Annotated in this window: 51 protein-coding genes and 2 pseudogenes; 34 read left to right on the forward strand and 19 right to left on the reverse strand. The window is 59.2% G+C overall.

Annotated elements, in window-relative coordinates:
• The 23 genes and pseudogenes from ACIQY3_RS23015 to ACIQY3_RS23125 all read left to right on the forward strand — a co-directional run.
• Nucleotides 1-279, forward strand: a pseudogene (locus ACIQY3_RS23015) (type VI secretion system contractile sheath large subunit); the annotation flags it as partial.
• Nucleotides 280-292: 13 nt separating this feature from the next.
• Nucleotides 293-700 carry a type VI secretion system baseplate subunit TssE gene (gene tssE / locus ACIQY3_RS23020; protein ID WP_403024011.1) on the forward strand — a complete coding sequence of 136 codons (408 nt, stop codon included), beginning with the start codon at nt 293-295 and terminating at the stop codon, nt 698-700.
• A gap of 10 nt (nt 701-710) precedes the next feature.
• A complete protein-coding gene (locus ACIQY3_RS23025) occupies nt 711-1217 on the forward strand; it encodes a PAAR domain-containing protein (RefSeq protein ID WP_403024016.1) in 507 nt (168 codons plus the stop codon).
• A gap of 4 nt (nt 1218-1221) precedes the next feature.
• The gene (locus ACIQY3_RS23030) at nt 1222-2073 is read left to right on the forward strand and encodes a hypothetical protein (protein ID WP_403024019.1); all 852 of its coding nucleotides are present in this window, start codon (nt 1222-1224) and stop codon (nt 2071-2073) included.
• Entirely contained in the window at nt 2070-2447 is a 378-nt protein-coding gene (locus ACIQY3_RS23035) for a hypothetical protein (protein WP_403024341.1), read from the forward strand. Before ACIQY3_RS23030 ends, ACIQY3_RS23035 begins: the two co-directional genes overlap by 4 nt.
• A complete protein-coding gene (locus ACIQY3_RS23040; protein WP_403024022.1) occupies nt 2444-2902 on the forward strand; it encodes a hypothetical protein in 459 nt (152 codons plus the stop codon). The genes ACIQY3_RS23035 and ACIQY3_RS23040 overlap by 4 nt, the downstream gene beginning before the upstream one ends.
• 24 nt (nt 2903-2926) lie before the next feature.
• On the forward strand, nt 2927-4714 hold the full coding sequence (gene tssF, locus ACIQY3_RS23045) for a type VI secretion system baseplate subunit TssF (RefSeq protein ID WP_054617061.1): 1788 nt from the start codon (nt 2927-2929) through the stop codon (nt 4712-4714).
• Nucleotides 4678-5685 carry a type VI secretion system baseplate subunit TssG gene (gene tssG / locus ACIQY3_RS23050; RefSeq protein ID WP_403024026.1) on the forward strand — a complete coding sequence of 336 codons (1008 nt, stop codon included), beginning with the start codon at nt 4678-4680 and terminating at the stop codon, nt 5683-5685. The genes tssF and tssG overlap by 37 nt, the downstream gene beginning before the upstream one ends.
• A gap of 14 nt (nt 5686-5699) precedes the next feature.
• Nucleotides 5700-8354: a type VI secretion system ATPase TssH gene (gene tssH, locus ACIQY3_RS23055; RefSeq protein ID WP_403024030.1), complete on the forward strand. Its 2655-nt coding sequence runs from the start codon at nt 5700-5702 to the stop codon at nt 8352-8354.
• 10 nt (nt 8355-8364) lie between these two features.
• Nucleotides 8365-9885 carry a sigma-54 interaction domain-containing protein gene (locus tag ACIQY3_RS23060; RefSeq protein WP_403024033.1) on the forward strand — a complete coding sequence of 507 codons (1521 nt, stop codon included), beginning with the start codon at nt 8365-8367 and terminating at the stop codon, nt 9883-9885.
• Nucleotides 9886-9978: 93 nt separating this feature from the next.
• Entirely contained in the window at nt 9979-10119 is a 141-nt protein-coding gene (locus ACIQY3_RS23065) for a type VI secretion protein (protein ID WP_092276060.1), read from the forward strand.
• Nucleotides 10120-10136: 17 nt separating this feature from the next.
• Nucleotides 10137-11333 (forward strand): type VI secretion system-associated FHA domain protein TagH, encoded by a 1197-nt coding sequence (gene tagH / locus ACIQY3_RS23070; protein ID WP_403024037.1) that lies wholly within the window; start codon nt 10137-10139, stop codon nt 11331-11333.
• Between the two features lie 5 nt (nt 11334-11338).
• Nucleotides 11339-11839 carry a type VI secretion system lipoprotein TssJ gene (gene tssJ / locus ACIQY3_RS23075; RefSeq protein ID WP_403024040.1) on the forward strand — a complete coding sequence of 167 codons (501 nt, stop codon included), beginning with the start codon at nt 11339-11341 and terminating at the stop codon, nt 11837-11839.
• Between the two features lie 2 nt (nt 11840-11841).
• Nucleotides 11842-13173: a type VI secretion system baseplate subunit TssK gene (gene tssK / locus ACIQY3_RS23080; protein ID WP_403024043.1), complete on the forward strand. Its 1332-nt coding sequence runs from the start codon at nt 11842-11844 to the stop codon at nt 13171-13173.
• 5 nt (nt 13174-13178) lie between these two features.
• Nucleotides 13179-14054, forward strand: coding sequence for a type IVB secretion system protein IcmH/DotU (icmH, locus tag ACIQY3_RS23085; protein ID WP_054048383.1), 876 nt, complete (start codon nt 13179-13181; stop codon nt 14052-14054).
• Between the two features lie 13 nt (nt 14055-14067).
• Complete coding sequence (tssM, locus tag ACIQY3_RS23090; protein ID WP_403024047.1) at nt 14068-17607, forward strand: type VI secretion system membrane subunit TssM; 3540 nt, start codon at nt 14068-14070, stop codon at nt 17605-17607.
• Nucleotides 17607-18335 (forward strand): PP2C family serine/threonine-protein phosphatase, encoded by a 729-nt coding sequence (locus ACIQY3_RS23095; RefSeq protein WP_123408669.1) that lies wholly within the window; start codon nt 17607-17609, stop codon nt 18333-18335. The genes tssM and ACIQY3_RS23095 overlap by 1 nt, the downstream gene beginning before the upstream one ends.
• Nucleotides 18332-19333, forward strand: a complete 1002-nt coding sequence (locus tag ACIQY3_RS23100; protein WP_403024051.1) for a serine/threonine-protein kinase — start codon at nt 18332-18334, stop codon at nt 19331-19333. Before ACIQY3_RS23095 ends, ACIQY3_RS23100 begins: the two co-directional genes overlap by 4 nt.
• 28 nt (nt 19334-19361) lie before the next feature.
• Entirely contained in the window at nt 19362-21398 is a 2037-nt protein-coding gene (gene tssI, locus ACIQY3_RS23105; RefSeq protein WP_403024053.1) for a type VI secretion system tip protein TssI/VgrG, read from the forward strand.
• Nucleotides 21399-21420: 22 nt separating this feature from the next.
• Nucleotides 21421-21858: a hypothetical protein gene (locus ACIQY3_RS23110; protein ID WP_403024055.1), complete on the forward strand. Its 438-nt coding sequence runs from the start codon at nt 21421-21423 to the stop codon at nt 21856-21858.
• A gap of 23 nt (nt 21859-21881) precedes the next feature.
• Entirely contained in the window at nt 21882-24581 is a 2700-nt protein-coding gene (locus ACIQY3_RS23115) for a peptidoglycan DD-metalloendopeptidase family protein (protein ID WP_403024057.1), read from the forward strand.
• Nucleotides 24582-24586: 5 nt separating this feature from the next.
• Nucleotides 24587-24982: a lysozyme inhibitor LprI family protein gene (locus tag ACIQY3_RS23120; RefSeq protein ID WP_403024059.1), complete on the forward strand. Its 396-nt coding sequence runs from the start codon at nt 24587-24589 to the stop codon at nt 24980-24982.
• A 163-nt stretch (nt 24983-25145) separates the two neighbouring features.
• Nucleotides 25146-26462 (forward strand): lysozyme inhibitor LprI family protein, encoded by a 1317-nt coding sequence (locus tag ACIQY3_RS23125; RefSeq protein WP_403024344.1) that lies wholly within the window; start codon nt 25146-25148, stop codon nt 26460-26462.
• A 55-nt stretch (nt 26463-26517) separates the two neighbouring features.
• Here the strand turns inward: ACIQY3_RS23125 and ACIQY3_RS23130 are convergent, their stop codons facing one another.
• Nucleotides 26518-26907, reverse strand: coding sequence for a DUF6124 family protein (locus ACIQY3_RS23130; RefSeq protein WP_403024061.1), 390 nt, complete (start codon nt 26905-26907; stop codon nt 26518-26520).
• Between the two features lie 467 nt (nt 26908-27374).
• Between ACIQY3_RS23130 and ACIQY3_RS23135 the strand changes: the two genes are divergently transcribed.
• The 5 genes from ACIQY3_RS23135 to ACIQY3_RS23155 all read left to right on the forward strand — a co-directional run bounded on the left by ACIQY3_RS23135 (nt 27375) and on the right by ACIQY3_RS23155 (nt 32063).
• Entirely contained in the window at nt 27375-27833 is a 459-nt protein-coding gene (locus ACIQY3_RS23135; RefSeq protein ID WP_403024064.1) for a cell division protein, read from the forward strand.
• Complete coding sequence (locus tag ACIQY3_RS23140) at nt 27833-30268, forward strand: alpha/beta hydrolase (RefSeq protein ID WP_403024067.1); 2436 nt, start codon at nt 27833-27835, stop codon at nt 30266-30268. Before ACIQY3_RS23135 ends, ACIQY3_RS23140 begins: the two co-directional genes overlap by 1 nt.
• A gap of 34 nt (nt 30269-30302) precedes the next feature.
• Nucleotides 30303-30728 (forward strand): hypothetical protein, encoded by a 426-nt coding sequence (locus tag ACIQY3_RS23145; RefSeq protein WP_403024070.1) that lies wholly within the window; start codon nt 30303-30305, stop codon nt 30726-30728.
• Nucleotides 30719-31477, forward strand: coding sequence for a lysozyme inhibitor LprI family protein (locus ACIQY3_RS23150; protein WP_403024073.1), 759 nt, complete (start codon nt 30719-30721; stop codon nt 31475-31477). The genes ACIQY3_RS23145 and ACIQY3_RS23150 overlap by 10 nt, the downstream gene beginning before the upstream one ends.
• A 202-nt stretch (nt 31478-31679) precedes the next feature.
• Nucleotides 31680-32063, forward strand: a complete 384-nt coding sequence (locus tag ACIQY3_RS23155) for a helicase (protein ID WP_403024076.1) — start codon at nt 31680-31682, stop codon at nt 32061-32063.
• A 182-nt stretch (nt 32064-32245) separates the two neighbouring features.
• On the opposite strand, the gene ACIQY3_RS23160 is transcribed toward ACIQY3_RS23155, so the two are convergent.
• From ACIQY3_RS23160 to exbB, 6 genes are all read right to left on the reverse strand, one after another.
• Nucleotides 32246-33646, reverse strand: a complete 1401-nt coding sequence (locus tag ACIQY3_RS23160; RefSeq protein ID WP_403024078.1) for an aminoacyl-tRNA deacylase and HDOD domain-containing protein — start codon at nt 33644-33646, stop codon at nt 32246-32248.
• A 78-nt stretch (nt 33647-33724) separates the two neighbouring features.
• Nucleotides 33725-35800 (reverse strand): ATP-dependent DNA helicase RecG, encoded by a 2076-nt coding sequence (gene recG / locus ACIQY3_RS23165; RefSeq protein WP_403024081.1) that lies wholly within the window; start codon nt 35798-35800, stop codon nt 33725-33727.
• Between the two features lie 9 nt (nt 35801-35809).
• Nucleotides 35810-36739 carry a hydrogen peroxide-inducible genes activator gene (locus ACIQY3_RS23170; RefSeq protein ID WP_213937832.1) on the reverse strand — a complete coding sequence of 310 codons (930 nt, stop codon included), beginning with the start codon at nt 36737-36739 and terminating at the stop codon, nt 35810-35812.
• 255 nt (nt 36740-36994) lie between these two features.
• The gene (locus ACIQY3_RS23175) at nt 36995-37741 is read right to left on the reverse strand and encodes an energy transducer TonB (RefSeq protein ID WP_054048428.1); all 747 of its coding nucleotides are present in this window, start codon (nt 37739-37741) and stop codon (nt 36995-36997) included.
• A complete protein-coding gene (exbD, locus tag ACIQY3_RS23180) occupies nt 37738-38166 on the reverse strand; it encodes a TonB system transport protein ExbD (RefSeq protein WP_008150131.1) in 429 nt (142 codons plus the stop codon). The genes ACIQY3_RS23175 and exbD overlap by 4 nt, the downstream gene beginning before the upstream one ends.
• A gap of 6 nt (nt 38167-38172) precedes the next feature.
• Nucleotides 38173-39141 (reverse strand): tonB-system energizer ExbB, encoded by a 969-nt coding sequence (gene exbB, locus ACIQY3_RS23185; protein ID WP_403024087.1) that lies wholly within the window; start codon nt 39139-39141, stop codon nt 38173-38175.
• Nucleotides 39142-39330: 189 nt separating this feature from the next.
• Between exbB and ACIQY3_RS23190 the strand changes: the two genes are divergently transcribed.
• Nucleotides 39331-40188, forward strand: a complete 858-nt coding sequence (locus tag ACIQY3_RS23190) for an SDR family oxidoreductase (protein WP_403024090.1) — start codon at nt 39331-39333, stop codon at nt 40186-40188.
• A gap of 138 nt (nt 40189-40326) precedes the next feature.
• Here the strand turns inward: ACIQY3_RS23190 and ACIQY3_RS23195 are convergent, their stop codons facing one another.
• From ACIQY3_RS23195 to ACIQY3_RS23220, 6 genes are all read right to left on the reverse strand, one after another.
• Entirely contained in the window at nt 40327-41067 is a 741-nt protein-coding gene (locus ACIQY3_RS23195) for a hypothetical protein (RefSeq protein WP_403024093.1), read from the reverse strand.
• A gap of 56 nt (nt 41068-41123) precedes the next feature.
• Nucleotides 41124-41504 (reverse strand): RidA family protein, encoded by a 381-nt coding sequence (locus ACIQY3_RS23200; protein ID WP_003229509.1) that lies wholly within the window; start codon nt 41502-41504, stop codon nt 41124-41126.
• 24 nt (nt 41505-41528) lie between these two features.
• A complete protein-coding gene (spoT, locus tag ACIQY3_RS23205) occupies nt 41529-43634 on the reverse strand; it encodes a bifunctional GTP diphosphokinase/guanosine-3',5'-bis pyrophosphate 3'-pyrophosphohydrolase (RefSeq protein WP_054048436.1) in 2106 nt (701 codons plus the stop codon).
• Nucleotides 43635-43691: 57 nt separating this feature from the next.
• Nucleotides 43692-43955, reverse strand: coding sequence for a DNA-directed RNA polymerase subunit omega (gene rpoZ, locus ACIQY3_RS23210; protein ID WP_007894670.1), 264 nt, complete (start codon nt 43953-43955; stop codon nt 43692-43694).
• A 167-nt stretch (nt 43956-44122) separates the two neighbouring features.
• Nucleotides 44123-44743 carry a guanylate kinase gene (gmk, locus tag ACIQY3_RS23215; RefSeq protein WP_403024098.1) on the reverse strand — a complete coding sequence of 207 codons (621 nt, stop codon included), beginning with the start codon at nt 44741-44743 and terminating at the stop codon, nt 44123-44125.
• 12 nt (nt 44744-44755) lie between these two features.
• Nucleotides 44756-45619, reverse strand: a complete 864-nt coding sequence (locus ACIQY3_RS23220; RefSeq protein WP_403024101.1) for a YicC/YloC family endoribonuclease — start codon at nt 45617-45619, stop codon at nt 44756-44758.
• Nucleotides 45620-45889: 270 nt separating this feature from the next.
• Between ACIQY3_RS23220 and rph the strand changes: the two genes are divergently transcribed.
• The gene (gene rph, locus ACIQY3_RS23225; RefSeq protein ID WP_403024104.1) at nt 45890-46612 is read left to right on the forward strand and encodes a ribonuclease PH; all 723 of its coding nucleotides are present in this window, start codon (nt 45890-45892) and stop codon (nt 46610-46612) included.
• A 30-nt stretch (nt 46613-46642) separates the two neighbouring features.
• Nucleotides 46643-47011, forward strand: coding sequence for a DUF4870 domain-containing protein (locus ACIQY3_RS23230; RefSeq protein WP_403024107.1), 369 nt, complete (start codon nt 46643-46645; stop codon nt 47009-47011).
• Nucleotides 47012-47185: 174 nt separating this feature from the next.
• On the opposite strand, the gene ACIQY3_RS23235 is transcribed toward ACIQY3_RS23230, so the two are convergent.
• The gene (locus tag ACIQY3_RS23235) at nt 47186-47965 is read right to left on the reverse strand and encodes an exodeoxyribonuclease III (protein WP_003176915.1); all 780 of its coding nucleotides are present in this window, start codon (nt 47963-47965) and stop codon (nt 47186-47188) included.
• An 82-nt stretch (nt 47966-48047) separates the two neighbouring features.
• Between ACIQY3_RS23235 and pyrE the strand changes: the two genes are divergently transcribed.
• Nucleotides 48048-48692 carry an orotate phosphoribosyltransferase gene (gene pyrE / locus ACIQY3_RS23240; protein WP_008038033.1) on the forward strand — a complete coding sequence of 215 codons (645 nt, stop codon included), beginning with the start codon at nt 48048-48050 and terminating at the stop codon, nt 48690-48692.
• Between the two features lie 168 nt (nt 48693-48860).
• On the opposite strand, the gene argB is transcribed toward pyrE, so the two are convergent.
• From argB to coaBC, 4 genes and pseudogenes are all read right to left on the reverse strand, one after another.
• Entirely contained in the window at nt 48861-49766 is a 906-nt protein-coding gene (gene argB / locus ACIQY3_RS23245) for an acetylglutamate kinase (RefSeq protein WP_054048454.1), read from the reverse strand.
• Between the two features lie 25 nt (nt 49767-49791).
• Nucleotides 49792-51168, reverse strand: a pseudogene (locus ACIQY3_RS23250) (phosphomannomutase/phosphoglucomutase); the annotation flags it as partial.
• Nucleotides 51169-51517: 349 nt separating this feature from the next.
• Nucleotides 51518-51973, reverse strand: a complete 456-nt coding sequence (gene dut / locus ACIQY3_RS23255; RefSeq protein WP_054048458.1) for a dUTP diphosphatase — start codon at nt 51971-51973, stop codon at nt 51518-51520.
• Nucleotides 51974-51978: 5 nt separating this feature from the next.
• Entirely contained in the window at nt 51979-53187 is a 1209-nt protein-coding gene (gene coaBC / locus ACIQY3_RS23260; RefSeq protein WP_123403791.1) for a bifunctional phosphopantothenoylcysteine decarboxylase/phosphopantothenate--cysteine ligase CoaBC, read from the reverse strand.
• A 136-nt stretch (nt 53188-53323) separates the two neighbouring features.
• On the opposite strand from coaBC, the gene radC reads away from it, so the two are divergent.
• Nucleotides 53324-53998 (forward strand): DNA repair protein RadC, encoded by a 675-nt coding sequence (gene radC, locus ACIQY3_RS23265; protein ID WP_403024116.1) that lies wholly within the window; start codon nt 53324-53326, stop codon nt 53996-53998.
• A 132-nt stretch (nt 53999-54130) separates the two neighbouring features.
• On the opposite strand, the gene ACIQY3_RS23270 is transcribed toward radC, so the two are convergent.
• Nucleotides 54131-55717, reverse strand: a complete 1587-nt coding sequence (locus ACIQY3_RS23270) for an ABC transporter substrate-binding protein (protein WP_403024119.1) — start codon at nt 55715-55717, stop codon at nt 54131-54133.
• A 444-nt stretch (nt 55718-56161) separates the two neighbouring features.
• On the opposite strand from ACIQY3_RS23270, the gene rpmB reads away from it, so the two are divergent.
• Entirely contained in the window at nt 56162-56395 is a 234-nt protein-coding gene (gene rpmB, locus ACIQY3_RS23275; protein WP_007894701.1) for a 50S ribosomal protein L28, read from the forward strand.
• The last annotated feature ends 5 nt before the right edge of the window (nt 56396-56400 follow it).

Here is a 56400-nt window from a genome sequence, read left to right on the forward strand (position 1 = left end):
TACTTGAAAGTGCTGCAGCGCGAGCAACTCGGTTCGTGGAAAGAACGTACCGACCTCGAGCTGGAACTGAACAAGTGGATCCGCCAGTACGTGGCCGACCAGGAAAACCCAAGCGCCGAAGTCCGTGGCCGTCGTCCGCTGCGTGCCGCCCAGATCGTCGTCAGCGATGTCGAAGGCGAGCCTGGCTGGTACCGCGTCAGCCTGAACGTGCGTCCGCACTTCAAGTACATGGGTGCCGATTTCACCCTGTCGCTGGTTGGCAAGCTGGACAAAGAGTAAGCGGAGCTAACTCATGACTGGATACGGCAGCCTTTTCGAACGCCTGGGTGGCGACGCGGAAAAACGCGTCGGCTGGAGCCGCGAGGTCTCCGCCATGGCGTCCGTGGCTGCCCATCTGGCCAAGATGCTCAGCACCCGTGCGGGCAGCGTGCAAACGCTGTCCGATTACGGGCTACCCGATCTCAATGACATGCGTCTGAGCCTGCACGACTCCCTGAGTCAGGCCCGTCTGGCCATCGAAAATTTCATCGAAGCCTACGAGCCGCGCCTGAGCAATGTGCGTGTCATTTCCCTGCCGCGTGACCACGATCAACTTCGCCTGTCCTTCAGCATCGAAGGCCTGCTGGAAGTTGATGGTTTCAAGCGTCAGGTCAGTTTCGCCGCGCGCCTGGATGGCAGCGGTCAAGTGAAGGTCACTTAAGGAGATTCGTATGTCCGGCAAACCCGCAGCACGCGTCACCGACCCCACCGCTTGCCCGCTCCCCGGCCACGCCACCAACCCGATCGCCGCCGGTTCCGGCGACGTGTTCTTCGACGGCCTCCCGGCCGCCCGCCAAGGCGACGCCTCGGCGTGTGGTGGTGCGATGGTCGGTGGGTTGGCCACGACGGTTTTGATTAATGGTAAAGCGGCGGCGACTGTGGATTCCGTTGGGACCCACGGCAATAAGGTTGTTGCCGGGTCCGGGACGGTGATTATTGGGAATTCGCATTCGGCGGTGCCGTTTGTGGCGCCGTTGCCGGTGGTAATTCCCGGAGTATTTAATCGTGTTTTTTCTTTTCAGACAGTCGATGGACAGTCTGTAGCTAATTTGAATTACAGGATGGTATCCGAAAGCGGATTACAGAAAGCCGGATGCTCATCGGCGGCCGGGGACACTGGCTGTTTTTCCACCGGTAAGCAAAGCGAAATAGTCACTATCTACGTTTCTTCGGAGTAACAACGTGGAAACTACTATTGTCGTCGACGGTATCGCTCATGTTTTCGAGACTTCCGAAGGGAAGACTGAACTGAAAATACAAGCGGAAACTACCCCTAGTGAGGATAAGAAGCCCAAAGAGCTTCCGATTCCTAAGGTCTGGTTGGTAACGCGAGGTAATGGAGTGCCACTTTTTGCTCTAAAGCCTGCGCCGACCGATATTCAATTTAAAATTCTGACTGCTGAAAAGCTATATGAAGCAAAGCGCCAATGGTTTGAGCCGTTGGCCGATAATTACCGGGAAAAGATTTGGATCAATCCCGAATCTCTAATAGTTGGCTCCGAGTCTTACAGTGCTTATAAACATGTTGCTTGGGCGCAGCTTATAAAATTCGCGATCGTGGATCGTATGTCCATTAGCTTTGCGCCGACTATGCCTGGTGATTGGAAGCATAGTGCCGAAGGCGGAGCAGGCTTTGTATTGGTAATGATGGAGGGCGAACCCTACTGGGCAGATGCCATTGGACAGATCCCGTTCGCTACTGACACATACCGCCTGTATCTGGAAGAAACCAAGCAACCTGAAGCATCTATTCTGAAGACGGTTGATACTGGTATTAAGTACGGAGATGGTCTTCCTATTTTTCCTAAGGAGGATCTAACTAATGAATATGATAACTATATGGTGCTCCGTGGCGCACTTTGGGCATCTGAAAACTTTGAAGTTCATGTTGAAACGATAAGGGTTTTTGCGGGGCGCATGGGATATCGAGAAAGAATAGTAACGAGCACCTTGTATCGCGGTGCATCAGATCAGAAGTTGCGAAGTGCCATAACACAGGGTTCGGTAGATAAGTATGGGGTGTGGAAAAGATGATGATGAGGATAGCGGCAGGTTTACTCGTCCATTTTTTTGCGTGCGTGATTTATGTGGTTCTTAACTACTATGGTGTTTCTCTATACAAGTATATGTTTGGTGGGCTGACCTCCCGTGGGGTATCCATTGGAATAGCCATGTATTTGATTTTCTATTTGTTCATTGTTGTAAATTTAATTGTAGCGCTGGTTACGAAAATTTCGATTAAATTGATTGTGCTTTGTTTTATGATGACGGCGATATTGATCTATTTGTTACCTCTTTATCCGGTTCGTGCATTTGCGTACAGCATACTGACTGGCGGTTTAACCGCGTTGGCAATATTTGTTTCAAGAAAGGTGGACGAATTAATATTACAGCGAAGTGGAAAATGAGAACTGAAGTATTTGAAGAGGGCAAAGTCCTCACCATTTTCCAAGCCAATTTTTTCAGGGCAGCACTCTGGTCACCGCTCTTGGTGATGGTGGCTTTGACACTGCTTGAGCAGGGCAACGAATACGCAGCGGTTCTGGACTGGCAACAAATGCTGTTGATCTACGTCCTCACATTCGGCATCCCGGCCTACATTGCCTTTGCCCTGTGGGCAACGCGAGCACTGAACGGAAAAACCGAACAGCAGATTTTGAAAAGTGTGTGGCGCGCACCGCTGACGTTCATCCCTTTTTACGCCTCTCCGTGGGTGATTTACGGGTTGGTCTTTGTGCTTCTGGGGAATCTCGCCGGGTTCCCGATGATGTTTGGCTGGCTGGCTTTTTTACCGTACCTGCTCATTGTCGGTTACGTGGTTTCCGGTCTGACAGTCGCGCTCTACAGGACAGTTTTTTCATGAGATTCAATACCAGGCAGGTAACCCGTGTCCTTTAACCACTACTACCAAAGCGAACTCACCGCACTTCGCCAGTTGGGTCGTCGATTCGCCGAGCGTAGCCCGGCGTTGGCGCCTTTCCTGGGTCAGGCCGGGCGGGATCCGGACGTGGAGCGGTTGCTGGAAGGTTTTGCATTCCTGACCGGCCGCCTGCGCCAGAAGCTTGATGACGAGTTGCCGGAGCTCAGCCATTCGCTGATGCACCTGCTGTGGCCCAACTACATGCGGCCATTGCCGGCGTTCAGCATTTTGCAGTTCGACCCGCTGAAGCGTTCGGGGCCTGCGTTGATGGTCGAGCGCGACACGCCGGTGGAAAGCGTACCGATTGATGACGTGCGTTGCCGTTTCCGCACGTGCTACCCGACCGAAGTCTTGCCGCTGGATCTGGCCGCGCTGAATTACTCGGTGAAGGGCGATGGTTCGCTGTTGAGCCTGCGTCTGGAAATGAGCGCCGACGGTCACCTTGGTGAGCTGGAGCTGAGCCGCTTGCGCCTGCACTTTGCCGGCGAGCGCTACATCAGCCAGATGCTTTACCTGAGCCTGCTGCGCAACCTGGAAGGCATCGAGTTGATCCCGCTGGACGGCGCCGGCAAGCCGATCAAAGGCGTCAACGGCACGCCGATGGCGTTCAAGATGCCTGGCGACCGCGTGCAGCCAGTGGGTTTTGCCGAAGAAGAGGCGTTGATCCCGTATCCGCTGAACACCTTCCGTGGCTACCGCTACCTGCAGGAATACTTCGCCTTCCAGGACAAATTCCTGTTCGTCGACATCAACGGTCTTGACCTGCTCAAGGCGTTGCCGGAAGACACCCTCAAGCAAGTGCGCGGCCTCGAATTGCGCTTCGACATTCGCAAGAGCGGCATCCAGCGCCTGCGTCCGACCCTGGACAACGTGAAGCTCTACTGCACGCCGATCGTGAACCTGTTCAAGCACGATGCGCTGCCGATCCGCCTCGACGGAAAACAGGATGAATACCTGCTGCTGCCGGCGGAATTCGATCTGGAAAACTGCGGCGTGTTCTCCGTGGAAACGGTGACGGGCTGGAAGCCGGGCGGCCTCGGTTATCAGGAGTACGTGCCGTTTGAATCCTTCGAGCACGACCCGAGTTTCGACGTGCCCAACAGCCGTCCGCACTACAGCATCCGCCAGCGTTCGTCTTCGTTGCACGACGGCCTCGACACCTACCTGAGCTTCGGCATCCGCCACACCGAAGCCCACGAAACCCTGTCGATCGAGCTGATGTGCACCAACCAGAACCTGCCGCGCAAGCTCAAGCTCGGCGACATCAGCCAGGCCTGCGAAGAGACGCCGGAGTTCCTGAGTTTCCGCAACATCACCCCGGCCACCCCGAGTTATGCGCCGCCGCTGAACCGTGACTTCCTGTGGAAGCTGATCAGCAACATGTCGCTTAACTATCTGTCCCTGGCCGACGTCAACGCGTTGAAGGTGATTCTCGAAACCTACGACTTGCCGCGCTACTACGACCAACACGCTGAAAAAGTCAGCAAGCGCCTGCTGGGCGGGCTCAAGTCGATCAAGCACCAGCATGTTGATCGACTGCATCGAGGGTTGCCGGTACGCGGCTTGCGCACCGAGCTGACCATCGACCCGGAAGGGTATATCGGCGAGGGCGACCTGTTCGTTTTCGCTTCGGTTCTTAACGAGTTTTTCGCGCTTTACGCCAGTCTCAATTCGTACCACGAGCTGCGGGTAAAAAGCACACAGGGAGAGGTGTACCAATGGACACCACGTATGGGCCTTCAGCCGCTGCTTTAAGCGGACTGACCCGAGGAATACGCGAGTACTCGCTGTTTCAGGCCGTGCTGCTGGTGGTTGACCGGCTGCGCGAGGCCCACCCGCACCTGAGCCAGGACGATTTGTACGACCAGTTGGAATTCCAGGCCAACCCGAGCTTGGGTTTCCCTGGCAGTGACGTTGATCGCGTGGAGTTTTTCGCCGAGCACGGGCACCTGCGCGCGCGCATGCGTTTCAACCTGATCGGCCTCGTCGGTTCCGGTTCGCCGCTGCCGGCGTTCTACGGCGAACAAGCCCTGGGCGATAGCGAAGACGGCAACCCGACGCGCAACTTCCTCGACCTGTTCCACCATCGCCTGCAGCGGCTGATGCTGCCGATCTGGCGCAAGTATCGCTACCGCGCAAGCTTCGAGAGCGGCGCGCTCGACCCGTTCTCGGCGCAGCTGTTTGCACTGATTGGCCTGGGTGGCGAAGAGATCCGCAAGGCCCAGGAGCTGAACTGGAAACGCCTGCTGCCGTACCTCGGCCTGCTCAGTTTGCGGGCGCACTCGGCGGCGCTGATCGAAGCGGTGCTGCGTTACTACTTCAAGCACGCCGAACTGACCATCGAGCAGTGCATCGAGCGTCGCGTGGAAATCCTCGACGAACAACGCAATCGCCTCGGCCGCGCCAACAGCATGCTCGGTGAAGACCTGGTGCTCGGCGAACACGTACGCGACCGCAGCGGCAAATTCCGGATTCACATCCGTGAACTCGACTGGCTGCGCTTCCACGAATTCCTGCCGATCGGTTTCGGCTACCAGCCGCTGTGCGCGCTGGTGCGGTTCACCCTACGTGACCCGCTTGATTACGACATTCGCCTGGTGCTGCGCCAGGAAGAAATCCGCGAACTGCGAATTGGTGAGCAGAACGCCTGTCGCCTGGGATGGACCAGTTGGCTCGGCCGCGAAAAAGCGGACGGCGTGGTGACCCTGGGCAGCAAAATTCATTAAGGACAGATGACCAAATGAGCAACGTAGACCTGCAACAACTGATTCAGGCGCTGGACGCCGAAACCCGTCGCGACCTGGAAAGCTCGGCCGAACGCTGCGTCGCCCGTGGCGGCAGCAAGATCCTCGTCGAAGACCTGCTGCTGGGCTTGCTGGAGCGCCCGAACGGCCTGCTCGCACGCGCGCTGCAAGATGCCGAAGTGGACGCCGGTGAACTGAGCGCCGCGTTGCAATCCCGGGTCGAGCACAGCGCTTCGCGCAACCCGGTGTTTGCCCCGGAACTGGTGCAATGGCTGCAAGACGCCCTGCTGGTGGCCAACCTTGAACTGGGCCAGACCCAGGTCGAGCAAGCCGCGTTGATCCTCGCGCTGCTGCGCAATCCGATGCGCTACGCCGGCAGCCGCTACCAGGCGTTGCTGGCCAAGCTGAACATCGATCGTCTGAAAGAATTCGCCCTGTCGCAGAAAGAGCAACCGGCCACCGGCAAATCCGCCGTGCCGGGTGAGTCCCTGCTGGAGCGCTTCACCCACAACCTGACCCAACAGGCCCGCGACGGCAAACTCGATCCCGTGCTGTGCCGCGATGGCGCGATCCGCCAGATGGTCGACATCCTCGCCCGTCGCCGCAAAAACAACCCGATCGTGGTCGGTGAAGCCGGCGTCGGTAAAACCGCCATCGTCGAAGGCCTGGCCTCGCGCATCGCTGCCGGTGAAGTGCCGCAAGTGCTGAAGGGCGTCGAGTTGCTGTCCCTGGACATGGGCCTGTTGCAGGCCGGTGCGAGCGTCAAAGGTGAGTTCGAACGTCGCCTCAAAGGCGTGATCGACGAGGTCAAAGCCTCACCAAAACCGATCATCCTGTTCATCGACGAAGCCCACACCCTGATCGGCGCGGGCGGCAATGCCGGCGGTTCCGACGCGGCCAACCTGCTCAAGCCAGCCCTGGCCCGTGGCGAGTTGCGCACCATCGCGGCGACCACTTGGGCGGAGTACAAGAAGTACTTCGAAAAAGACCCGGCCCTGGCCCGTCGTTTCCAACCGGTGCAACTGCACGAACCGACCGTCAGCGAAGCGGTGACCATCCTGCGTGGCCTGGCCCAGGTCTACGAGAAGAGCCACGGCATCTACCTGCGCGATGACGCGGTGGTCGCCGCCGCCGAATTGTCGGCGCGTTACCTCGCCGGTCGCCAACTGCCGGACAAAGCCGTCGATGTGCTCGACACTGCGTGCGCCCGGGTGCGCATCAGCCTCGCCGCCGCCCCGGAAAGCCTGGAGCGCCTGCGTGGCGAACTGGCCGAGGGTGGCCGTCAGCGTCAGGCCCTGCGTCGCGATGCCGAGGCCGGTTTGCTGATCGATCACGAAGCGCTGGAGGCATTGGAAGCACGTCTGGAAGCAGCCGAAGACGAAAGGGTCGCGCTGGAAGCCCTTTGGACCGAACAGAAAGAACTCGCCGAGCGCCTGCTGGACCTGCGTCAGCAACTGGCCAAGGCCCGGGTTGCCGTCGCCGTCGAACCAACCGTCACGGTTGAAGAAGACGCCGAAGGCACCGTGATCGAAACCCTCGAAGCGCCTGTCGACGAAACCCAAACCGTCGAAGCACTGGAAGCCGCACTCAACGAAACCCACAAAACCCTGACGGCACTGCAAGTCAAAGAACGTCTGGTGAGCTTCGAAGTCTGCCCGCGTCTGGTGGCTGAAGTGATCAGCGCCTGGACCGGTGTGCCACTGGCGCAACTGGCCCGTGAGCACAACGCCAAGGTCGCGAGTTTCGCCACCGACTTGCGCGTACGCATCCGTGGTCAGGAACAAGCGGTTCACGCGCTGGACCGCTCGATGCGCGCCACCGCTGCCGGCCTGAACAAACCGGATGCGCCGGTCGGCGTATTTCTGCTGGTCGGCCCGAGCGGCGTCGGCAAGACCGAAACGGCCCTGGCCCTCGCCGACTTGCTGTACGGCGGTGATCGTTTTATCACCACCATCAACATGTCCGAGTTCCAGGAGAAGCACACGGTGTCGCGCCTGATCGGTGCGCCACCGGGCTACGTTGGCTACGGCGAGGGCGGCATGCTCACCGAAGCGGTGCGCCAAAAGCCGTACTCCGTCGTGCTGCTCGATGAAGTCGAGAAAGCCGACCCGGACGTGCTCAACCTGTTCTACCAAATCTTCGACAAAGGCGTGGCCAACGACGGGGAAGGGCGCGAGATCGACTTCCGCAACACGCTGATCCTGATGACCTCGAACCTGGGCAGCGACCTGATCGCCGAGCTCTGCGAAAACGGCGAGCGACCAACAGCCGAAGTCCTTGAAGAAACCATCCGCCCGGTGCTGAGCAAACACTTCAAACCGGCGCTGTTGGCCCGGATGCGCGTGATTCCGTACTTCCCGGTCGGTGGCCCGGTGCTGCGCGAACTGATCGAAATCAAACTCGGTCGTTTGGGCGAGCGCCTGAACCGTCGTCAACTGGAGTTCACCTGGTGCCAGAACCTCGTCGATCACCTGTCCGAGCGCTGCACCCAGAGCGACAGCGGTGCGCGCCTGATCGACCACTTGCTGGACCTGCACGTCTTGCCGCTGGTCGCCGATCGTTTGCTCGATGCGATGGCCACCGGTGAAAGCCTCAAGCGCGTTCACGCAACGCTCGATGGCAACGCCAGCGTGATCTGCGAGTTCGCCTGAGGTGGGTGTGATGTTCACTCAAGTGCCGCAACCACTGGTCTACGCCGAAGCCTTGCTGGCGCAGTTCGCCAGCCTGTCGCGGGCGGCGGACGGTGCTGCGCTGCTGGGTGACTTCGTGCGCGGCCTGGCCGAACTCAGCGGTTGCGAGTTGACCCAGTTGTACCTGCTGGACGCGACTCACACGTGCCTGGGGATGAACGCCGAGTGCCTCAACGGCATCCTGCAACCCCGGGAAGCGGCGAGCCTGCCGGCGGATTTCAACGGTGAACAACTGCTGCAATTTGCCCTGTGCCAGAACCGCGTGGTGTGCCTCGGTGAATTGAGCGGCAGCCTGCACGAAACCAGTTTCCTGCCGCCCCAGGTCCGGCCTTGGCAATCGCTGTTGTGCGTGCCGCTGGTTAATCAGCAGAAGGCCGTCGAAGGCTTGTTGCTGTGCGCCAGCCACCGGCATATCGACCTGCAAGGCTTTGCCGATTCCCTCGGGCAACTGGGTTCGTTCGTGCTCGGCCAATTGCATCTGCTGCAACGGTTGCGTCGGCCAGTGGGCAATTCATTGCCGACACCGCTCAGCGTTCCGAGCGCCAGCGGCTATGGGCTGATCGGCAAGAGTTCGGCCATGCGCCAGACGTATTCGCTGATCAGCAAAGTCCTGCACAGCCCGTACACCGTGCTGCTGCGCGGCGAAACCGGCACCGGCAAGGAAGTGGTGGCCCGGGCGATTCACGATTGTGGCCCGCGCCGCTCCCAGGCGTTCATCGTGCAGAACTGCGCGGCGTTCCCCGAGAACCTGCTGGAAAGCGAACTGTTCGGCTACCGCAAAGGCGCCTTCACCGGCGCGGATCGCGACCGCGCCGGGCTGTTCGATGCGGCCAATGGCGGCACCTTGTTGCTCGATGAAATCGGCGACATGCCGTTGTCCCTGCAAGCCAAGCTGTTGCGGGTATTGCAGGAAGGCGAGATCCGCCCGTTGGGTTCCAACGACACGCACAAAATCGACGTGCGCATCATCGCCGCGACGCACCGGGATTTGGCGGTGCTGGTCAGCGAAGGCAAATTCCGCGAGGACTTGTACTACCGCCTCGCGCAATTCCCGATCGAGTTGCCGGCCCTGCGTCAGCGCGAAGGCGACATCCTCGACCTGGCCCGGCACTTCGCGGAAAAAGCCTGCGCATTCTTGCAACGGGACGCGGTGCGTTGGTCCGATGCGGCGTTGGATCACCTGGCTGGCTACAACTTCCCTGGCAACGTGCGCGAACTCAAAGGTCTGGTCGAACGGGCGGTGTTGCTGTGTGAGGGCGGCGAGTTACTGGCCGAGCATTTTTCCCTGCGCATGGAAACCATGCCGGAAGACACCAGCGGCCTGAATTTGCGCGAACGCCTGGAACAAGTCGAACGCAGCCTGCTGCTCGATTGCCTGCGCAAAAACGACGGCAACCAGACCCTCGCCGCCCGCGAACTCGGGCTGCCACGCCGCACCCTGCTGTACCGCCTCGGGCGCCTGAATATCAATTTGGGTGATTTCGATGGGTAGGCAAACGACCTTCGATTTCACCTCATTCGCTTCTAACAGCGCCGCCCGAAAGGGTCGGCGCTTTGTGCTTTGTCTACCCATGGAGACCCTCTGATGCCTGTTCGTCACTGGCAAGCCGTCCTGCTGACCCTCGTCGTTCTATGCGGCCTCGGCGGCTGCAGCGGCAATTACAAATTCAACGACAACACCTATCGCCCATTGGGTGATCCGCAGGCGGTCAATCGCGGCAAGTGACCGCAAGGAGCATCATCATGGAACTGGTTTTCGAAATGCTGAACACCAAGCAGTTCGTGCCCACGGATTTGTGCCAGAAGACCTTCAAACAGGCTGGTGGCGTGATTGGCCGGGGTGAGGATTGCGACTGGATCATTCCGGACCGCAAGCGTCACCTGTCCAACCACCACGCGTTGATCAGCTACCGCGAAGGCACGTTTTACCTGACCGATACCAGCAGCAATGGTATCCAGGACAGCGAGAGCGGCGCACGCCTGCGCAAGGGCGAAGCCATGCGCATCGAGCACGGCAGCGTGTACGTGCTGGGTGACTTCGAGATCCGCGCGCGCCTGGTGCGTGACCCGGCGACCTTCGACGTCGAAGTCGGCCGTCCGCAAGCGGCGGGCAGCATCATTCCTGACGATGCGTTCCTCGACCTCGACCCGCTGAACGCCCTCGATCAGCAAGAGCGCGTGTACTCGGAAATCGACGAACTGATTTCCCCGCGCAATGCGCCCGAAGACACCCGTCAACGCGCCGACTACGCGCGCATCGACATGGAAAGCCTGATGGTCCCGGAGCTGATCGAAGCCCCGGCCGAACCTGCGCCAGCGCCGCCGCCGAAAGCGGTCGAGCGCCAAAGCGAAGGCTTCTGGGAACACTTCGGTGCCGCCCTGGGCGTGGACCTTAAAGGCCTCGACCACGACGCTCGCGAAGCCCTGGCGCTGAACGCCGCGCGCCTGCTGAAGCAAAGCGTCGGCGGTTTGCAACAGAGCCTGCGCACTCGCAGCGAGTTGAAAAACGAACTGCGCCTGGCCCAGACCATCGTCCAAGGCACCAACAAAAACCCGCTGCGCTTCGCGGTGGATGCCGGTGAAGCGCTGGGCATTTTGCTGCAGCCGAACAAGCCGGGGCAGTTGCCAGCGGAGCAGGCAATCGCCCGTTCGTTCCGTGATTTGCAGGCGCACCAGGTGGCGTTGCTGACCGCCAGCCGCGCAGCCGTTCGCGGCACGCTGGAGCACTTCTCGCCGGAGCAGTTGACCTTGCGTTTCGAACGCGACAACAAGCCGATCCTGGCCACTTCCGGCAGCCGCTGGAGAGCCTACGGTCGTTATCACCAGGCCCTGCGTCAGGACGATGACTGGAGCGAACGCCTGCTGGCCCGCGACTTCGCCCAGGCCTACGAAGAACAGATCCGCCTGATTTCCTCCCTTCACAACGACCACCAAGGATGATGCGCATGTCTCGCTGCTCGACCGCTTTTTTCAAGACGCTGACAGCGCTGGCCGCCCTGGTGCTGCTGGCCGGCTGCTCGTCGCTGTCGCCGTACTCCCACGTCACCAAACTCAACCTGAAGCTGACCGCCAGCGATCAACTGAACCCGGACCTCAACGGTCGTCCGTCGCCAATCGTCGTGCGCCTGTTCGAACTCAAGCACCCGGTGGCTTTCGAGAACGCAGACTTCTTCAGCCTGTACGAGCGCGCCAAGGAATCCCTGGCCCCGGACATGGTGGCTACCGAGGAGCTGGAATTGCGCCCGGGCGAAACCGTCGAGCTCAAGCTCAGCGTGGAGGAGGGCAGCCGCTACGTCGGCGTCCTCGCCGCCTACCGCGACCTGCCGGAAACCAAGTGGCGCTACACGGTGCAAGTCACCCCGGTGGAAGTCACCGACGCTGACCTGACACTCGACCAGTCCGGCATCCGCAACACCAATGAAACGCTCGCCAAGGCGGTTGACTGATCATGAACTCCCATAAAGTCATTTGGCAGGAAGGCATGCTGCTGCGTCCGCAGCACTTCCAGCACAACGATCGCTACTACGACCACCAGATGAAGACCCGCACCCAGTTGCTGGGCAGCTACACCTGGGGCTTCCTGAACCTGGACATCGACTTGCAGTTCCTCAACATGGGCAAACTGGTGATCAGCCAGGCCTCGGGGATTTTGCCGGACGGCAGCCTGTTCGAACTGGGCGGCAACACCGAGCCGTTGGCTCTGGACGTGCCACCGAACACCGGCAACACGCCGATCTACCTGGCGCTGCCGCTGGTCACCGGCAACCACATCGAGGCCCGTCGCCCGGAGCAATCCGACGTGCTGGCGCGCTACACCGCGTATGAATCGGAAGTCGCCGATTCCAACGCTGGCGATGATTCTTCCAGCCAAGTCAGCTGCGCCCGTCCGGACTTCAAACTGTTGCTCGGCGAGCAGCAGAGCGACCAGGCCTACGTGAAGCTGAAAATCTGCGAAGTGCTCGACACCACGCCGGACGGCGTGATCAGCCTCGACCCGGACTTCGTGCCGACCTACATCCAGGCGCATTCTTCCAGCTACTTGCTGTCGTGCCTCAAGGAAGTGATCAGCATGCTCGGCCACCGGGGCGACACCATCGCCGACCGGATCCGTTCCAACGGCAAGGTCGGTGGCGCGGAAGTCGGCGACTTCATGATGCTGCAACTGATCAACCGCACCGAACTGCTGCTGCGCCACTACCTTGGCCTGGAGCAGGTTCACCCGGAAGAGTTGTACCGCGCGTTGCTGACCATGCTTGGCGAACTGGCGACTTTCTCCAGCGACAGCAAACGCCCGCGCCTGGACAGCCGTTACCAGCACAGCGACCAGGGCGCGAGTTTCCGCAAACTGATGGAAGCGATTCGTCAGGTGCTGTCGATGGTGCTCGAACAGCACGCCATCGAACTGGTGCTGCAAGCGCGTCAGTACGGGATCATCGTCTCGCCGTTGCACGACCACAAACTGCTGGGCTCGGCGTCGTTCGTGCTCGCGGCCAGTGCCAACTGCGATTCCGAAGAACTGCGCCACCGCTTGCCGGCGCACCTCAAGGTCGGCCCGGTGGAACGCATCCGCCAACTGGTCAACCTGCATCTGCCCGGCATCAAGGTCAAACCGTTGCCGGTGGCCCCGCGGCAGATACCGTTTCATGCCGCCAACACCTATTTCATGCTTGAACTCGGTGCCCGGGACATTGAGCAGTTGAAGCAGTCGGGAGGATTTGCCTTCCACGTCAGCGGTGAATTTGCCGAGCTTGAACTGAAATTCTGGGCCATCAGGAACTGACCGACATGATCAAGGACACGGAATACAACCAGGACGACAAAACCGTCCTGCTCGATCGCCAGGGCCACGGCCCGGCGCAGAGTCCACTGACCGATTTCGCTGCACCGCCGCGTTTCGAACAGCTCGAAGAACGCATGATTTACGCCGCGCGTCTGCGTCCGGCGGAAGCGTTCAACATCAGCCTCAATTCGCTGGTGGCCGCGGGCTCCGATTTGTTGTCGGAAGTGGTGCGCCTGAAGCACAGCGACACCCGCGAAGACATGTACGCGCTCAACGAGCGACTGACTTCCGCGCTGAAGCTGTTTGAAGTGCGCGCGCTGCACAACGGCGCCGAAAGCAGCCAGGTGATGGCCGCCCGTTACGTGCTCTGCACCGTGGTCGACGAAGCCGTCGTGACCACGCCGTGGGGCAACGAAAGCGAATGGTCGCAGATGAGCCTGCTCAGCAGCTTCCACAACGAAACTTTTGGCGGCGAGAAGTTTTTCCAGCTGCTGGATCGCCTGTCGAAAAACCCGGTCAAGCACCTGCCGATGTTGGAGCTGATGTACCTGTGCCTGTCCCTGGGCTTTGAAGGCAAGTACCGGGTGCAAGCCCGCGGCATGCTCGAGCTCGAAGGCATCCGCGACGCTTTGTATCGCCAGATTCGTCAACTGCGCGGCGACGTGCCGCGCGAGCTGTCGCCCCATTGGGAAGGCTTGAACGATCAGCGCCGCAGTCTGGTGCGCATCGTGCCGGCGTGGATGGTGGTGCTGTTCACGTTGGTGTGCCTGGTGGTGATGTATTCGGGTTTTGCCTGGGTACTGGGCGAGCAACGCGAAACCGTTCTGCAACCTTATCAGCAGCTAGATCCGGCCGCGGTCCAGCCGCAGTCGCAGCCGTAAACAGGGACGTGTGATGAAAAAGTTTTTCAAGAAAGTCGGCGCATTCTTGCGCAAGACCTGGGTCTGGACCCTGTTGGTGGTGCTGTTCGTCGCGCTGCTGGTGTGGTTCGTCGGGCCGCTGCTGGCCGTTGATGACTACAAATTCTGGGAAGGTTCGACCTCCCGCCTGCTGACCATCAGTGTGCTGTTCCTGATCTGGGGCCTGACCATGGTCTTCGTCAGCTGGCGCGCGGGTGTTCGCAAGAAAGCCATCGAAGACACTGAAGATGGCCAGGATCGCATTCGCCGTGAAGAGCTGATCGACGAAGAGCAGAAAGAGTTGAAAGTGCGTTTCAAGGACGCGCTGAAAACCCTCAAGACCTCGAGCCTGTATCGCGGTCGCAGCGAGCGCTGGCGCAGTGATTTGCCCTGGTACTTGCTGATCGGTCCACAGAGCAGCGGCAAGACCAGTTTGCTGGACTTCTCGGGCCTTGAGTTTCCGATCAACAAGATCGACCGCAAACTGACCCGCGACACCCTCGGCACCCGTCATTGCGACTGGTACTTCGCCGACCACGGTGTGCTGATCGACACCGCTGGCCGTTACCTGACCCAGCCGGATGCCGAAGTCGATGGCAGCGCCTGGAGCACTTTGCTCGACCTGCTGCGCAAGCGTCGCCGCAACCGTCCGTTGAACGGCGTGCTGGTGACCATTCCGGTGGAAACCCTGCTGAGCGGCAGCGAGCAAGACCTCGACACCCTGGCGCGCCAGGTCCGTGCGCGTTTGCAGGAAGTGCATCAGAAACTCCACGTCGATGTGCCGGTTTACCTGGTGTTGAGCAAGGCTGATCACCTGCTTGGTTTCGACGAGTTCTTCGATCAACTGACCCGCGAAGAAAGCGATCAGGTGCTCGGCACCAGTTTCCGCAAAGAGCAAAGCGGCACCGACGTTGCCGTGCTGCGCGCCGAGTTCGAAGAGCTGCTGCGTCGCCTGAACAGCCAAGTGATCATGCGCATGCACCAGGAGCGCGACACCCAGCGCCGTGGCCGCATTCTCGACTTCCCGCATCAACTGGGGCAGATCGGCGAGCGCCTGTGCCTGTTCGTTGACATGGCGTTCACCGGCAACCGTTATCAGCGTGTCAGCCAGTTGCGCGGTTTCTACCTGACCAGCGCACCGCACCTGACTCAAGAGATGGACCAGACCACCGCCGGCATCGGCGCCAATCTGGGCATCAACTCTGGCGTGCTGCCAACCCTGCGCAGCGGTCGTTCGCGCTTCATTCACCATTTGCTTAGCCGCGTGATTTTCCCGGAAGCCGATCTGGCGGGCCTGGACAAGCGCGAACGCAGCCGCATCCACTGGGGCCAGCGTGCCTTGTACGTGGGTGCATTGGCGGCGCTGGCGCTGTTCGGCATGCTCTGGGCGGGTGGTTTCTCCGCTAACTACGAGCGTCTGGAAAACCTGCGGACCCTGGCACAAAACTGGACCCAATCACGCTCGGCACTGACGGCGCGTGATGATTCCATGGCGGCGCTCAAGACCCTCGACAGCAGCTACGCGGCGACTCAGGTGTTCCCGAAAAAGGGTGACGTGAGTTACCACGAGCGTGGCGGTCTGTATCAGGGCGAAGAGTCCAATCCGGTGGTCAAGGCTGCCTACGAGCGTGAGCTTGAAGCGCAACTGTTGCCACGGGTCGCGACCCTGCTGGAAGGGCAGATCCGCGCCAACATGCAGGACCGCGAGCGTCTGCTCAACAGCCTGCGTGCGTACCTGATGCTGAACATGAAGGATCGCCGCGACGCGGGTTGGTTGAAGGATTGGGTCGCCACCGAGTGGTCCCAGCGTTACGCCGGCAACACCGCAGTGCAGAACGGCTTGAACACTCACTTCGAGCGTTTGCTGGAGCAGCCGTTTATCTACCCGCTGAACGATCAACTGGTGGCCCAGGCGCGTCAGGTCTTGCGTAGCGAGTCCCTGGCCAACGTGGTTTACCGGATGCTCCGCGAGCAGGCCCGCAACCTGCCGGAATACCGTTTGAGCCAACACATGGGGCCGCAGGCTTCGATGTTTGTCGGCACCGACTACGTGATCCCGGGGTTCTACACCCAACAGGGTTATCAGCAGTACTTCTCGGTGCAGGGCGCTTCGTTGGTCAGCGATATCCTGCGCGACAACTGGGTGCTGGGCGAAGGCTCGGGCATCAGCGGCATGGACTTGCGTCGCTTGATGGTCGAACTGGAGCAACTGTACTTCCGCGACTACGCCAACTTCTGGAGCGAAGCCGTGGGCCAGGTGGCATTGCCTGCGATCAGCGACTTCAGCGAGGGCGCCGAGCAACTGGCGGGCCTGACCTCGGCTAACTCCCCAGTGCTGCAACTGCTGGTGGAAGTGCGCGAGAACACCCGGTTCCCGGCAGATGCCGAGCCGGTTGATCAAGCAGCCGATGCTGCTGGCGCATTGGCCGAGCAGAAAGGCAAGTTGGGCAAGATCGGCAAACTGGCGTCCGCCGCTGCGGACAAGGCGTCCGATATGGCCGCCGCCAAGAACCTGCCGGACACCGCGAAGAAATCCCTGCAACGGCGCTTCGAACCGCTGCACCGCTTGCTGGATGACAACAACGGCCCGGCTGCTGATTTGACCCCGGCCCTGACCGCGCTCAACGACCTGCAACTGCAAGTCGCGAGCCTGGCCCGCGCCAGCTCGCCAGAGCAGGCTGCCTTCGAAATGGCCAAGACCCGCATGGGCGGCCAGCGTGATGCGCTGAGCAACCTGCGCAATGCGTCCAACCGTTTGCCGCGTCCGGTCAGTGTCTGGTTCAACGTGTTGGCCGAAGACACCTGGCGTCTGGTGCTCAACGATTCCTACGCGTACCTGAACCAGCGCTACCAGAGCGAGTTGTACGGTTTCTATGGGAAGGCGATCAACAAGCGTTATCCGTTCAGCGCCCACAGCACCAGTGATGTGGCGATCAGTGACTTCCGTGAGTTCTTCAAGGCCCAGGGCATCGTCGATCGTTTCTTCGACACCTACATGCGTCCCTTCGTCAGCGGCGATCCGGGCAACTACCGCATGCGCAGTGTCGATGGTCACAGCCTGCCGATCTCCAAGGTCTACCTCGACCAGATGGCCGCGGCGCAAACCATTCGCCAAAGCTTCTTCGCCGAGAACCCGGCCGAGCCGCAAGTGCAATTCAAACTGGAGCCGTACACCCTCGACCCGGCCGTCAGCCGTTCCGAGTTCAAGTTTGGCGACAAGACCATGGAATACCGTCACGGCCCGATCCTGCCGATGGCCTTCAAATGGCCGACCGATGCTGAAGACGGTCGCACCAGCCTGGTCCTCGACAAAATGGTCGGTCGCCCGATCGGTATCGAGAAGAACACCGGCCCATGGTCGCTGTTCCGTCTGTTCGACCTGATGCAGACCGAGTACCTGAACGGTCGCGACGTGCTGGTCCTGAAAGCGGACGTGGGTGGCCTGCGCGCCAACTACCTGCTGTCGAGCCAACGCACGCCGAACCCGTTCGACATGGGCGTGCTGCGCACCTTCCGTATGCCGGTGCAGCTCTGATGCTGGTTGCCACTCCCTGGCGCAGCGCTGCGCGTACCGATCCGGGCAAGGTTCGGGCGCGCAACGAAGATGCTTTCCTCGACTGTCCACAGCAGGGGCTGTGGGTGGTCGCGGACGGCATGGGCGGTCATCAGGGCGGCGACATCGCCAGCCAGTTGATCGTCGCCAGCCTGGCGGAATTGCCGGTGCAGGACGACTTCGACGAACGACTCAAAGGCATTCGCCAGTGCTTGCACTGGATCAACCGCCGCTTGGGCCAGGAGTTGACCGTCACCGCCGGGCGCCACGACAGCATCATGGGCAGCACCGTGGTGGCGCTGCTGGTGGAAGGCAGTCGCGCGGCCTGCATCTGGGCCGGCGACAGCCGTTGCTATCTGTGGCGCGGCCAGCGCTTGTATCAGCTGTCCAAGGACCATTCGCTGCAACAGCAACTGATCGACGAGCAAAACATGAGCATCGAAGACGCCCGCGCCCATCCATCGGCCCATGCCCTGACCCGTGCGGTTGGGGCCGCCGATGTGCTGACGCTGGACGTGCTCGAACTCGAGGTTTACCCCGGCGATACGTTCCTGTTGTGCAGCGACGGTTTGTACCAAGGGCTCAGCAGCGATGCCCTGGGCAACGCCCTGAGCCTGACCGCGCCGCACGTTGCGCTGGAGCGTCTGTTCGACGGCGCTTTGCGTGGCTCGGCGAGGGACAACCTGACTGCCGTGGTGATCCGCCAATGACTGAACTCATGCGACCGATCGACGACCTGCTGGTGAGCGAAGAGCAGGACAACAACCTGACCTACTTCGCGTTCGCCAAGCCCAATCTGGCTTCACCCATGCTGGCGCCGACCCGGGCCAGCGTCGGTGAACTGCCCGACGTGCTGGCGGGCCGTTACCGCATCGAGCGCCTGCTTGGTGCCGGTGGCATGGGCGCGGTTTACCGCGCACGGGACTTGCTGAGCGAACAGTTCGGCGATCCCGACCCTTACATCGCGCTGAAAATCCTCAGCGAAGAATTTGCCGAATCGCCGGACGCCAGTGCCTTGCTCTACAGCGAGTTCGCCCTGACCCGACGCCTGCGCCACGACAACGTGCTGCGCTTCCACACCTTTGAAGTCGACACCGACTGCCAGCGCGCCTTCATCACCATGGAACTCATGCGTGGGCTGACTCTGGACAAATTACTCTGCGAGCGGCCCCTGGGCCTGCCGTGGAAAGAACTGCGCGACATCGCGCTGCCGCTGCTCGACGCGCTGGCCTATGCCCACGCTCGCGGCGTGCTGCACGGTGATATGAAGCCGAGCAACGTGATGCTCAGCGAAGAAGGCGTGCGCCTGTTCGACTTCGGCCTCGGCCAGGCCGAAGAAGGCATCTTGCCCGGCCTGCCGCACCTGAGCCGCAGCCGCTTCAACGCCTGGACTCCCGGCTACGCCGCGCCGGAACTGCTCGAAGGCCAGCCGCTGACCGCCCGCGCCGACGTCTACGGCGTGGCTTGCGTGCTCTACGAACTGGCCGGCGGCAAACACCCGTTCCGCCGTTTGCCCTCGACTCAGGCCCGGGACGAACGCCTGGAGCGCGAACTGCACGCCCCCCGGAATCTACCGAAACACTGCTGGCCAGCCTTGCGCAAAGCGCTGACCTTCAACGCGGCTGATCGCACCATCAGCGCCGCCCAATTACGTAGCGCCATGGGCGCCACTTCGTCTTTGCTGCAACGCCTGCGACTGCGGGCGTAACGGATGACTACCGAACAGGGAGCAAACTATGTTCAACCCCGCTAACGAAACGCACTTCAGCCTCACCGTTGAAGACTACGTCGGCGACCTGCAAGTGCTGTCGTTCACCGGCACCGAAGGCATCAGCCAGCCGTATCGCTTCGACCTTGAACTGGTCAGTGAAAACCCGGACCTGGACCTGGAAAAACTCCTGCACAAACAGGCGTTCCTCGCGCTCGATCCACAGGGCTCCGGCATCCACGGCCAGATCTACCGCGTCGCCCAGGGCGATGCCGGCAAACGCCTGACCCGCTACAAAATCTCCCTGGTGCCGCAACTGCAATACCTGCATCACCGCACCAATCAGCGCATCTACCAGCAGATGTCCGCGCCAAAAATCATCGCGTTGATCCTCGATGAACACGGCATCAAAGCCAACGCCTACAGCTTCCAGCTCAGCGAAACCTGCCCGGACCGCGACTACTGCGTGCAGTACGACGAAACCGACCTGCACTTCGTGCAGCGTTTGTGCGAAGAAGAAGGCATTCACTACCACTTCCAGCACAGCGAAAAAGCACATTTGCTGGTGTTCGGAGATGACCAGACCGTATTCCCGAAACTCGGTCAGCCGACTGCGTATGTGCAAGGCAGCGGCCTGGTCGCGGATGAACCGGTGATCAAAGGCTTCAAGCTGCGTCTGGAAACCCGCACCAGCCGCACGACCCGCCGCGACTACGACTTCGAAAAACCGCGCCTGCAACTGGAATCCGGCTACAAACCCGACGGCGAAAGCACCGAGCCGGACCTGGAAGACTATGACTACCCGGGCCGCTTCATCGACCGCGCGCGCGGCAAGTTCCTCAGCCAACGCGCCCTCGAACGCCATCGCGCGGACTACCAACAAGCCGAAGGCTGGGGCGACCAGACGCGTTTGATCAGCGGCCACTTCCTGGAAATGTCCGACCACCCGCGCACCGAGTGGAACGACCTCTGGCTGCTCACCGAAATCTTCCACGAAGGCAAACAGCCGCAAGTGCTGGAAGAATCGGTGCCCAGCGACACCACCGACAACAAAGACGACTTCCACCAGGGCTACCGCAACCGCTTCCTCGCCACCCCGTGGGCCGTGTTCTACCGCCCGGCGCTGGAACACCCTAAACCGCGTGTACTCGGCAGCCAGACCGCCATGGTCACCGGCCCCAAAGGCGAAGAAATCCACTGCGACCAATACGGCCGCATCAAGGTGCAATTCCACTGGGACCGCGAAGGCCTGGCTGACGACAAAACCAGCTGCTGGATGCGCGTCTCCAGCTCCTGGGCCGGCGACCGCTACGGCGCCATCGCCATCCCGCGCATCGGCATGGAAGTCCTCGTCACCTTCCTCGAAGGCGACCCCGACCAACCACTGGTGACCGGATGCCTGTACCACAAGGAAAACCAGGTCCCCTACGAACTGCCGGCGAACAAAACCCGCACCGTGTTCAAAAGCCTCAGCTCACCGGGCGGCGGCGGGTTTAATGAACTGCGGATTGAGGACAAGAAAGGCGCGGAGCAGATCTTCATTCATGCGCAGCGGGATTGGGATGAAAACATCGAGAACGATCAGAAGATTCGCGTCGGCAATGAACGCCACGACACGGTGGAGAAGAACACCTACACCGAGTTGAAGGCGGAAGAGCATCGCACCACGATTTCGGATCGGAAGATTGAAACGCGGATGGATGACCACCTGACGATTGGGCAGAACCAGCATGTGAAGTTGGGGACTGCGCAGCTGACTAGCGTTGGGAAAGAGATACATCTTAAGGCTGGGGACAAGATTGTTATTGAGGCGGGGATGGAGCTCACCGTGAAGGCGGGCGGGAGCTTTATCAAGCTGGATGCTGGTGGGATTACGGTGGTTGGGCCCGTTATCAAAATCAACGCTGGTGGGTCGGCGGGCTCTGGCACGGGGATCGGGATTAAACCGCCGGTGCTGCCGGGGGCTGCGGATCAGGATCAGGCGGGGAGTTTGATGGATCAGGCGTTGATGAATGCGCCGCCTGAGAAGGTTAAACCGAAGGCTTTTTTTGTGTTTTCTGAGTAAAAATCAAATCAAGGACTTAGCAATGAAAGCTCAGCTACGTAGCAGTTTTTTAATATTGGCCTCAATACTTGGTTCGTTTTCTGCCGGGGTCCAGGCTGCGAGCAGCGACGCAGGTTTATGCCCTTCTAAAGAAATTAATGCATTTCTAGCTGCGTTTTCTGAGAACTCTTCAGTCCAAGAGGAATTTACTAATTTTCCACTTAAAAAAACTATAACAGTAGATGCGGAGCCTGAGCCAAAGCAAGAAGCTACGCTTATCGAAAGGGCCAAGATAGTCTTTCCCGTAATTCCGGATAAAAAACTTCGGGCAGTGAGCGGTCTTGAAATGCAGGTCATGGACAGTACAGGTAAAGTGGCTACCGTGAAGTTAGAAAAACCAGATACGGATTATCAAGTAATATATATATTTAAACTAAGTGCGTGCTGGTATTTAGACGAAGTCAAAGATTATTCACTTTGATTGCCATTTCATAAGGAGATTTTATGTCTTTCGCTGAAGTGATGCTTCGTGTTTTGCCGCCCGTAAACGGTCAGCAACCACATATTACGGGTCACTATGGTGAGCAGCGACCGAGCGGCCCCCATGGCGGTACGGATTTTAACTATATTGGTGGGCAGAACGGTATAAATTTACAATATCCAAAAGTATATTCGCCAATTGCCGGCGTAGTCACATTTACAGGTGGATCTTATGGCACGATTAAGATCAAGGATGCTGATGGCAATAGTCACGAAATTCTGCACACGAGCAGCCATGTTGTAAACGTAGGGGCGACTGTTGCCGCTGGCGATGAAATTGGCGCGATGGGTGGGCAAGGCCCGAATGGCTCCGCACAATATCCTCGTCACGTTCATTATCAGATGAAGAGCCCAACCAACGCGTTGATTAGCCCTGAAATATGGTGGAATGATCAAACAGTTGCTCCGAGTGCTCCCACAGCTACGCCTGAGCAAACTCCGTTCAGCCTTTTGAATTTTCAGTTTCCAATACGAAAGCCAGGTGGTGCCCAGTATAGAGATGCAGACGAAATCTTTACCGCCATTCAAACCGAAAGTTCTGGGCACTATCTTCTGGGGAATCACAAGTTTTGGCACGGGGGAATACACATTAGTAATTCCAGTTCTCCCCAATGCATTAGTGACGAACCCGTTCGATGCATGGCCGATGGTGTTGTCGTCGCCTATCGCTTGAATAAAAATTATCTGGAATCGACATTTGATGGGGGCGTTGGCGCTGAAATTCTTAAGTACTCAAACTCTTTTTGCTTGGTTCGGCATGACTACAAGTCTCCACCCAATACGCAGGTGACTCCGAGTACAAATAATACGCTGACTTTCTACAGTTTATATATGCATTTGCTTCCATTTGACCGCTACCCCCTTGAACCTGGCGGCGGAACGAAAGTTCGATCGAAGCCTGGTTATTGGCAGGGTAAAGTTAGGGCAAAAGTCACGGGTAGTGGATTAACCCTTCGTAATGCACCAGCGACCTTAACTCATGGTGCTAATGCTGGGGCGAAAAAAGGTAGTTCTATGGTCCTATGTACCAATAGTATTATTGAATTCGATAGCGCGAAAGTGATCAACCTTAAGCTGAACGGAAAATTACTTCGAATGGCGGAATGTACATTCATTCCTAGCTCCTCAAATCCTCCTACGGGGCTAAAAGATCATAATACCCCCGTGCCTTCTTCATTTTGGGCTTGTGTAGAGGATGTGAGTCCAAACCGCGTGGTCGAATGGCAAGACTTAACACCGGCAACTTATGATGCCGTAATTCCGATGAACATGAAGATTAAAGCTGGGGACACGATTGGATATCTTGGCTTGAACGAGGTCTTGGCTGGCCCCAATGGCGGTGTGGCCCGTAAGCATCAAGTGCATTTAGAGATATTTACAGCAGATCAAAAAATTAACGATTTTTTGGCTAACCGTGCGGGTGTCAATAAAGGAAAAAGATATCTCTATTTAGCCAGTGGCACGTCATTGACCAAGAAATTACCAGAGGCAGGTGAGATTTTACTCTCTGCAGATCATAGTGTTGAATTAAGTAAAGCTCCAATATTCAAAAACCCCATTGAGTGGTACGAAGTATCAGTAATAGAAAATAATCAAAGTATTTCAGGGCTGGTAAAAAAATCAGAAGCCAAAATTATCACTCAGCATGATTTGGAGAAGCTCGGGTTTCGTATAGTTAAAGAAACTAATCCAAGCGCTGATGGTTTTTTAGATCCAGACGATATGCCGCCTTTCTTTAAAAAACTTTATGAAGATCTGGACGCACTGGGCAACCATGATCAAACAGTTACCCCTGAAGATTTTCCGGAAGCGTTAAAGAATGTAGATTTTAGAGATCACTGGTCGAAGTTGGTTGCGTATCATCCTACAGAGTGGAAAGAAAAATCAGACTCTGCCAAGTGGAGTCGGCTAAATCAAATTCTTGAGAGCTCTCCTGCTATTCTTGAGCATGAAAAAGAGCGGATTGATAAGCTTGTTTTTTGGAATGATCCTGTCATCCAGTCGGCAGGACTGGGTGATGGCAATATTTGGCACTTCCACCCAATTGCTATTATCGGTAACTTTTTGGCCAAGGAATCGTCCAAAGGTGGACAAATAACTTACGACGCAGAGGGCAATGATATTCCTGGGTCTCCATATTTTAGTCGTCATATACATTGGCCAGGGAATGACTTGTCAGGTGTCACCTTAGGCCGTGGTTACGATATGGGGTCAAGGACAGAAACCGAAATATACAATCATATGCTCGCCGCTGGAGTTGACTCGGCTCAGGCAACGAAAATTTCCAAGGCGCACGGATTAAAGGGGAGTAACGCTAATAATTTTGTTACTCATAATCGTGCCGACATTGGAGACATTACTCTTGAGCAGCAGGAGGCGTTATTTGATTTGATTTATCCGGACTATGTTGCGAAAGCGATCGTAAACTATAATCACTGGACGTCCTCTCTTTCGGAGCGTCTAGAGTGGGACGCTTTAAGCTCTATAGTCAAAGATATTTTGGTGGACTTTGTGTACCAAGGTTTCACAAAAGGTGCAAATCCCATGAAGGCCGGGATGAAGGATGATGTTGATCAGTTGATAAGCTATATCGAAAATACTCCCGCTATAAGCCAGTATGAGCAGGGAAGAAAGCGTGCTGCATATTTGAGAAAAAACAGGTGATGAATATGAAAAAAATTTTGCTAATGGCTGCACTGTTATTTCCAGTTTCAGTTCTCGCTGCACAAGTTGGGTGCGGCGAAACTTCTACAAGCCAACAAGTCGATGTTTGTGCTAAGTTGGCAAAAGATGCTGCGGATGCTGATCTTAATAGCAGTTATAAAAAGCTGTTAAATAGAGTAAAAACTCAGTACGAAGCTGACCAAAATATGGGTGATAGCTTTATGACTAAGCTCAAAGAGTCTCAGCGTGCTTGGCTAAAGCTGCGGGATACGAACTGTGCGCTCGAAGCATTTGAAATTGAAGCTGGGCAGCCCGCTTATGTGACTACAGTGAACAATTGTATAGCTAGAATGAGCATGGAGCGTTCGAATTATTTGAATAAGACATTGCCAGATTTGTAGTAGGTTGAAGTTGGGCGGAATTTTTTCTTGTTAAGTTTGGTACTTGAACAAACCCGCCCTGCTGAACGTGTTAGCCATTATCAAATTCTGCTCAAACCTAAAGCCGGTATTTTATTATGCAGATCAAGGATTGAAAACAGTGAATCGTTTTGGATTGATTTGCATGCTGGGCACCTTCGCGCTATTGCCGGCTTCGGCAGCGTTTGCCCAAGACGATTGCAGCGACATTAACTCCAGTTTGCAGGTTGTCCCGTGTTCCGAGGATGCGAAAAAAGCAGCCGATTTCCAGTTGAATACGAGCTATCATCAATTGATGGCAAGGCTTGAATCTCAATACCGGGCCGATCCCAGATTGGGGGCAGAGTACTCGGCGACGGTGAAGGAATCACAACGTGCATGGATCAAGTTACGGGATACGAATTGCGCCGTAGAGGCGTTTGAGATTGAGGCAGGTAAGCCCGCCTATGTGGGGATGGTAAACAACTGCATTTCTAGCATGAGTCAGGAGCGTTCGGCTTACCTGGATAAGATAGCTCCCGATGTTGTGAGCGGGACGAATGCGTCGTGTCCGTCCCAAGATTTTGCTCAGTTCCTGCCCGCGTTTTCCGCCAATGCCGAGTCCCAGAAACGCCTGACCGCACTGGCGGTAAAAATATTGGTGTTGAAACGGACCTCAGACCCTGGCCGATTTCTGCCGGAAATTACTGCTGAGCCAGGCGCCAGTTTGACGTTTCCGTTGATGGCTGCGATCCAGGGCAAGACTGAAACCGTTGAGGTCGAAACGGTCGACGACACTCACATGAATGTTGTGGATAAACGGGCCGGTAACAGCAATATCAAGATTTTTAACTTTGCTAAGAAATCGTGTTGGGCGCTGGTGGGGATTGAGGATTGGTCGCTCAGTGAAAAGGAGCTTGTCGAACCCGCTAGATCTGGAATGAGCCGCACCGAGAACCTTTGTTATCAACGTGCCGAGGGTTTGGGTGGGCTAGGGTTTCTTGAGCAATACCGTCTGACTGCGGAGTTGATTGAAGCGTCCCTGGAAAACTATGTCTGTGCTGCGGAGTCGGGTGATCCGGAGGCGAGTTTGTCGGCGGCACGTTTGAGTCTTTCGCAGATGGCGCCTCAATTGGAAACCAGCAAGGTCGAGGCTTTATTCAAAGCCGCATCGACGACAGCGAGCGGTGCGCTGGGTTATGCCACGTATTTTTGTAACGGTAATTCCACGGACTATAGCGGTCCTTGCCTGCACCCGGAGCAGGCAGAAAAGCAGGCTATTCGCGCTGTCTCCATGGGGTCCACGGATGCGATGGACTATCTGGGCTCTACTTTTGAAAGTGGCGAGTTGGGAACGAAGGATCTGCCCCGGGCATTGGCCTGTTATCAAATGTCAGCTGATAAAAACACCCCGCAGGGTATCGCCGGTGTAAAGCGCTTGGTTTCGCAAGACCCAGACTTGAAGGCCAGTCGCTGCCTGTAAATTCCGCGGCTATAAACATTGAAGAAGGGGACATTAAGTCCCCTTCGTACTTTTGCTACGCCTTAGCCCGATGCGCCCCCGGATCAGGCGAGTCAATTTGATCCAGCGCTCGTTCCACCAATAAATGCACGCCGTCCGCCAATCGACTCAGCGCCAAGGCTACCGAGCGGCGTGTGCCCTCCACGTCGTCGGCCAGGTCAGCAGCGATGGCGCTGATGGACAGCAGGTCTTCGGACGCATTGGCCAGGAGGGTTTCGGCGTGGAGGTCGCAGGAGGCGGTGAACAGGGCGCCTTTGCGGGGCTTGGATTTGGGTTTCGCGTCGGGGTTTGGGCCGAGGTGGTAGTCGAGGGCACGTTCGGCGGCTTCGTGGAGTTTTTTCGAATCGAGGGATTCGTAGGGGGATGTGGATAAGTTGTCGGGTGGGTTAGGCGTGTGCTTGATCATAGATGCATCTCCTGGAATTTAAGAGACTGACACCGTTCCGCTTTGCACTTCGAAAGAGGTGGCAGCTGTGCGTTGGTGTGCAAGACCGGTCCAGGAACCCGGCAGACCCGAAGATCTCCGACGCACAACCGCCATAACGATTCGCGAGCATAGGAAAACGCTCAATGAATTGCCATAAAGATTGTGTACCTGGGCCGGACTTGCACGTCCGCGTCACCGTTTCTTGCGATGACGAGAAAAGGTTATCGGTGATCGCAAACCTCGCCTAGTTCACGAACACCCCGGCGTATTGAAGGAAATGTCCGAGAGGGTTGCGGGCATTAAGGTCAAAAGATTGCAGCCTGCGGCAGCTCCTACAGATCGGCGTTTTCCGTCAGATCAATCGCGGATTTATTTCGGATCGCCAACGGCCCTGCACCCATAAACCCTTTAGACTTCCCCCCTCACGGAAGCCCACAGGACACGGAATGCCAGTCCCCTCAAACACCCTTCGCAAAGCCCTGGTCGCTTGGCTGTCCGCCGCCGCGTTGGTGCATCTGCTCGTCAGCATCGTCCTGACCTGGGCCGGCCCTTCGGGCCTGCTCGACGGCTTCTTGCAAACCATCGATTACGCCTTCTGGACGGACCTGCCACCGCGCGCCGCGCGCGAGCAACAGGTCTGGTGGCTCGCCGTGTTCGGCGCCACGCTGCAAAGCTATTCCCTCTATATGTTCGCCCTCGTGCGCATCGGCAATCGCCTGAAAACTCCCATGGCGTGGGGCTGGTTGATCGCCGGCATCGTGATCTGGGCGCCGCAGGACATGTGGATGTCCCTGACGGCGCAGCTCTGGTTGAACCTGTGGATCGACGGCTTCGCGCTGCTGACGTTACTGCCGCCGCTGTTCTGGCTCTATTCCCACGACCGCCGCGCTTCCAGGATGTGTTAATGAACAAGCCGTTGATGTACCTGCTGGCCGGCAACGGTGGTGCCGCCGATTGGTGGGATGACGCGCTGCCGCATTTTCAGCGTTATCAGATGGTGCCGCTGGAATTGCCGGGCTTCGGCAACAATCCGCAGGCACCGTGCGAAGACCTCGCGGCGTACGCTCAGGCGTTGCTGGCGATGACGGTTCAGGGCAGCGCGATCATGGCGGTCGGGGTCAACGCGCTGCTGGTGCTGCATGCGCTGCAACGTCAGCCGGGGCATTTTTGTCGCAGTGTGTTGCTGGCGCCGGTCGGGGCGTTTTTGTGGCAACGACGGTTGCCGGCGCTGATGTCGCCGCTGCCGATTCGCAAGACCATTCATTGGTTGCTGGCGAATAAACCTGTGCTGTTCAAACACAAATTCTCCAACCAGACCTGGACGCCCGCGCAGTATCAGCGCATGGGTGCCGGGTATGCGCGCTGCCGCGCGTTTGTGCCGCACTGGGACCTGGTGCGGGCCGACACGGCGTTGCCGCTGCTGGAGTGGATCACCGATCCGGTCGAGTTGGTATGGGGCGATCAGGACAACGTGCTCGGCATCGCCCAGGCTGCGGCGTGGTCGGCGATTCTGGCGCGTGCTGATCTGACTGTCTGCCTGAAAACCGGTTGGGGCCATTACCCGTGGATCGACTCGCCCGCTGAGTTCGCCGCGTGGCTGGAGACGGGCGAGCGCGGATTTGTCGCGCACACCAAGGGCGGTCGATTGCGTCTGGCCGAGTTGGCCGGGCAAGCGGTGCCGCCAGCACTGTCACTCAACGATTGCCACGATCCGCGTTTGCCGGCGTTTCTCGCCAGTCAACCGGACGCCACGTGGGCGGTGCGTTCGTCCAGTTATGGTGAGGATCAGGCCGATGCGGCGAATGCCGGGTTGAGCACTACGTTTCTGCGCGAACCGACGTCCAACGTGATGGCGCGCATTGCCGAGTTGAGCACGGCGGGCGTGGAAGAAGTGGTGGTGCAACGCTTCATCACGCCAAAGGTGTCCGGGATCGCTTTTGTACGGCATCTATCGGTCGAGTTGGAGTGGGTCGAAGGGCATCTCGAATCCCTAGCCGATGGTCAGGTGAGTCCCGAGCGCGCGATCATTTCGCGCCTCGGCGATTCTTGGAGCAGCGACACGTTCAAGCCGTCCCATGGCCTGACGGCGGACCTGTTGTGGCGCTTCCTGCAAGGCGTGTTGCGGGTCTTCCATTACGTGCCTGGCGACGTCGAATGGGCCTGGGATGGCCAGCAACTCTGGCTGCTGCAATACCGGCCGATCAGCGACTACGGCTGGCGCCGGCACCTGACCGCCGCGAACATCGCCGAGATCCTGCCGCCGCAACCGAGTGTGTTCGTGGAGTACGCCCAGCGGCGTGCGGCGGCGAGTATTCCGGCGATCATGGCGCGGTGGGATTCGCGGGTGTTGCAGGACAACGAGCCGTTCACTGCGGTGTTCGGCGGTGCTTCGTATATCAACAATGATCTGTTTCTGGCGCGGCTGGCGGACTGGGGAGTTTCGGCCAGCAGCTATGCCGGTGAAGTTGGCGGTGCGACGCCGCATCTGCCTTGGCGACCATTGCGAATGCTGCGTTCGTTGCCATTGTTTCTACGAATGCAACGCATCGCGCGCGGGCATTTGCTGACACTGGAAAGGGGTTTGCAGCGCTTCGATCAGGAACTGTCTGAGCTGATCGCACAAGGCACCGACGGCCAGCAACTCGCTGATTGGTTCACCCGGTTCTATGTGTTCGTGGTGCAGGGCAACCTGTGCATCGCCACGTCACTGGCCAGTAGCGGCGGTGATCTGTTGGGCCGACCGCCAACTGCATATGACGACCTAGAAAACAGCCCGCATCGATTGCCGTGGGAAACCGATCCGGCCACGCTGCGCCCGGCACCGACCGATCTGCCGTTGCAGGCCTTCCCGCAATGGTCGGTGCTTATCCGTGTGGCTCATTCGACCGGCCTGCCGGGCCTGCGGGGCTACTACCTGCAAGTGCGCGAGTGGTATCGCGACAACCTGATGCGGATCTTCTTTCGCCTCCACCACGCCATGCCGAAGGCCGACCGAGCGCATTGGTTCGCGCCGCATCCGGACATCCGCAGCCGCGACGGCAGCTTCTGGCAGGACGGTCGTGAAGGCACTGAACAAGCGACGGGATTCATGATTTATCCGGGCCAGGTGCAGGGCATTCTGGGCGACGACATTTTGCTCGAAGACACCCTCGACCCTGGCCGCCACGCACACTACCAAGCAGCGCGGGCGGTAATTGCGCGCATGGGCGGGCGGTTGTCCCATGGCTCTACTTTGCTGCGGGAGTTGCGCAAGCCTTCGGCGGTGTTGCCTCAGGTGGATGTGGGGTGGGTGGGGCGTGAGGTGTTGTATCGGGATGGGGAGTTGGTGTTGGTGAAGTAGGTGGTTTTTCGGTGGTTATTTCAAAGGATCTGAAGTGAGAAAAGTTCTGTTGATGCTGTTTGGTTTGCTACCGATGACTGCCCACTGTGAGGTGGTGACGGAGAATCTTTGTTTCGAATTGTCTGAAACGAGCCCGGTGAAATTCGAGTTGCGAACCTACTCCGATGTCTCGGCCCAGTGGTCGGGTGGTTTTGTTAAGTACGCAACGTCGGATGTGCCGATTCCTCTCGTTTTAAAAGACAGCCAATCTGAAGAGTTGAATCCGCAGGGGCCATTTCAGAACACCGATACGTGGACTGAGGTGTCGGGCGGGAACGTAAGCGGTGAATACGAAATGGTGAGCCAGGGCGGAATCATCGTTTCGATGAGATACACGAAGAAGTCGAATGGCAAGCAGTACAGTTTTAGCAATAACACGAACACTGGCGTTTTTTTGGAGAGTGGTTGCCAATGGAAATAGTCAGAGTTTTCTGGAGTGTGCTGATTATCGGGTTGCTTCCGATTTCAATCGCGTCGGCCAAGGACGATTGCGAAGAAAGTACCGTGAGTGCACAGGTTCCCCAATGTGCGGAGATCATGCGCAAGGCCGCTGATGTAAAGCTCAATACCAGCTACAGAAAACTCATGGCGCGATTTGAGTCTCAGCAGCGCGTAAACCCAGAACAGGGAAAGGTATTCATGGGCATGGCCAGGGATTCCCAGCGCGCCTGGATCAAGTTGCGAGACACCAACTGCCCACTTGAAGCCACGGATATTGAGCCCGGCGTGGCGGCATCTATCGCCGTGATCAATACCTGCATTGCCAGAATGAGTTTGGAGCGTGCGGCCTACTTGGATGGGATTGTGCCTGACGAGTCCGGTGTTTCTTGCCCATCGACCGACTTCAACTTGTTCCTCAATTCCTTTGCCGAGAGCTCGGCTGTCCAGAGGACTTTTATTCAGCGGCCTCTTCAGTTTCTGGTGACAGTAGATGCTGAGCCCGAGCCGAGAATGGAGAAGCGAACCCTGGAAGATAAGCAGATCAAATATCCGCTCATGCCTGATCGCGCTCATCGAGAGGCTGACGGTCTGACGTTGAGCGTTAAGGAGCAGAGCGGGGCTAAAGCTACAGCCATTCTGAACAAGCCGGATACCGACTACTTGGTTGAGTATCGATTTGTGCTTGGGAAGTGTTGGATGCTCAGTGAGGTTTCGGACTTTGCGATTTAGAGTGATTGAGAACAGCAAGATCAAAAGATCGCAGCCTTCGGCAGCTCCTGCATAGATATGTTTTGTCAGACGATTTTCGTGACTTGGCAGTCATTGGCGTCAAAAAGCTTCACATCTTCTCCAAACACAACCCGATAGTGTCGTTATCCCGCGAAGCCGCTACACTCCGCCAGCCGTTCATTTTCCTTTTGAGGCTGCACGCATGAAATTTCGTTTTCTTCTGTGGATGCTGGGTTTGTTGATGGGTAAGGCCAGTCGGACTAATCCTGCGTTTCAACAGCAGTTGGGTGACAAGGAATTGGTGTTTCAGCTACAGACCCTGGACGGGAAAGTGGCGCGGCATTTCCTGGTGAAGGATCAGCGTATTACCAGCAAGTCCGGCGTGTATGCCGAGCCGGCGTTTGCGATTGCCTTTAAAGACGCGGCATATGGCTTTGCCACGATGCAGGCGAAGAATAAGCAGTTGGCGTTTATGCAGGGGATTCAGGACAAGTCGATTCAGATCAAGGGCAACCCGGCGCTGGTGATCTGGTTCCAGGGGTTGACTAAGTATCTGAAGCCGCGCAAGGCGAAGGCTAAGGCTTGAGTTCGACGTTGGGGCTGTGACGCGGAGCGTCACGGGATGCATTACCACGCGGAGCGTGGGAACGATCGGGGTGGTCAGGTAGACCGAGCTGGATTCTTCGCGGGCAAGCCGCGCTCCCACAGGGGATTAGCTAAATCCTGTAGGAGCGAGCGGTGCGACGATTCGACTTGCCCGCGAAGCTTTTAGGATTGGGTAAATTGCGAGGCGAGTTCACGAAGCAGCACTTCAGCTTCAAGCACTTTGCTGACCACATCATTGGCTTTGTCGCGAGTCAGGCCTACGCGTTCCAGCAACGCATCCGGAATATCTTCATCCGGGCCGGAGCCGATGCCACGGCTGCGCAGCAAGCGCACCGCCAGGCACACAAGGTTCGGATACTCGGCATACGCGCCGTCATAACCCGGATCGTGCTGGAAGCGCAGCGCGGTGGCCAGTTCGTCGGGCATGTCCCAGTAGCGCATCAGCCACGAGCCGATCTGTTCGCGGCTGATGCCCAGCAGGTGTTGCTCGACGTAGCTGTGGCACAGGTGCGGGTTGACCTCCAGGTGGCGGCAGATCAGCGAGAAGTGCGGCGGGAAGACGTGGGCCAGCAGCAAGTAGCCGAAGTTGTGCAGCAGGCCGGCCAGGTAGGTCAGGCCGGCTTCCGGGCGCTGGGCGCGGGGCATGGCGCGGGTCAGGCCTTCGATGACGGCGGCGGTGTAGATCGATTGCTGCCAGTACGGCGTGGTGTGTTGCGGATGGTCTTTCGGCAGGCTCAGGGTTTTACCGAGGGCCAGGCCCAGCGCCAGGTTGATCACAAGATCGAAGCCCAGCACGCGGACGATCGCGTCTTCCACTGAACGAATCTTGCCCGGCGAGGCGTAGTACGGCGATGCCGCCCAGCTCACGACTTGCGCGGCCAGGGCCGGGTCGGTTTCGACGACGCCGGTGATGTCGTCGATGGTGGCGTTGGGGTCCACGCGCAGTTTGATGATTTTCTGCGCGGTTTCGGCCAGCGGTGGAATCTCGATGGTCGCTTCCAGGCGTTGCTGGATGCGCCGCGCAGTGAACGCTTGAACGGCCTGGGTGATTTCCTCGCGGTCATCGTCGGGACGGTCGAGGTTCGGGCGGATGCTGGTCAGGGCTTCGCCGAAGTTGGCGGCGCTGGCCTTGGTCAGCATGCTCTTGAAGGCTTCGCTGGAGATTTCCAGCAGTACGTTCGGCTCACCGGAGTTGATCAGCAATTTCGGCTCGCGCAGCAGGCTTTCTTCGTACAGGCACGGCGAACTGGTGAGCGCCGGCAGGCCGGGCAGCAGACTCAGGCTGTGCTTGCCGAGCATCTTCTCCAGACGCTCGGTCGACACGGCGGTCAGTCGGCGGCCCGTCAGTTCGGCGAGGCGGTTGAGGTCCAGCAACTGGCTCTGCGGGAACAGCACCATGAGCGCACCGACCGCATCATCCAGCAACACCGCCTGCACTTTACGCGCGGCGTTCAGGCCGTGATGGTCGAGGACTTCTTCGTAGGCGATGCCCAGTTTGCCGAGCAGCAGCCGAATAACAGACGGAGCGTGCGGGGTTTCGGGGGCGAGGGCAGCTTCAGTCATGGTCTGTATCCGTTTGCAAACAATGGCAGGAGTATAACCACCTTGTTTAAACCCATGGTCCAGAAACTGCGACGGTGCTCACACTTGGCCGTATTGCTGCCCATGGCGCAGCCAGCGATCGAGCAACGGGCTGACATGATCGGGCCAGCGTTCCAGCAAGGCCTGGGCCGCATCGCGTACGGCGGGCAGCAGGTCGGCGTCGCGCATCAGGTCCGCGACCTTGAATTGCAGCAGGCCGGTCTGGCGTGTGCCGAGCATTTCGCCGGGGCCGCGCAGTTCGAGGTCTTTTTCGGCAATGACAAAACCGTCGTTGGTTTCGCGCATGATGCCGAGGCGCTGGCGGCCAATCTGTGACAGCGGCGGATGGTAGAGCAGCACGCAATGACTGGCGGCGCTGCCCCGACCGACGCGTCCGCGCAACTGGTGCAGTTGCGCGAGGCCGAGGCGTTCGGGGTTTTCGATGATCATCAGGCTAGCGTTCGGTACGTCGACGCCGACTTCGATCACCGTGGTTGCGACCAGCAGTTGCAGGTTGCCAGCCTTGAACTCGGCCATGACCGCGGCTTTCTCGGCAGGCTTCATGCGCCCGTGGATCAGCCCGACCTTCAACTCGCCGAGGGCGGCGGTGAGGTCTTCGTAGGTGGTTTCCGCCGCTTGGCAGGTCAGCTCTTCGGATTCTTCAATCAGCGTGCAGACCCAATACGCCTGCCGCCCTTCGGCACAGGCGCCGCGGACCCGTTCGATGACTTCGACACGCCGGGTGTCGGTGACCAGCACGGTGTTGACCGGGGTTCGGCCGGGCGGCAGTTCGTCGAGGATCGAGGTGTCGAGGTCGGCGTAGGCGCTCATGGCCAGGGTCCGGGGGATCGGCGTGGCGGTCATGATCAGTTGATGCGGGCACATGCGGCCGCCAACGCCTTTCTGCCGCAACGCCAGGCGCTGCTGGACGCCGAAGCGGTGCTGTTCGTCGATGATCGCCAGGGCCAGGTTCTTGAACTGCACTTCGTCCTGGAACAAGGCGTGGGTGCCGACCACCATCGGCGCCCCGTTGGCGATTTGCTCCAGGGCGGCGACGCGATTTTTGCCCTTGAGCTTGCCGGCCAGCCACGCGACTTCGATGCCCAGCGGTTCGAGCCAGCGCTTGAAGGTGATGAAGTGCTGCTCGGCAAGAATCTCGGTCGGCGCCATCAATGCGACTTGATAGCCAGCTTCCAGCGCTTGCAGCGCGGCGAGGGCGGCGACTACGGTTTTACCTGCGCCGACGTCACCCTGAATCAGTCGCAGCATCGGTTCGTGCTGACTGAGGTCGTAGGCGATTTCGTTGCCGACCCGTTGCTGGGCGCCGGTCGGCGTAAAGCCGAGATTGGCCAGATATTTGGCCGGCAGCTTGGTGGCTTTCGGCATCGCCGGGGCGCGCAGGGAGCGCATGCTTTCGCGCAGGCGCTGTTGAGACAGTTGATGGGTCAGCAGTTCTTCGAAAGCCAAACGATGCTGGGCCCAGTGATGACCGAGGGCGAGTTCATCGACGTCGGCATCGGCGGGCGGGTGATGCAGGTAGCGGATCGCATCGGCCAGCGGCGCGAGTTGATAGTCCCGGGCCAGTTCGGTGGGCAGCCAGTCGGGCAGGCTGCTGGGGTCGAGCAAAGTCAGGGTTTGCATGCACAGTTGGCGCAGGCGTTGTTGGGTCAGGCCTTCGGTTAGCGGGTAGACCGGCGTGAGGGTTTCATCCACCGGCGGCGGTTCGTCGCCGGTGATGGCGCGGTATTCCGGGTGGTAGATCTCCAGCCCTGAGGCACCGGGCCGCGCTTCGCCGTAGCAACGAATCCGCGTGCCGCGTTTCAGGCCTTCTTTCTGCGCGTTGCTGAAATGGTAGAAGCGCAGGCTCAGCCCACCGGTGCCGTCCTGTATCCGCACCACCAGGCTGCGGCGTCGGCCCATGACCACGTCGGCGCCGCTGACGGTGCCTTCGATCACCGCGTCCTGGCCGGGTCGCAAGTGGCCGATCGGGACCACGCGAGTGCGATCCTGATAGCGCAGCGGCAGGTGAAACAGCACGTCCTGGAGATTCTCCAGGCCGACCTTGGCCAATTTCTCGGCCATGGCTTCACCGACACCCTTGAGTGCCGTCACCGACACTTGCGACAACTCGGTCATGGCAGCGACTTAACCGGCCACCACCGGCGCTTGTGGCTTGGCCACCGAGCACAGGCGAATGGAGTCAGCGAGGATTTCAATCGCCTTCGGCCGCGGAAAACTTGCGCGCCAGGCGATGGCCACGGTGCGGAACGGCACCGGCGGCGACAGTGGGCGCACGGCAATCACGCCGGGCGCGTAATGGTGGCTGTCCACCGCCGACAGCGGCAGGATCGAAATGCCGAGGCCGGAAGCGACCATGTGGCGGATGGTTTCCAGGGAACTGGACTCCACCGTGGTGTGCTTGGCGCCGTCGTTGCCTTTGCCCAGGGTCGGGCAGGCTTCCAGCACTTGATCACGGAAGCAGTGGCCTTCGCCGAGCAGCAGCAGGCTCTTGTCGTTAAGCAGGGCGGCGTCGATGGATTCTTTTTGCGTCCACGGGTGCTGGGCCGGCATCAGGACGTAGAAGGGTTCGTCGTAGAGCGGCAGGGTCAGCACGTCGGCTTCGTTGAACGGCAAGGCGATGATGATCGCGTCGAGCTCGCCGTTGCGCAGTTTGTCGCGCAGCACGTGGGTGAAGTTCTCTTCGATGTACAACGGCATCTGCGGGGCGACCCGGTGCAGTTGTGGAATCAGGTGCGGGAATAGGTACGGGCCGACGGTGTAGATCGCGCCGACTTTCAGCGGGGCGGTCAGCTGGTTCTTGCCGGCCTGGGCCAGTTCGCGGATGCCTTGGGCTTGTTCCAGGACTTTTTGCGCCTGGGCCACGATGCCTTCGCCGACCGGGGTCAGGCGCACGGCGCTCTTGCTGCGCTCGAAAATCAGCACACCGAGTTCGTCTTCAAGCTTTTTCACGCCCACCGACAGGGTCGGCTGGCTGACGTGGCAACGCTCGGCCGCGTGGCCGAAGTGCTGCTCTTGGGCGAGGGTAACGATGTAGCGTAATTCTGTAAGAGTCATAGCGAGCGTCCATGAAGTTGCGGGCCAAGCATACCGGCTGCAATCGATAGACGCACGTTATCAGAGTGAGTGTGTTGAGTGACACAGGGCAATGCGGGTTTGCCGCTGGCGGATATGCAAAAGGCACCTTTCGGTGCCTTTTTGGCTGCTGCATGACGTTGTGGGAGCGGGCCTGCTCGCGAAAGCGGTGTGTCAGCCAACATGGATGTTGGATGTGATGGCCTCTTCGCGAGCAAGCCCGCTTCCACATGGGTCTTATCGACGGCGCTCCAGCGAGTAAACGAACGGCGCGACGATTTCGATCGAGCCGTTGTTCAGCATGTCGGCCGGTGGCTTGGGCAGCGGCTGGGCGCGCTTGATCATTTCCAGGGTGGCCCGGTCCAGATCGGCGTTGCCGGAGCGGCCCACCAGTTCGAACGACAGCACATTGCCTTCGCCGTCGACCACGAAGCGCAGACGGTTCAAACCTTCCTTGCCTCGGGATTGCGCACTGGCCGGGTACTTTTTGTACTTGGCCAAGTGAGCGAGCAAGGTACCTTGCCAACTGGCCTTGGCGGCCTGTTGCGCGGGCGAAGGACCCGGAGCTGGCTGTGCGGACTTCTCGGTCGGTGCCTGGGTCGGTTGCGCGTCGCTCGGTTTGGCCTCGGACGGTTTCTCCTTCGGCGGCTCCGGTTTTTTCTCCACAGGCTTGGGCGGTTGCGGCTTGGGCTTGGGTTTGACCGGTTTCGGCACGGCAATTTCTGCCTTCGGCACTTCCGCCAGTTTCGGGATCGGCAGTTCTTCCACCGGGGCCGGTGGTTGTGGCGGCGTGATCACCTTCGGCGGTGCCGGCGGTGGCGGGGCAGGAACCGGCGCCAACTCCACCATCATCGCCTGCGGTGGCAGCTCGATGGGCGGGCGTGCCGTCCAGTTCACCGCCAGCGCAATGGCCAGCGCATGGACGCCAAGCACCACGGCCAGGCTCCCGCTGTAACGCGTCAGCTTATGGCGCGTCGTGATCATTTCTTGACTGCCGTCTCAAGCCCGACCAGACCGACCTTCAGGTAGCCGGCGGAGCGCAGGTTATCCATCACGCTCATCAGGTCGCCGTAGTCCACGCCTTTATCGGCCTGGAAGAAGATCGTCGTGTCTTTCTTGCCCTTGGTCCGGGCGTCGAGCGTGGCGCCGAGTGCTTCGGCCTTCACTTCGTCTTCGCCAAGGAACAGGCGTTGGTCAGCCTTGACGCTGAGGAACACGGGTTTCTCTGGCCGTGGCGCCGGTTTGGCGCTGGAGGCGGGCAGGTCGACCTTGATGTCCACAGTGGCCAAAGGCGCGGCCACCATGAAGATGATCAACAGCACCAGCATCACGTCGATAAACGGCGTAACGTTGATTTCGTGGTTCTCGGCCAGATCGTCGTCCGCGCCTTCTTTCAAATGCAAGCCCATGGCTGATTACCCTGCTTTGACCATGTGGGGTTGCGTGGAGCGCTCAGCGGTCGGCAGGTGATCGAGATCACGGCTGACCAGCAACAGGACTTCAGCAGAGGCGTCCGACACCTGCGCCTTGTAACCGGCGATGGAGCGGGCGAAAACGTTGTAGATCACTACGGCAGGAATCGCGGCAACCAGACCCAGCGCGGTAGCCAGCAGGGCTTCGGCAATGCCCGGGGCCACAACGGCGAGGTTGGTGGTCTGGGTTTTGGCGATGCCGATGAAGCTGTTCATGATGCCCCATACGGTGCCGAACAAACCTACGAAAGGCGCGGTGGAACCGATGGTGGCGAGCACGCCGGTGCCGCTGCTCATGTTGCGACCGCAAGCGGCAACCAGACGCTCAAGACGGAAGGCTACACGTTCCTTGATGCCTTCTTTCTCGCGGCTGTTGGCCGACAGTCGCATTTCTTCCAGGGCATCGTGGACCAGCAGATGGGCGAGGGTGCCTTGCTTGGTCGCGGTGGCGCTGGCTTCTTTAAGGGTGGTGGCTTTCTTCAGGTGCACGATTTCGTTACGCAGGCGACGCTTGGCGCCCATCAGCTCGAAGCCTTTGGCAATCCAGATGGTCCAGGTGATGATCGAGGCGATGGCCAGGCCGATCATCACGATTTTCACGATAATATCGGCGTTCTGGTACATGCCCCAAGGCGACAGGTCGTGGGCCATGCCCAAGGTGTTATCGGGTTCGAGGACTTCAGGTGCGTCGTCTGCAGCAGTGGCGTCGACAGCCTGGACCGGGTCGGTTGCGGCCGGTGCAGCAGCGTGATCAGCAGGTGCCGGAGCCGTCGCAGCGGCTGGGGTGGCGGGTGCTGTTGCATCAGCGAACGCGGCGGTTGGCGCCAGCAGCAGGCTGAGCAGCAGGGCGGCCACAGCGCTCCAGGCGCGAGGTCGTTTGGTTGGCGAAGCGGGGAATTGATTGCGTGTCATGCTGGCCGGACCTGAGAGAAAAATAGGGTGAATGTTCTTCCAGGCCTCGTAAGGCCGAGAACAAAAGTGGTCGGCATTATTGCAAGTAATTCTTGTTAACAAAAGTAATGGCTTCTCTTTTTTTCTTCCATTGCTAGCCGCTCGTCCTATACGGGCGCTAGTCTGTACCTTTCCTGAGGGAGTTTTCTGATGTCCGCGCCATCTGTTTTGATCGCCGGCTGCGGTGATGTCGGCAGTCGTCTGGCCACCCAATTGTTGGCCGCCGGGTGGGAGGTTCACGGCTTGCGGCGTGACGTCTCACGCCTGCCCGAAGGGGTGATTGGCGTTGCCGGCGACTTGTTCAATAAGGACTGCCCGGACACCTGGCCAATCGGAGCGGTGGATTACCTGGTGTATTGCGCAGCGGCCACCGATCACGATGAAGCGGGTTATCGCGCCGCTTATATTCAGGGGTTGCAGCACGTGCTGGAATGGCTGGGCGACTACGGACAGGTGCCCAATCGGCTGCTATTCGTATCCAGCAGCAGTGTTTACGGCCAGCAGGAAGGCGAGTGGGTCGACGAAAACTCGCCGACCGTGGCGGCGGGTTATTCCGGGCGGGTGATGCTGGAAGCCGAGCAGATTGCCCTCGACAGCGGCATCCCGGCGAGCATCGTGCGCCTGACCGGCATTTACGGTCCGGGCCGAGAGTTTCTGCTGACTCAGGTTCGTCGCGGTTATCGCGTGGCGATTGATCCGCCGTTGTATGGCAACCGCATTCACGCCGACGACGCAGCGGGGTTGATGGCGTATCTGCTGGAGGCGGATCAGCGTGGCGTGGCGCTGGATAACGTCTACATCGGCGTCGACGACGCGCCTGCGCCACTGGCAGATGTGGTGGGCTGGCTGCGTGAGTATTTGGGTGTGACCGAATGGGCTGAGGACGAGAGCGTGCGCCGCACTGGCAGCAAGCGTTGCAGCAATGCGCGGGCGAAAGCGTTGGGCTGGGAGCCGAAGTATCCGAGTTATCGCGAAGGATACGCCGCGATTCTTGAAGGTCGCTGCTGACCCTTAGTCGCCACAAACGAAATGTGGGAGCGGGCTTGCTCGCGAAAGCGGTGTAACAGTCAACGAAGATGTTGAATGTTACTGCCTCTTCGCGAGCAAGCCCGCTCCCACATTGTTTGTATTGGCATTACGGCCGGATCACTGTTTTTCCAGCAACCACTTGCGATCACCCGGTGTAAACGAAGGCATCTCATCCGCCTGAGCCGTGTTCACGGCCTGGAAGATTTCCAGCTCCTTACCCTTGCGGGCAAAGATCCAGGTGTTGCCCTGGCCGTTCTGTTGCAACCACATATTGTCGTTGCCGCCGCTCATCGACGCGCAATCGCCCGCCAGGCACAGCGCATAACGATCCGCACCCGGCAGGCCGGCCACTTGGCCATCCGCCTGGAATTGCACGGTTTCGCCTTCACCCTGGCCATTGACGATTTTCCAGCTGCCGCCCATATACGCCGTGTACAGCGCGCGTTCGAAGCTCGCACCGATCGGCGCGCCTTCCGGGACTGGAATCAACGCGCGGTCGAAGACTTGCGCGGGTTCGTTGTCGTTCGCGACCTGGCTGAGTTGCTTGCCGTCGCGTCGCAACTCGCTGGCGGAGCTGCCATAGAAGTCGACTTTCCAGGCGCCGGACTCATCGGCCAGCAGCTTGCCTTCGACGTTTTCAAAACCGTTGGTGTAACGGGCCTGGCCGGCCTTGGTGTTGACGTCCCATTCCAGGTTCGGACCGTAAGCCTGGAGCGCTTCGCGCAGGGGGCCGCCCTTGGAGGCAGCATCGATGGCCACCTGGTTGATCCAGGTGCCGCTGATGTCGCGGTCGGCAGGATTGCTGGCGCAGCCGCCGAGGAAAACGGCGAGCAAGGAGAGGGCAAGCGCTTTGCGCATGGTGGAATCCTTTCAAAACGAAAACGGCGCAGCCTGTTGGGGCTGCGCCGGATGTATTACTCGATGACCAGAATGGCGTCCATTTCTACCTGCGAACCCTTTGGCAGGGCTGCTACGCCGATGGCGGCGCGGGCAGGGTAGGGCTGGTCAAAGTATTTGCCCATGATCTCGTTGACCTTGGCGAAGTGGCTCAGGTCGGTGAGGAAGATGTTCAGTTTGACGATGTCCTTGAACGAACCGCCGGCAGCTTCGGCCACGGCTTTCAGGTTCTCGAACACCTGGACGGTCTGGGCTTCGAAGCCTTCGACCAGTTCCATGGTTTTTGGGTCCAAGGGAATCTGACCCGACATGTAAACGGTATTGCCAGCCTTGATCGCCTGGGAATAAGTGCCGATGGCGGCCGGGGCCTTGTCGCTGGTGATAACAGTCTTGGTCATGAATGACTCCTTGTAATAGATGGGCTACGCACGCATGCGGGTGATGCGAATCACCCCGGTCAAGGCGCGCAGTTTCTTGATCACGCGGGCCAGGTGCACACGGTCGTGCACGCTGACCACCAGTTGGACCACGCTGATGCGACCATCGCGCTCGTCCATGCTGATTTTTTCGATATTGCCGTCGGCCGCGTTGACGCTGCTGGCCAGCAGGGCGATCAGGCCGCGCTGATGTTCCAGCTCGACGCGCAGCTCGACGTTGAATTCGCCGGTGACATCCTTGGCCCACGAGAGCTGGATGCATTTTTCCGGGTTGTGGCGGATTTCGCTGATGTTGCGGCAGTTGTCCAGGTGCACGACCATGCCTTTGCCCGCAGACAGGTGACCGACAATCGGGTCGCCCGGGATCGGCGTGCAGCACTTGGCGTAGCTCAGCACCAAACCTTCGGTGCCGCGAATCGCCAGCGGGCCTTCGGCGCTCGGCAACTGTTCGCCTTCGCCCAGCAGGCGGCGGGCGACCACATAGGCCATGCGATTGCCCAGGCCGATGTCTTCGAGCAGGTCTTCGATCAGTTCCAGGCGATATTCGGTGAGCATCGCCTTGACGCGCTCGCCCGGGATTTTGTCCAGGGTGCTGTCGAAACCGTTCAGTACCTTGTTCAGCAGGCGTTCGCCGAGGCTGATGGATTCGGAGCGGCGTTGCAGTTTCAGCGCGTGGCGGATGTGGGTCCGCGCTTTGCCTGTGACCACGAAGTTGAGCCACGCCGGGTTCGGCCGCGCGCCGGGGGCGCTGACGATCTCGACCGTAGAGCCGCTTTGCAGCGGTTCGGACAGCGGTGCGAGACGGCGGTTGATCCGACAGGCGATGCAGCTGTTGCCGACGTCGGTGTGCACCGCGTAAGCAAAGTCCACCGCCGTGGAGCCTTTGGGCAGCTCCATGATCCGGCCTTTAGGCGTGAACACGTAGACCTCGTCCGGGAACAGGTCGATCTTCACGCTTTCGATGAATTCCAGCGAGTTGCCGGCCCGTTGTTGCATTTCCAGCACGCCTTTGACCCACTGGCGGGCGCGGGCGTGAGTGCCTTTCGGTTGCTCGTCGCCGCTGGATTTGTACAGCCAATGGGCGGCGATGCCGTTGTTGGCCATCTCTTCCATTTCACGGGTGCGGATCTGGATCTCGATCGGTACACCGTGCATGCCGAACAGCGTGGTGTGCAGCGACTGATAGCCGTTGGCCTTGGGGATCGCGATGTAATCCTTGAAGCGACCCGGCAACGGTTTGTACAAATTATGCACAGCACCCAGCACGCGGTAGCAGGTATCGACCTTGTCGACGATGATCCGGAACGCGTAGACGTCCATGATCTCGTTGAAGGCCCGACGCTTGCCGCGCATTTTCTTGTAGATGCCGTAGAGGTGTTTCTGGCGCCCGCTGACTTCGCCCTGGATTTCATCAATCGCCAGGCAATGGCTGAGGGACTCTTCGATCTTGTTGACGATTTCCTTGCGGTTGCCCCGGGCGCGCTTGACCGCCTGGTTAATCCGCGCGGAACGCATCGGGTGCATGGCCTTGAAGCCGAGGTCTTCGAATTCTATGCGGATGGCGTGCATGCCCAGCCGATTGGCGATGGGCGCATAGATTTCCAGGGTTTCCTTGGCGATGCGTCGGCGTTTTTCGCCGGACAGCACTTCCAGCGTGCGCATGTTGTGCAGGCGGTCGGCCAGCTTGACCAGGATCACGCGAATGTCGCGAGCCATGGCCATGGCCATTTTCTGGAAGTTTTCAGCCTGGGCTTCGGCCTTGGTCTCGAAGTTCATCTGGGTCAGTTTGCTGACCCCGTCGACCAGTTCGGCCACGGTTTCACCGAACTGCGCTTGCAGCGCTTCCTTGGCAATCCCGGTGTCTTCGATCACGTCATGCAGCATGGCCGCCATCAGGCTTTGATGGTCCATATGCATGTCGGCAAGAATATTCGCCACCGCAAGAGGATGCGTGACGTACGCCTCGCCACTGCGGCGGCGTTGGCCGTCGTGGGCTTGTTCGGCGTAGAAATACGCTCGGCGGACCAAGTTGACCTGGTCCTTGCCGAGGTAGGTCGATAAGCGATCGGCGAGGGCGTCTATGCTCGGCATGATGACTCCTGCCGTTCGCTGTGACCCCGCGCCGTGCTACGTCGACCAGGCATAGGCTTAGACGGCCTCGTTGGACTCGTCCTCGAACGCTGCGAACAGCGGTTCGTCTTCGACGATTTCAGCATTGGCGATGAACTCATAGCTCATCAGGCCTTCAGCGATTTCACGCAGCGCTACAACAGTAGGCTTGTCGTTTTCCCACTGAACCAGTGGCTCTTTGCCGCCGGTGGCCAGTTGACGGGCACGTTTGGTGGACAGCATGACCAGCTCAAAACGGTTTTCCACGTGATTCAGGCAGTCTTCAACGGTTACGCGGGCCATGGTATTCCTCGGAGCGAATGCAATATGCGCGCTGCCCGATTGGGCGAGCGGACTCAACAGTTTAAAAAATCACCAGCGATTAGGGAAGCGCTGATTTTTTGACCAAGCCCTTCAACGCGCTGCAAGTGCCAATGTAAAGCCCTTGCGGCGGTTTTGGGAAGAGCTGTTTAGCCGAGCAATTCGGCCAAAAGTTTTCCGTGGCGCTGCTGCTGACGCTTCTGATGCAGCTGATTGGCCCGGAAAATCGCCTTCAGATCATGCAATGCATGGGCGAAATCGTCGTTGATGATCAGGTAGTCGTAGTCGACATAGTGGCTCATCTCGCTGACCGCTTCACGCATCCGGCCGTCAATGATCTCGTCGCTGTCCTGGCCGCGATTGGTCAGACGCTGGTGCAAGGCCTGCAACGACGGCGGCAGAATGAAGATCGAGCGCGCTTGCGGCATCAGCTTGCGCACTTGCTCGGCGCCCTGCCAGTCGATTTCCAGGATCAGGTCGTGGCCCGCGTCCAGGGTCTGCTGCAAGTGGCTTTGCGAGGTGCCGTAGAGATTGCCGAACACTTCGGCGCGCTCCAGGAAATCCCCATGTTCGCCCATCTTCACAAACGCTTCGCGGGAGACGAAGTGATAGTTCACGCCGTCCACTTCACCGGGGCGCATGGCGCGGGTGGTGTGGGAGACCGAGACGCGAATCTCCTGGTCGGAGTCGGTCAGGGCCTTGACCAGGCTGCTCTTGCCCGCGCCCGAAGGGGCGGAAATGATGTACAGGGTGCCGGTGCTATGGGTCATGTCGGGTTTGCCTTACTCAATATTCTGCACTTGTTCGCGCATCTGCTCGATCAACACTTTGAGGTTGACCGCAGCCGTCGTGCTGCGCGGGTCGAAGGCTTTGGAGCCCAGTGTATTGGCTTCGCGGTTGAGTTCCTGCATCAGGAAGTCCAGGCGCCGACCCGCCGCGCCGCCGGACTTGAGCACCCGGCGAACTTCGATGATGTGGGTGCTCAGGCGATCCAGTTCTTCGGCGACGTCGCTCTTTTGCGCGAGCATGACCATTTCCTGCTCCAGGCGCTGCGGGTCCATCTCGGCTTTCATGTCGGCAAAGCGGTCGAGGACTTTCTGGCGCTGGGTGGCGAGCATCTGCGGGACGAGTTCGCGCAGGGTCACGACGTCTTCTTCAATAGAGGTCAGGCGCTCGTTGATCAGGCGAGCCAGCTCCGCGCCTTCGCGCTCGCGGCCGGCCTTCAGTTCTTTCAAGCCTTGATTGAACAGGGCCAGTGCCTCGGCGTTCAGGGCTTGCGGGTCAGTGGCGTCGCCCACCAATACACCGGGCCAGGCCAGAACTTCCAATGGGTTCAACGCTGCCGGGTTCTTGATCAGGCCGGCAATCGTTTCGGCGGCCGCGACCAGTTGCGCGGCGCGCTCGCGGTCCAGTTGCAGGGGTTTACCGGTGCTTTCTTCGGTGAAACGCAGGGTGCATTCCAGTTTGCCCCGGGAAATGCCCTGGCGCAGCGCTTCGCGGACCGCGCCTTCGAGGTCACGAAAGGATTCCGGCAGGCGCAGGTGCGGCTCCAGGTAGCGGCTGTTGACCGAGCGCAGTTCCCAGCTCAGGGTGCCTTGGGCGCCGGCTTTTTCGACGCGGGCGAAGGCGGTCATGCTGTGCACCATGGAGGTACCTCGCAATGCAGGCCGACGCGAAACCCTTGGGCTTCGCGGACCCGCGATCAATGAATGTGAGCCGACTGGCAGCAAAGGCGCAGGATTGTAGCGCAGTGGGGCGGATGCGCCCAAACACACGCTGTGACAAAGGGCTGCAGGCCGTCGGTTATGTGCTTTTGGCGGCCTTCAGCCGTCGGCCGGATTTTTTAGAAGTGCCCAGTCGTGGCTGGCGGCTCTATAATGCTCCGCAGTTTTCCGTCCCCAGTACAGGTATTCCCTATGAAACGTCCAAGTGGTCGCGTTGCCGATCAGCTCCGCTCGATCCGCATCACCCGCAACTACACCAAGCATGCCGAGGGATCTGTACTGGTCGAGTTCGGTGACACCAAAGTCATCTGCACTGTCAGCGTCGAGAACGGCGTACCGCGTTTCCTTAAAGGTCAGGGCCAAGGCTGGTTGACCGCTGAATACGGCATGCTGCCGCGCGCCACCGGCGAGCGTAACCAGCGTGAAGCGAGCCGCGGCAAGCAAGGCGGTCGCACCCTGGAAATCCAGCGCCTTATCGGTCGTTCCCTGCGTGCTTCGCTGGACATGTCCAAGCTGGGCGACGTCACCCTGTACGTCGATTGCGATGTGATCCAGGCTGACGGCGGCACCCGTACTGCCTCCATCACTGGCGCCATGGTTGCGTTGGTCGATGCCTTGAAAGTGATCAAGAAGCGCGGCGGCCTGAAAGGCGGCGACCCGCTCAAGCAAATGATCGCGGCCGTTTCGGTGGGCATGTACCAGGGCGAGCCTGTGCTTGACCTCGACTACCTGGAAGACTCGGCTGCCGAGACCGACCTGAACGTGGTGATGACCAGCACTGGCGGCTTCATCGAAGTCCAGGGCACTGCCGAAGGCGCGCCGTTCCAGCCTGAAGAACTGAACGCCATGCTCGAACTGGCGAAGAAAGGCATGACCGAAATCTTCGAACTGCAAAAGGCTGCACTGGCTGACTGATCGTTTCGACATCCGGCAAAGGAGAGCGCCATGAGTGATGAACAGCAGTTGCTTCCCACCCCGAACCCCGAGGTTCGTCAGTGGGCGATGTTTTGTCACCTCTCGGCGTTTCTCGGTGTCTGGCTGCCGTTCGGCCACCTCGTCGGTCCGCTGATTCTCTGGCAGTGGAAGCGTGAGACCGATCCGTTCATCGACGCTCAGGGCAAGGAAGCGCTGAACTTCCAGATCACCGTGGCCCTGGTGTCGGGCATCTGCTACTTGCTGATGCTGGTGTTGATCGGTTTTGCGCTGCTGCCGTTGGTGCTGATCGTGGCGATGGTGCTGTCCATCATTGCCGGGCTCAAGGCCAATGACGGGGTGCCTTACCGCTATCCCTTCACTTGGCGATTGGTGAAATAGTCGACGACACAGATTCACTGTGGGAGCGAGCCTGCTCGCGAAAGCGTTCTGTCAGTCACATTGATTTTGAATGTGATGGCCCCTTCGCGAGCAGGCTCGCTCCCACATTGGAAAGTGGTCACGCACAAAAAAGCCGACAGCGATGTCGGCTTTTTTGCATCTGCGAAACGACGCTTAGATGGTCAGCGTCCAGTCGTAGTCCACGATCAGCGGCGCGTGTTGCGAGAACCGTGGCTGACGTGGCAGGCGTGCGCTGCGTACAAAGCGGCGCAGGCCCGGGGTCAGCAACTGGTAGTCGAAACGCCAGCCCAGGTTGAGCATCTCAGCCTGTTCATTGTCTGGCCACCAGCTGTACTGGTCGCCTTCACGGCTGACTTCACGCAGGGCATCGACATAACCCATATTGCCGACAATCTCGTCCATCCAGGCACGTTCAGGTGCCAGGAAGCCCGGGGATTGCTGGCTGTCGCGCCAGTTCTTGATATCCAGCTTCTGTTGCGCCACGTACAGCGAGCCACAATAAATGTACTCGCGACGTTTGCGTCGCTGTTTATCCAGATAACGGGCGAAGTCGTCCATTAGCTTGAACTTCTGGTTCAAGTCTTCATCGCCATTCTGCCCCGAAGGGAGCAGCAAGGTCGCGATGCTGACCTTATCGAAATCGGCTTGCAGGTAACGCCCGTAGCGGTCGGCCGTCTCGAAACCGAGACCGCTGATGACTGCCTTCGGTTGCAGCCGCGAATACAAAGCCACGCCACCTTGGGCGGGAACTTCGGCATCGCAGGCATAAAGGAAGTACCCATCCAGTTGGAAGGCTGGATCGTCCAGTTCAAAGGCGGAGGCGCGGGTGTCCTGCAGGCAGATGACGTCGGCATTCTGTGCTTGCAGCCAACTGAGCAAACCTCGCTCGACTGCAGCCTGAATACCATTGACGTTCACACTGATGATCCGCATAAATGGCCCCAAAAATCGCGTGCGTGTATGATACACGGCGTCAACCTAATTAGATAAATCCGTTGTATTTGGGGTTTTTTTCATGCAAGCGTATCAGCGCGATTTCATTCGTTTTGCCATCGATCGCGGCGTTTTGCGCTTCGGTGAGTTCACCCTGAAGTCCGGGCGCACCAGTCCTTACTTCTTCAATGCGGGCCTTTTCAACAGCGGTTCGGCCCTGGCGCAACTGGGTCGTTTCTACGCGGCAGCCATCGTCGAAAGCGGTATTCCGTTCGATGTTCTGTTTGGCCCTGCGTACAAAGGCATCCCGTTGGCGGCGACCACCGCAGTGGCATTGGCCGAACATCATGACCGTGACCTGCCATGGTGTTTCAACCGCAAGGAAGCCAAGGCCCACGGCGAAGGCGGCAGCCTGGTCGGCGCTCCGTTGACTGGCGATGTGCTGATCATCGACGACGTGATCACCGCCGGCACCGCGATCCGCGAAGTGATGCAGATCATCGCTTCCCAGGACGGCGCCAAGGCCGCCGGCGTGCTGATTGCCCTGAACCGTCAGGAGCGTGGTAACGGCGAGTTGTCGGCGATCCAGGAAGTGGAGCGCGACTTCGGGATTCCGGTGATCAGCATTGTTTCGCTGAATCAGGTGCTGGAATTCCTGGCGGACGATCCGCAGCTCAAGCAGCATCTGCCAGCCGTAGAAGCCTACCGCGCCCAATTCGGCGTCTGACACCGATTTGTGTGGGAGCGGGCTTGCTCGCGAAGAGGCCATCACATTCAACATCATCGTTGACTGATACACCGCTTTCGCGGGCAAGCCCGCTCCCACAAGGGATCGCAGGCAAAAAAAGACCCCGCTCAGCCAGGCTGAGCGGGGTCTTTTTGTAGGCGCTAGCGCTTACGGACGCTTGCGATTGCTGATCAGCGTACCCACACCGGTATCGGTGAAGATCTCCAGCAGAATCGCATTCGGCACCCGACCATCAATGATCAGGGCGCTACCCACGCCGCCCTGTACCGCTTCCAGCGCGCAACGGATCTTCGGCAGCATGCCGCCGTAGATCGTGCCGTCGGCGATCAGGTCGTCGACTTGCTGGGTGGTCAGGCCTGTGAGAACCGTACCTTGCTTGTCCATCAGACCGGCGATATTGGTCAGCAGCATCAGCTTTTCAGCTTTCAGCGCTTCAGCCACTTTACCGGCCACCAAGTCAGCGTTGATGTTGTACGACTCACCGTTGGCGCCCACGCCGATCGGCGCGATCACTGGGATGAAATCGCCTTTGACCAGCAGGTTCAGCAGGTCGGTGTTGATGCCGACCACTTCGCCTACCTGGCCGATGTCGATGATTTCCGGTTGGGTCATCTCTGGAGTCTGGCGCGTCACGGTGAGCTTTTTCGCACGAATCAGCTCGGCATCTTTACCGGTCAGGCCGATGGCGCTGCCGCCATGACGGTTGATCAGGTTGACGATGTCTTTGTTGACCTGGCCGCCGAGGACCATTTCCACCACGTCCATGGTCTGCGCGTCAGTCACGCGCATGCCATCGATGAAGTGGCTCTCGATCGACAGACGCTTGAGCAAGTCGCCGATTTGCGGGCCGCCACCGTGAACCACCACCGGGTTGATGCCCACGGCTTTCATCATCACGATGTCGCGGGCGAAGCCGGTTTTCAGCTCCTCGCTTTCCATCGCGTTGCCGCCGTATTTGATCACCAGCGTCTTGCCGACATAGCGGCGGATGTAAGGCAGCGCTTCGGACAGGACCTTGGCGGTGTTGGCGGCGGCTTCGCGTTCGAGGGTCATTCAGGGCTCCGGGTGAATCGTTAAATCAAAACGGTAGTTGGAGATCAGGTGCAACACGCTTCAACTGGACTTTGAAAACGTCCTTGATGCGCTGCAATTCAGCCTCGTCATCAGCCTCGAAACGCAGGACCAGCACCGGCGTGGTGTTGGACGCGCGCACCAGGCCCCAGCCTTTGGCGTAGTCGACTCGCACGCCGTCAATGGTGGTCAGGTCAGCGCCTTCGCCCCACTTCGCGTCGTGCAATGCATCAATAATGCTGAATTTGCTCTCTTCGGTCACATGGATATTGATTTCCGGCGTAGAAATATCGTTCGGGAAGGTCGCAAACAGCTCTTCCGCGGTGAATTTTTCCTTGCTGAGGATCTCCAGCAGCCGCGCGGCGCTGTAAATGCCGTCGTCGAAACCGAACCAGCGCTCCTTGAAGAAAACGTGCCCGCTCATTTCGCCGGCCAACAGGGCGCCAGTTTGTTTCATTTTCTTTTTGATCAACGAGTGACCGGTCTTCCACATTAGCGGACGACCGCCGTATTCCTTGATCAATGGCGTGAGGCGACGGGTGCATTTGACGTCGAAGATGATCTCGGCGTCCGGATTGCGCTCCAGTACGTCGCGAGCGAACAGCATCAGCAGGCGGTCCGGGAAGACGATGCTGCCGGTGTTGGTCACCACGCCGACGCGGTCGCCGTCGCCATCGAAGGCCAGGCCCAGGTCAGCGTTGGTTTCCTTGACCTTGGCGATCAGGTCGACGAGGTTTTCAGGCTTGCCCGGGTCCGGGTGGTGGTTCGGGAAGTTGCCGTCCACCTCGCAGAACAGCGGGATGACTTCGCAATTCAGCGCTTCGATCAGTTGCGGGGCGATCACGCCGGCCGCGCCGTTACCGCAATCGACGACCACTTTCAGGCGGCGGGCCAGTTTGATGTCCTGGACGATTTCGGTGTTGTAGCGATCGAGGATCTCGACCTTGGTGATGCTGCCCTTGCCGCTGCTCAGGTTGTTGGTCTTGAGGCGTTCGTGCAGGGCCTGGATCTGTTCGTTGGCCAGGGTATCGCCAGCGATGACGATCTTGAAACCGTTGTAGTTCGACGGGTTGTGGCTGCCGGTCAGCATCACACCAGACTTGCCGGCCAGTACGTTGGCGGCGTAGTACAGCGCCGGAGTTGGCACCAGGCCGACGTCGCTGACGTGGCAACCGCTGTCGGCCAGGCCCTGGATCAGGCGTTCGACCAGTTCCGGGCCGGACAGGCGACCGTCGCGGCCTACGGAAACGTTCGGTTCATTCTGGGCCAGACTTTGGGCGCCAATGGCACGGCCGAGCCAGTAAGCGGTTTCACCGTTCAAGAATTCCGGGACGGTGCCGCGAATGTCATAGGCGCGGAAGATGCTGTCGGGGAACTTGGGTGCAACTTGGGCTGGGCTGTTCATCTGTGGGAATGCTCCATTTCGAAAGTGACTGGACCTGCCGTGGAATGACTCGTCGGCAGGCACAAACTGAAGGGTATGACGGCGTTTTCCACAGAGAGTTCGTGGTGTGCAAAGGCCATGACCCCGGTTTCAGCGAGCATTTGGCTGGCCAATCCCTTGATTTTCAGTGGTAAACCTTCCAGATGACGGCTGTGCAATTTCGAGCATATAAAGCACTTGTGGCGAGGGAGCTTGCTCCCGTTTGAGTGCGCAGCACTCACCGAATCTTGGGGCTGCTACGCAGCCCAGCGCGAGCAAGCTCGCTCGCCACAAAGGTGTATTTATCGGATCAATGGCTACCCGAATGACCGAAACCACCGGCACCGCGCTCGGTTTCGACGAACTCTTCGACCATCTCGAAGTGCGCCTGAACCACGGGTACCAAAACCAGCTGAGCCAGACGCTCGCCAACTTCCAGGGTGAAATCCTTATCGCTGCGGTTCCAGCACGAAACCATCAGCGGGCCTTGATAATCGGAGTCGATCAAACCGACCAGATTGCCCAGCACGATGCCGTGTTTATGGCCCAGGCCGGAGCGTGGCAGGATCAGCGCCGCCAGGCCCGGATCGCCGATGTAGACCGACAGGCCGGTCGGGATCAGCAGGGTTTCGCCCGGCTTGATCACGGTGTCTTTTTCCAGCATGGCGCGCAGGTCGAGGCCGGCGGAGCCAGGGGTGGCGTACTGCGGCAGCGGAAAGTCGGTACCGATGCGGGGGTCGAGGATCTTGGCTTGCAAAGCGTGCATGTAAATTAAACCTGGTTCAGACGGTCGGCGATAAAAGTGATCAGCTGGCGAGCAATCTTGCTCTTGCTGGTCTGGGCGAAAAGCGTGGCGTGCAGCTCCCGGTCGATCACGCTGCAAGCGTTTTCTTCACTGTTGAAGCCAATACTCGGGTTGGCGACGTCGTTGGCGACGATCAAATCGAGGTTCTTGTCTTTCAACTTGCGGGCAGCGTAATCGAGCAAGTGTTCGGTTTCGGCAGCGAAACCGACACTGAACGGACGGTCGGGGCGGGTGGCGATGGTGGCCAGGATGTCTGGGTTACGCACCATCTGTAGCAACAAGCCGTCGCCGTTCGTAGGATCTTTCTTGAGTTTTTGTGGGGCGACGACTTCCGGACGGTAGTCCGCGACCGCTGCCGAGGCGATAAACAGGTCGCACGGGATCGCGGCTTCACAGGCAGCGAGCATGTCCCGGGCGCTGACCACGTCGATGCGGGTGACGCGATCCGGGGTCGGCAAGTGCACGGGGCCGGTGATCAGGGTGACGCGGGCGCCGGCTTCTACCGCAGCTTCCGCCAGGGCAAAGCCCATTTTTCCGGAGCTGTGGTTGGTGATGTAGCGCACCGGGTCGATGTTTTCCTGGGTCGGGCCGGCGGTGATCAGCACGTGTTTGCCAGTCAGCGCCTGACGCTGGAAGCAGTCCGCCGCGCACTGGGCGAGGTCGGTGGCTTCGAGCATGCGGCCCATGCCGACGTCGCCACAGGCCTGGCTGCCAGAGGCTGGGCCGAAGGACTTGATGCCGCGGCTTTCGAGGATTTGCAGGTTGGCCTGGGTCGCCGGGTCGCGCCACATGGCCTGGTTCATCGCCGGGGCGACGGCGACCACGGCGTCGGTGGCCAGCACCAGCGTGGTCAGCAGGTCATTGGCGATACCCTGGGCCAGACGGGCGATCAGGTCCGCGGTGGCGGGGGCGATCAGCACCAGGTCGGCCCATTTGGCCAGCTCGATGTGGCCCATGGCGGCTTCGGCCGCGGGGTCCAGCAGGTCGAGATGAACCGGGTGGCCGGACAAGGCCTGCATGGTCAGCGGGGTGATGAACTCGCTGCCGCCACGGGTCATGACCACGCGCACTTCGGCGCCCTGGTCGATCAGGCGGCGAACCAGGTCGGCGCTCTTGTAGGCAGCAATGCCGCCGCCGACGCCCAGAACGATGCGTTTCCGATACAGCCGCTGCATAGGTCTGCCTTTCATTTCGTTGATGACTGCAGAGCGAAACCCCCTCCCCAGGAGTGAAATCGCCCGCAAAAAAGATGGGCTACGATATCACAGCGACCGCTACGGAACAGCGGCGCCCACAGACCAGGGAGGTGCTATGAGTATTCGTGATTGGCCGGCGGCGGAGCGGCCGCGGGAGAAGCTTCTTGAACAAGGTTCGGCGAGTCTTTCTGATGCTGAACTGCTGGCAATCTTTCTACGGACCGGCGTGTCCGGCAAAAGCGCGGTAGATCTGGCGCGACACCTGTTGAACCAATTCGGCAGTCTGCGCACGTTGCTGGAGGCTGATCTACGGGCGTTCAGCAGCCAGTTGGGCTTGGGCCCGGCAAAATTCGCTCAGTTGCAGGCGGTGCTGGAGATGGCCCGTCGGCATCTGGCCGAGCGATTACGCCGGGATTCGGTGCTGGAGAGCCCTCTGGCTGTGCGCGACTACCTCAAGGCAATGCTGCGCCATGAGCCCCACGAGGTGTTCGGCTGTCTGTTTCTGGATTCCAAGCACCGGGTATTGGCGTTTGAAGTGCTATTTCGCGGTTCCATCGACAACACCAGCGTGTATCCACGTCAGGTGGTCAAGCGCGCCCTGGCGCACAACGCCGCTGCGCTGATCCTGTGCCACAACCACCCGTCGGGCAACACCGACCCCAGCCAGGCCGACCGAATGCTGACCAAGCGACTTCAAGAGGCGCTGGAGCTGGTGGACGTGCGCGTGCTCGACCATTTCATCGTCGGGGATGGTGAGCCGTTGTCGATGGCGGAGTCCGGCTGGATGTAACAAAAGTCGAGAACCCCAAAAACCCCTGTGGGAGCGGGCTTGCTCGCGAATGCGGCGTGTCAGGCAACATTGATGTCGACTGACACGGCCTCTTCGCGAGCAAGCCCGCTCCCACAGGTTTGTGTAGGGCGGTTACTTGAGGCTGACTTTGGAGTAATCCTGCCGGCCAAACGGGCTCACCGAGTAACCCTCGACATCCTTGCGCGTCAACGCGAACGCAGTCGGGTGCGCCAGCGGCAGCCACAATGCCTGCTGCTGAATCTGCGCCTGAGCCTGTTCATACAGCTTGGTGCGCACGCCTTGCTCGCTGGTGGTCTTGCCGGCGCTGATCAGTTTGTCCAGGTCCTGGTTGCAGTAACGGGCGAAGTTGGTGCCGGACTTGACCGCAGCGCAGGAAAACTGCGGCGTGAGGAAGTTATCCGGATCGCCGTTGTCGCCAGCCCAGCCCATGAACAGCAGGTCATGCTCGCCGGCCTTGGCGCGGCGGATCAACTCGCCCCATTCGATCACGCGGATTTCGGCCTGGATGCCGATTTCCGCCAGATCAGATTGCAGCAGTTGGGCGCCGAGGCTCGGGTTCGGGTTCAACAAACTGCCGGAAGGGCGGGTCCAAATAGTGGTCTGAAAGCCATCCTTGAGCCCGGCCTTGGCCATCAATGCCTTGGCCTTCGTCACGTCGTGGGGATAACCCGGCAGGCCTTTGGCATAGCTCCAGGTGTTCGGCGGGTAAGGGCCGTTGGCGGCTTCGGCGGTGTCTTCGAACACGGCTTTGAGGTAGTTGGCCTTGTCGAACGCGAGGTTGATCGCCTGACGGACTTCCGGCTTGTCCAGCGGAGGATGCTGACTGTTGATGCCGACGAAAGCGGTCATGAAGGCGTCAGTCTTTTCCACTTTCAGGGTCGATTCCTGCTTGGCGGCCACCACATCCAGCGGCTTGGGCGACAGGGCGATCTGGCACTCGTTGCGGCGCAACTTCTGCAAGCGCACGTTGGCGTCCGGGGTAATGGCGTAGATCAACGGGTCCACTGACGGCTTGCCGCCGAAGTAGTCCGGGTTGGCCTTGTAGCGAATCGACGCGTCTTTCTGGAACCGCGTAAAAACGAACGGGCCGCTGCCGATCGGCTGGCTATTGAGCTTTTCCGGGGTGCCGGCCTTCAGCAATTTGTCGGCGTATTCAGCCGAATAAATCGACGCGAAACCCATGCTCAGGGTGGCAAGGAAGGTCGAGTCCGGGTGATCGAGGGTGAAGCGCACGGTCAGCGGGTCGAGGGCGTCGATCTTCTTGATCAGCGCCGGCAGTTGCATCGACTGGGCGTGGGGGAAGCCGCTCTGGGCGACTTTGTGCCACGGGTGGGCCGGGTCGAGCATGCGGTCGAAGCTGAACTTGACGTCTTCGGCGCTCAGGTCGCGGGTCGGGCTGAAGTACTCGGTTTTGTGGAACTTCACTTGCGGATGCAATTTAAAGACGTAGGTCAGGCCATCGGGCGTGACTTCCCAGCTGTCCGCAAGGCTGGCGACCACTTTGCCGCTGGCGGTATCGAAGTCCACCAGGCGATTCATCAGCACATCGGCCGAGGCGTTGGTGGTGGTCAGCGAGTTGTACTGCACCACGTCGAACCCTTCAGGGCTGGCCTCGGTGCAGACGGTCAGGGCGGCGGCATGGGCCAGTGGGCTCAGCAGCAGTGGGGCAAGCAGCAGCGGTAGGGCAGCGAGGCGCATGGTCGGATTCCTTTACAGATCGAAGGCCCATCTGCAAGTGCAGTCTGGAAAAGGCTTACCCTAGTGGGCTCTTTTGCAAATGACTATCCCCTTTTTCATTTTGGGGCGACTATAGGCGCCTTATTTGGGGATGCGACGATTTGGAAAGCTCAGGATTGGCGTGTTGGCCGAAGCTCTGCGACGAGCGGTCGCCATCGACGACAGCCTTTGTCCAAGGCGCTCGTAGCCCGGAAAATGGGCTTTTTGTGAATTCATCGCACACTGAATGTTGTTGCTCTCGGGTCTTTCTGGTATAAAGCAGCGCTCTTTTCTAGGGGCCCGGTTCCTTCACTGTAGGTGTAGCCGGTAAGACCTCTAAAGAAACGCGGCGCCTGGCGCCAAATGACTGAGAGATTAAGCGGCCAACCCATGCCGGGTTGGGCATGTGGTTTAGAGGGCTGAGGCATGTCGAGAGTCTGTCAAGTTACCGGTAAGGGTCCGGTGACTGGGAATAACATTTCCCACGCAAACAACAAAACCCGTCGTCGTTTCCTGCCGAACCTGCAGCATCACCGCTTCTGGGTTGAAGAAGAGAAACGTTTCGTGCGTCTGCGCGTATCTGCCAAAGGCATGCGTATCATCGACAAGCGCGGCATCACTGTCGTGCTGGCCGAAATCCGCAAAGCTGGCAAGATCTAAGGGAG

Source organism: Pseudomonas sp. NPDC096950 (assembly GCF_044762525.1).
Taxonomy (GTDB): domain Bacteria; phylum Pseudomonadota; class Gammaproteobacteria; order Pseudomonadales; family Pseudomonadaceae; genus Aquipseudomonas.

What these genes read in the sequence shown, in the direction of transcription:
- radC (WP_403024116.1), top strand. Translation starts at nt 53,324, where the DNA reads ATGAGTATTCGTGATTGGCCGGCGGCGGAGCGGCCGCGGGAGAAGCTT.
- tssJ (WP_403024040.1), top strand. Translation starts at nt 11,339, where the DNA reads ATGTCTCGCTGCTCGACCGCTTTTTTCAAGACGCTGACAGCGCTGGCC.
- ACIQY3_RS23040 (WP_403024022.1), top strand. Translation starts at nt 2,444, where the DNA reads ATGAGAACTGAAGTATTTGAAGAGGGCAAAGTCCTCACCATTTTCCAA.
- ACIQY3_RS23115 (WP_403024057.1), top strand. Translation starts at nt 21,882, where the DNA reads ATGTCTTTCGCTGAAGTGATGCTTCGTGTTTTGCCGCCCGTAAACGGT.
- tagH (WP_403024037.1), top strand. Translation starts at nt 10,137, where the DNA reads ATGGAACTGGTTTTCGAAATGCTGAACACCAAGCAGTTCGTGCCCACG.
- rpmB (WP_007894701.1), top strand. Translation starts at nt 56,162, where the DNA reads ATGTCGAGAGTCTGTCAAGTTACCGGTAAGGGTCCGGTGACTGGGAAT.
- ACIQY3_RS23095 (WP_123408669.1), top strand. Translation starts at nt 17,607, where the DNA reads ATGCTGGTTGCCACTCCCTGGCGCAGCGCTGCGCGTACCGATCCGGGC.
- ACIQY3_RS23065 (WP_092276060.1), top strand. Translation starts at nt 9,979, where the DNA reads ATGCCTGTTCGTCACTGGCAAGCCGTCCTGCTGACCCTCGTCGTTCTA.
- ACIQY3_RS23175 (WP_054048428.1), bottom strand. Translation starts at nt 37,741, where the DNA reads ATGATCACGACGCGCCATAAGCTGACGCGTTACAGCGGGAGCCTGGCC.
- ACIQY3_RS23110 (WP_403024055.1), top strand. Translation starts at nt 21,421, where the DNA reads ATGAAAGCTCAGCTACGTAGCAGTTTTTTAATATTGGCCTCAATACTT.
- pyrE (WP_008038033.1), top strand. Translation starts at nt 48,048, where the DNA reads ATGCAAGCGTATCAGCGCGATTTCATTCGTTTTGCCATCGATCGCGGC.
- ACIQY3_RS23190 (WP_403024090.1), top strand. Translation starts at nt 39,331, where the DNA reads ATGTCCGCGCCATCTGTTTTGATCGCCGGCTGCGGTGATGTCGGCAGT.
- exbD (WP_008150131.1), bottom strand. Translation starts at nt 38,166, where the DNA reads ATGGGCTTGCATTTGAAAGAAGGCGCGGACGACGATCTGGCCGAGAAC.
- icmH (WP_054048383.1), top strand. Translation starts at nt 13,179, where the DNA reads ATGATCAAGGACACGGAATACAACCAGGACGACAAAACCGTCCTGCTC.
- tssK (WP_403024043.1), top strand. Translation starts at nt 11,842, where the DNA reads ATGAACTCCCATAAAGTCATTTGGCAGGAAGGCATGCTGCTGCGTCCG.
- ACIQY3_RS23155 (WP_403024076.1), top strand. Translation starts at nt 31,680, where the DNA reads ATGAAATTTCGTTTTCTTCTGTGGATGCTGGGTTTGTTGATGGGTAAG.
- ACIQY3_RS23220 (WP_403024101.1), bottom strand. Translation starts at nt 45,619, where the DNA reads ATGGTGCACAGCATGACCGCCTTCGCCCGCGTCGAAAAAGCCGGCGCC.
- dut (WP_054048458.1), bottom strand. Translation starts at nt 51,973, where the DNA reads ATGCACGCTTTGCAAGCCAAGATCCTCGACCCCCGCATCGGTACCGAC.
- gmk (WP_403024098.1), bottom strand. Translation starts at nt 44,743, where the DNA reads ATGACCCATAGCACCGGCACCCTGTACATCATTTCCGCCCCTTCGGGC.
- tssI (WP_403024053.1), top strand. Translation starts at nt 19,362, where the DNA reads ATGTTCAACCCCGCTAACGAAACGCACTTCAGCCTCACCGTTGAAGAC.
- ACIQY3_RS23160 (WP_403024078.1), bottom strand. Translation starts at nt 33,646, where the DNA reads ATGACTGAAGCTGCCCTCGCCCCCGAAACCCCGCACGCTCCGTCTGTT.
- ACIQY3_RS23125 (WP_403024344.1), top strand. Translation starts at nt 25,146, where the DNA reads ATGCTGGGCACCTTCGCGCTATTGCCGGCTTCGGCAGCGTTTGCCCAA.
- tssE (WP_403024011.1), top strand. Translation starts at nt 293, where the DNA reads ATGACTGGATACGGCAGCCTTTTCGAACGCCTGGGTGGCGACGCGGAA.
- rph (WP_403024104.1), top strand. Translation starts at nt 45,890, where the DNA reads ATGAAACGTCCAAGTGGTCGCGTTGCCGATCAGCTCCGCTCGATCCGC.
- ACIQY3_RS23120 (WP_403024059.1), top strand. Translation starts at nt 24,587, where the DNA reads ATGAAAAAAATTTTGCTAATGGCTGCACTGTTATTTCCAGTTTCAGTT.
- rpoZ (WP_007894670.1), bottom strand. Translation starts at nt 43,955, where the DNA reads ATGGCCCGCGTAACCGTTGAAGACTGCCTGAATCACGTGGAAAACCGT.
- ACIQY3_RS23200 (WP_003229509.1), bottom strand. Translation starts at nt 41,504, where the DNA reads ATGACCAAGACTGTTATCACCAGCGACAAGGCCCCGGCCGCCATCGGC.
- spoT (WP_054048436.1), bottom strand. Translation starts at nt 43,634, where the DNA reads ATGCCGAGCATAGACGCCCTCGCCGATCGCTTATCGACCTACCTCGGC.
- ACIQY3_RS23150 (WP_403024073.1), top strand. Translation starts at nt 30,719, where the DNA reads ATGGAAATAGTCAGAGTTTTCTGGAGTGTGCTGATTATCGGGTTGCTT.
- ACIQY3_RS23270 (WP_403024119.1), bottom strand. Translation starts at nt 55,717, where the DNA reads ATGCGCCTCGCTGCCCTACCGCTGCTGCTTGCCCCACTGCTGCTGAGC.
- ACIQY3_RS23140 (WP_403024067.1), top strand. Translation starts at nt 27,833, where the DNA reads ATGAACAAGCCGTTGATGTACCTGCTGGCCGGCAACGGTGGTGCCGCC.
- recG (WP_403024081.1), bottom strand. Translation starts at nt 35,800, where the DNA reads ATGACCGAGTTGTCGCAAGTGTCGGTGACGGCACTCAAGGGTGTCGGT.
- ACIQY3_RS23170 (WP_213937832.1), bottom strand. Translation starts at nt 36,739, where the DNA reads ATGACTCTTACAGAATTACGCTACATCGTTACCCTCGCCCAAGAGCAG.
- ACIQY3_RS23130 (WP_403024061.1), bottom strand. Translation starts at nt 26,907, where the DNA reads ATGATCAAGCACACGCCTAACCCACCCGACAACTTATCCACATCCCCC.
- ACIQY3_RS23035 (WP_403024341.1), top strand. Translation starts at nt 2,070, where the DNA reads ATGATGATGAGGATAGCGGCAGGTTTACTCGTCCATTTTTTTGCGTGC.
- exbB (WP_403024087.1), bottom strand. Translation starts at nt 39,141, where the DNA reads ATGACACGCAATCAATTCCCCGCTTCGCCAACCAAACGACCTCGCGCC.
- ACIQY3_RS23060 (WP_403024033.1), top strand. Translation starts at nt 8,365, where the DNA reads ATGTTCACTCAAGTGCCGCAACCACTGGTCTACGCCGAAGCCTTGCTG.
- ACIQY3_RS23135 (WP_403024064.1), top strand. Translation starts at nt 27,375, where the DNA reads ATGCCAGTCCCCTCAAACACCCTTCGCAAAGCCCTGGTCGCTTGGCTG.
- tssM (WP_403024047.1), top strand. Translation starts at nt 14,068, where the DNA reads ATGAAAAAGTTTTTCAAGAAAGTCGGCGCATTCTTGCGCAAGACCTGG.
- argB (WP_054048454.1), bottom strand. Translation starts at nt 49,766, where the DNA reads ATGACCCTCGAACGCGAAGCCGCCGCCAACACCGCCAAGGTCCTGTCC.
- tssH (WP_403024030.1), top strand. Translation starts at nt 5,700, where the DNA reads ATGAGCAACGTAGACCTGCAACAACTGATTCAGGCGCTGGACGCCGAA.
- ACIQY3_RS23230 (WP_403024107.1), top strand. Translation starts at nt 46,643, where the DNA reads ATGAGTGATGAACAGCAGTTGCTTCCCACCCCGAACCCCGAGGTTCGT.
- ACIQY3_RS23100 (WP_403024051.1), top strand. Translation starts at nt 18,332, where the DNA reads ATGACTGAACTCATGCGACCGATCGACGACCTGCTGGTGAGCGAAGAG.
- ACIQY3_RS23195 (WP_403024093.1), bottom strand. Translation starts at nt 41,067, where the DNA reads ATGCGCAAAGCGCTTGCCCTCTCCTTGCTCGCCGTTTTCCTCGGCGGC.
- tssG (WP_403024026.1), top strand. Translation starts at nt 4,678, where the DNA reads ATGGACACCACGTATGGGCCTTCAGCCGCTGCTTTAAGCGGACTGACC.
- coaBC (WP_123403791.1), bottom strand. Translation starts at nt 53,187, where the DNA reads ATGCAGCGGCTGTATCGGAAACGCATCGTTCTGGGCGTCGGCGGCGGC.
- ACIQY3_RS23235 (WP_003176915.1), bottom strand. Translation starts at nt 47,965, where the DNA reads ATGCGGATCATCAGTGTGAACGTCAATGGTATTCAGGCTGCAGTCGAG.
- ACIQY3_RS23025 (WP_403024016.1), top strand. Translation starts at nt 711, where the DNA reads ATGTCCGGCAAACCCGCAGCACGCGTCACCGACCCCACCGCTTGCCCG.